Raw genomic sequence first — 53,526 nt, 5'->3', positions numbered from 1 at the left:
ACGATCGGCTTCGCGCCCGGGGCGGCGCGTCGCGCCCGCAGCGGGCGCCGGGGGCGGCTGCTGTGACGCGGATCCGGGACGCTGGGGGTGGTGGGGTCGCTCCGGGCGGTTCGACGTGCCACGATCTGTGCATGGGTCAGGTTCTGCTCCTGCTGGTCGTGGCGTTGACCGTCGCGGCGGTCGTGTTCGGGGTGACGGTGCTGGTCTCCGGCCGGGATCCCGGCCTGGCACCCGCCGAGCCGGACGGGCGGGCCGTGCCGTTGCCGGCGGCCCGACCGCTGCGCGAGTCCGACGTGGGCGAGGTCCGGTTCGACACCGCGCTGCGCGGCTACCGCATGGCCCAGGTCGACCACGCGATGCGCCGGGCGGCCTACGACATCGGCTACAAGTCCGAGCTGATCGGCGTGCTGGAGGCGGAGGTCGCCGCGCTGCGCGAGGGCCGGACGGCGGACGCCGACGACCTGCGCAAGGCGCGGGAGCAGGCAGCCGCCGAGCCGTCGTCGGCGGCCCGTGGGACGGTGCCGGTCGGGGCCGACCGGCCGGACGCGGCGGGGGGCACCGACGTGGTCGTCGAGCCGATCCCCGCGTTCGCGGGCCCGACCGCCGACGGGGGCGACGACGCCGTGGACCGGACCGACGTGGGCGACGACGCCGTGGACCGGACCGACGTGGGCGACGACGCCGTGGGCCGGACCGGGGAAGCCGACCGTGCCCCGGCCCGGACCGGGGCGGGCGACGACGGCCCGACGCGGACGGCGGGCGACGCGACCGGTCCCGGCCCGGTGGTCGGGTCGGAGTCGAAGTGACCGGGCCGGAGCCCGGCGAGGACCTGCGCGACGTGACGCAGCCCGGCGCGGGCGAGGTCACCGCCACGGTGATCGTCGACGCGCCGGCGGACCGGGTCTTCGCGGCGCTGACGGCCTGGGAACGGCAGTCGGACTGGATCCCGTTCACCACCGTCCGGGTGGTCGAGGGCGACGGCGGCGAGGGCAGCCTGATCGAGGCGGTCACGGCGTTCGGCCCTGCCGTGCTGCGCGACGAGATGCGCGTGGTGCGGGTGGACGCGCCCTACGAGGTGGGCGTCGTGCACTGCGGGAAGCTGCTGCGCGGGCCCGGTGTGCTCCGCTGCACGCCGCTGGAGCGCGACCGCACCCAGGTCGTCTGGCACGAGTGGTTCCACCTGCCGGGCGGCCCGGCGGGCCGGGTGGCCTGGCCGGTGCTCTGGCCCGGGTCGAAGTTCAGCCTGACCCAGGCGTTGAAGAAGTTCGGCCGGCTGGTGGAGCAGGGCCGGCTGCCCTGACGGTGGGCGGGCCGGTTCGCGTGCCCTCGTCGAGCGGCTTCCCCTGATCGGCTCGACGTCGCCGACATCGGGGTGTCGGCCCGCCCGGGACGCCCCGATGTCGCCGACCCCGGGCGGTACGGGCCCGCCGACCGAGGCACGACGCGGCACCGTGGGGCGCGGGCCCGTCGGTACGGTGTCCTAGCGTGGACGCGTGACTGACCTGGTGATCGGCGCCGACGGGCTGCCGCGATGCGGCTGGGGGCACAGCACCCCCGACTACGCCGCCTACCACGACACGGAGTGGGGCCGTCCCCTGCGTGGCGACGACGCGCTCTACGAGCGGCTCACGCTGGAGGCGTTCCAGTCGGGGCTGTCCTGGCTGACCATCCTCCGCAAACGTCCCGCCTTCCGGCTGGCCTTCGACGAGTTCCGCATCGAGACCGTGGCCGGCTACGGCGACGCCGACGTCGCCCGGCTGCTCGCCGACGCCGGCATCGTCCGCAACCGGGCCAAGATCGAGGCGGCGATCGCCAACGCCCGGGCGGCGCTGGAGCTTCCGGAAGGGCTCTCCGCGCTGCTCTGGTCCTTCGCCCCGCCGCCCCGGCCGGCCCGACCCGCGTCGTTCGCGGAGGTGCCGGCGCTGACGGCCGAGTCCACGGCGATGGCCAAGGCGCTCAAGAAGCGGGGCTTCCGCTTCGTCGGCCCGACCACGGCCTACGCGCTCATGCAGGCCACCGGGATGGTCGACGACCACCTTGCGGGCTGCCACGTCGTGGCGGCGCGGGCGGCGTGATGGGATGGAGGCCATGACGACCGACACCGCGCACCGGGTGGACGGGGCCCGCCCCGCCGACGGCACGGGCGCCTGGGCGGTGCTGCTGCCCACCGGGCGCTACGAGGCCGAGCGGCTCGTCCACCACGACACGCTCGAGTTGACCGGCCTGACCGACGACTCCGGGCCCCGCCCCGGCGACCGGGTGGCCGTGCTGGTCGACGCGCCGCCCCGGCTGGTGGCGCTGGGCCGGGTCGCCGCGGCGGCCGGCCAGGAGCGGGAGGACCCGGACGATCCCCAGTCCGAGCGGGTCGAGGCGCCGCTGGTGGTCGCGTACACCCGGCGGGCCTTCGACGAGCCGGTGCCGGCCGACGCGCTGGTGCTCGACGGGCCGGTGACCGCGCTGGACCCCTCGGCCTTCCAGGAGTTGGCCGACCGGTTGGGCCCGCCACCACGACGGCGCACCTGGCTGGTCAGCCTCGACCTGCCGATCGAGGCCGCGTCGCCCGCCGAGGCGGTCCGCCTGTTCTGGGCGTACGTGCAGGAGCTGGGGCCCCGCGAGTTGCCCGCGTTCGTCTCGCCCTCGGGCGACGAGCTGGCCATGCAGGCGTTCGTGCTCGGCGCGGAGGCCAACCAGGACCCGGAGGAGGACGACTGATCCGCTCCGGCGGCGTCCGCGCGCCGAGCCCTGGTGGCTGCCGCCGGTGATCGCCGTACGCGCCGGCTCACGAGCCCTGTCAGGCGCGACCGGCCGCCTGCCGGTGTGGCGGGGGCCGGTCGGCCCGGGAGGGCGTCAGCGGCCCTCGAAGACCGGCTTCTGCTTGTTGACGAAGGCCTGGGTGGCCGCGCGGTGGTCGGCGGTGCCCCCGCAGATCGACTGCGCCTGCGCCTCGGCGGCCAGGGCGTCGGCCAGCGTGCCCGCGTCGGCGATGGAGAGCTGACGCTTGATCGCCCCGTACGCGACGGTCGGGCCGGCGGCCAGCCGGGCGGCCAACTCCTGCGCGGTCGGCAGCACCTGCTCGTCGTCCTCAACCAGGCGGTTGAGCAGCCCGAGCTGGCAGGCGTCCGCCGCGCGCACGGGCTCGGCCAGCATCAGCAGCTCGATGGCCTTGGCGTGGCCGACGAGCCGGGGCAGCGTCCAGGAGGCGCCGGTGTCGGCGGCGAGCCCGACCTTGGCGAACGCCATCAGGAAGCTGGTCGACGGCCCGCCGATGCGGATGTCGGCGAGGAACGCCAGCGAGGCGCCCGCCCCGGCGGCCATCCCCCGCACGGCGGCGACCACCGGCTTGGGCAGGTTGGCCAGCCGGGCGGCGATCGGGTTGTAGTGCGCGCGCACGGTGTCCAGCGGGTTGCCGTCGGTGGACTCCAGGGTCTGCACGTGCTCGCGCAGGTCCTGCCCGGCGCTGAACGATTGGCCCGCGCCCGCGAGCACCACCGCGCGGCAGGACCGGTCGGTCTCCAGCTCGGCCAGCGTGTCGCGCAGCGCCTCCTTGAGCGCCACGTCCAGCGCGTTCATCGCCGTCGGGCGGTTCAGCGTCAGGGTGACGACGGCGTCGGTGCGGTCGACGAGCAGCGGCTCGGTCACTTCTAACGACCCTTCTGTCGGGCGATGCGGTTGCCGGAGTCGAGGCACTGCTCGACGTACCGGTCTGCGGCCGGCCGCAGCCGGGCCGCGTGCCGGTCGAAGAAACTGGCCGCGGCGGTGCCGGGCCAGCGCTCGGGGAGCAGCGCCGGGGGCAGCTGCGGGTCCCGGAACAGGAAGGTACGCCACGCGTGCACGAGCCGGAACCGGGCGGCGTACGCCTCCTCGTCGAGGCTGCGCACCGTGACCCCGGCCAGCAACGGCCGCTGCTCGGCGACGAACTGCTCGTACGCCTGGCCGATCTCCGCGAGGTCCCAGGCCCGGCGCACGACGCCCATGGCGCCGGGGGTGCCGGCGGTGTGCGCGGCGGTGAACCGCTCGTAGCGCACGCCCGCCTCGTCGAGCAGCACGTCCACGTCCTCGCCCGGCCGGGTCGCCACCCAGGTGCACTCGTCCAGGGCGCCGTAGCCGAGGAACGTCAGGTTGGCGGCGAGCCGTTGCCGGTCCCGGCGGGACAGGGGGGCCTCCAGCACCAGCAGGTCGAACCGTCCGTCCCAGGTGATCCGGCCGGTCCGGTAGATCCGCGCCGCCGCCTCGTCCAACCGGCGGGCGGCTTTCGGTGTGATCGAATATCCCGGCCCGGAGGTCAGCCGGCACGGGTCGAGCCACCCCTGGCGGACCATCCGGGAGACCGCCGTGCGCACGGCGGGCGGGGCGATCCCGAGCGGCGCCAGCAGCCTGACCAGGGCGGCGACGGGTGCCCGGCCGCCCCTCGCCCGGAGGTGGTCGCCGTACAGGTCGAAGAGTGCCGACCGTGCCTGCATGACCGCACATTGTGACAGGCCTTCTCAGGATAAGCTAGATGCTGTTACATCAATGCTGCTTCGGTTTGGGTCCGGCGGTGTTCATCAGGGAAAATCGTTGGTCGACACCCCCGCGTAGGTTGCGGGTGGTCAAGACGAAGTGGCTGTGGGGCAACCCACCGACCCTGGTGTAGGTCTGAGGGGAGACAACATGGCGGCGATGAAGCCGCGGACGGGCGACGGTCCGCTGGAAGTCACCAAGGAGGGCCGGGGCATCGTCATGCGCGTCCCGCTGGAGGGTGGTGGCCGGCTCGTCGTCGAGATGACTCCCGACGAGGCCAACGCACTCGGTGACGCACTGAAGGCAGCCGCCGGCTGACCGAGGAACGGTCCGCGCGCCCGCGCGGGCCTTTCGTCAACCCCTGAGCCACCGGCCCCGCCGGTGGCTCAGGGTCTTCATTCCCCGCGGAGCCGCGCTCCGCGAGCTTCCCTGGAGGTACGGCTCCGCGTGCTCGCCATCCGTCTGCTCGCCGAGCCCGACCGGCTCGACACGCTCGTTCTGCCCGTCCGGCCCGGCCCGGCCGACGGCGACCCGGCCCGACCGGCCCCGACCGCGTCGGCGCTGCCCGACGGCGTGACCGAGGAGGCCGCCGCCCTGGCGCCGGCGGCCCGGCTGACCGGGCGCCCCGGCGAGGTCCAGGCGCAGCTGCGACCCGGGCGGGAGCCGGGCCGGCTGCTGCTGCTCGGCGTCGGCGAGGGCGACGAGGCCGGCTGGCGGGCGGCCGGGGCGGCCCTGGCCCGTGCCGCGAAGGATGAGACACACGTCACGTTGGCGATGTCGGCCGACGCCACCCAGGCGGCCGTACGCGGACTCGTCGAGGGGCTGCTGCTGGCCTCGTACCGGTTCCGGCTGACCGACGCCGGCACCGCCCCCGCCCTGGCGGAGGTCGACGTGCTGGTGGCCGACCCGGGCGCGCACACCGCGACCGTCGAGGCGGCCCGGACGACGGCCCGGATGACCCGCTTCGCCCGCGACCTCACCAACACCCCCTCGTCGGTCAAGAACCCGCAGTGGTTCGCCGAGCAGGTCGCCGCCCACGCCGCCGACGTGCCCGACCTGCACCTGCGCGTACGCGGCCCGGACGAGCTGGCGGCCGAGGGCTTCGGCGGGATCCTCGCCGTCGGGGGCGGCTCCGCGAGCACCCCGCGCCTGCTGGAGCTGGACTGGCGGCCGGCCGACGCCCGTACCCACGTGGTGCTGGTCGGCAAGGGGATCACGTTCGACACCGGCGGCATCTCGATCAAGCCGGTGGCGGCGATGAAGCTGATGCGCAAGGACATGGCCGGGGCGGCGGCGGTGGTCGCGGCGACCCTCGGCGCGGCGGCCCTGCGCCTGCCGGTCCGGGTCACCACGCTCGCGCCGCTGGCGGAGAACATGCTCAGCGGGTCGGCGTTCCGCCCCGGCGACATCATCCGCCACTACGGCGGCACCACCAGCGAGACCACCAACTCCGACGCCGAGGGCCGGCTCGTGCTGGCCGACGCCCTCGCGTACGCGGCGGCCGAGCTGCGGCCCGACCTGCTGGTCGACCTCGCCACGCTCACCGGGGCGAACGCGGTGGCGCTGGGCAAGCGCACCGGCGCCCTCTACAGCGACAACGACGCGCTCGCGGCGGACGTGCTGGCCGCTATCGCCGCCGCCGGCGAGGCCGCCTGGCGGATGCCGCTGCCCGCCGACTACGCCGAGCACCTCGGCAGCGAGCTGGCCGACCTGCACAGCTCGCCGGACCGGGGCGCCGGGTCGGTGATGGCGGCGCTCTACCTGCGGGAGTTCACCGGTGAGCTGCGCGACCGGTGGCTGCACGTGGACATGTCCGCGCCGTCCTGGGCCGACGGCGACGACGCCGAGCTGACCCGGGGCGCGACCGGCTGGGGCGTACGCTCGCTGCTGCGCTGGCTGGGCTCGCTGGCTTGACCGCCGGGCGGCGCCCGCCCCCGGCGGGCCCCCGGTCAGCGGCGGGTCAGCACTTCACGGCGGCGAGCAGCCCGTGGCCGACCGGCAGCAGCGCCGGGATCCAGTGCTCGGACTCGCGGATCGCCTTGATGGCCTCGCGGACGGTCACCGTCTCCACGTCGCGGGCGGCCGGGTCACCGATCCGGCCGCCGGCCAGCGTGCCGTTGAGCGCGACCACGCCGCCCGGGCGCAGCAGCCGCAGCGCGGCGTCGACGCAGGCGGCGAACCCGGTCGCCTCGGCGTCCACGAAGACCAGGTCGTACGCGCCGTCGGCGAGCCGGGGGAGCACGTCCAGCGCCCGGCCGGTGATGATCCGGGTGCGGCCGGCGGCGAAGCCCGCCTCGGTGAAGATCCGCCGGGCGATCCGCTGGTGCTCGACCTCGACGTCGATGGTGGTGAGTACGCCGTCGGCGCGCATCCCGCGCAGCAGCCAGACGCCGCTGACGCCCGTGCCGGTGCCGATCTCCACCACCGCCCGGGCGCTGCCGGCGGCGGCGAGCAGCCGCAGCGCCGCGCCGGCGCCGGGGGTCACCGCCTCGAGGCCGACCTCGTGGGCCAGGCTGCGGGCGGTGCGCAGGACGAGATCCTCGGTCACGTACGACTCGGCGAAGTGCAGGGTCTGGGCCGTCGAAGTGCCGGAACCGGCGACCGTGGCGATGGGACACCTCCGGGCGGCATGCGTGGTGCGGGGGCGGGTGGGCACTGTGAGCCTAGAGGCGACGTCGAACGGGCGCAGCCGCGCGTCCGCCACCCGACGATCACGGTCGGCAACCGGTGACTCCATCCGCCGCATCCGTGTAATCCTGGAAGCGGTGTTCCGGCGAGCGCGACCGGGCGACGCTGTCGCCGGGTCCGTCGAGCGCGGGACCCGGGGACGGACTGGGAGGGCACCGACGTGACCGACGGCTGGGACTGGCGCCAGCCCGGGGGAACTCCGGCACCGGCGAGACCGCCGCTGCCCGGACACCCGCCGGTGGGCCGGCCGCCGACGCCTGAGGGCGGCGGGGGCGGCACGACTTCGCCCTGGTGGTCCGACGCGCTGGCCGACCCGTGGCGCGACCCGGCGGCGCCGGCCGCCGTGGTACTGCCGGCCGCGCCGAGCCCCGGCACCGAGCCGGAGCGGGTCCTCGACCCGGACGCCCCGGGCCGGCCGACGCTGCGGCAACTGCTGCTCATCCCCTTGATCACCGCGCTGCTCGCGGGCAGCCTGGGCGGCGCGCTCGGGTACGCCTTCGCGGTGCGCGGGGGTGCCGTGGCCAACACGGTGCTCGGCGCGGACCCGCAGGCGCCCGGCCTGGCCCAGCGCAGGCCCGAGTCGCTGGCCGGGGTCGCCGAGCGGGTGCTGCCCAGCGTGGTGACCGTCCGGGTGGCGAGCCTCGGCGGCACGAGCGAGGGCTCGGGCTTCATCGCGAGCGCCGACGGGCACGTCATCACCAACGACCACGTGGTGGCGGGGGCGACCGGCAAGGCGTCGGTGGTCTTCAACGACGGCAGTTCCGCCCCGGCGACCGTCGTCGGGCAGGACCCGGAGTCCGACATCGCGGTGATCAAGGTCTCCCGGACGGGCCTGCGGCCGGTCGAGTTCGGCGACTCCGACGCGCTGGCCGTGGGCGACCCGGTGCTGGCCATGGGCTCGCCGCTCTCGCTGGCCAACACGGTCACGGCCGGCATCGTCAGCGCCCTGGACCGCACGATGCGGGCCGGCGAGCCGGGCGGTCCCACGCGCTACTACGCGGCGATCCAGACCGACGCGGCCGTCAACCACGGCAACTCGGGCGGCCCGCTGGTCGACGGCGCGGGCCGGGTGATCGGGGTCAACTCGACCATCAAGTCGTTGGTCTCCGACGGGCAGGAGGCGGGCAACATCGGCCTCGCCTTCGCCATCCCGATCAACCAGGCCAAGCGGATCACGCAGGACATCATCGGCACCGGCAAGGCCCGGCGCACGGTGATCGGCGCCCAGGTCGGCGGGGCCGGCGCGGGCACCGGAGGAACCGGCGTACGCCTGGCGGCGGTGGAGCCGTCGGGCCCGGCGGCCGGCGCGGGGCTGAAGGCCGGTGACGTGATCCTCAAGCTCGCCGGGCGGCCGATGACCGAGCCGACCGACCTCATCGCGCTGGTCCGCAAGTTCGCGCCCGGCGCGGTGGTGACCGTGGAGTACCGCCGGGGCGCCAACCGGCAGAATGCCTCCGTGACGCTGGCCGCAGACGCCAAGTAGGGCCCCACCACCCCTCCCCGGGCGGTGCCCGACGTGCGTAGTCTTGCTGCTGACGCCGAAGGAGGCCCGCGCAGTGTTCGAGAACCTGAACTGGTGGGAGATCGGTGCGCTGCTGCTACTGGCGCTGCTGATCTTCGGTGACCGGCTGCCCGCGGTGATCAGCGACGGGCTGCGCATGGTGCGCAACCTGCGCGCCATGGCCAGCAACGCCACCACCGACCTCAGTCGCGAGCTGGGCACCGACATCCAGCTGGAGGACCTGCACCCGAAGGCGTTCATCCGCAAGCACCTGCTCAGCGAGGAGGACGAGCAGGCGATCCGGAAGCCGTTGCAGGGCGTCTACGACAACCTGCGGGCGGACGTGACCGGCGTGCACAACGAGCTGAAGGACGTCGCCTCCGCCGCCGACCTGCGCGCGGGCGGCGGCCGCCCGGCCACCGCCACCGGCGCCGCCCCGGCTCCCGCCCCCCGGGTCAGCTACGACGACGCGACCTGACCCCGCCCGCCGTGCCGCGCCGCAGACGGCGACGGGGGCGGCGCTCCCGGGGGAACGCCGCCCCCGCGCGGGTGGCGACGGTGCCGGCCCGTGGCCGGCGTACGGTCAGCGGCCGGCGGGCTTGAGGCCCAGCGGCTTGCCGAGCAGCGACTCCCGCCGTACGGCGAGCCGGTCAGCGACCTGACCCAGCGCCTTCGCGGCCGGCGACTCCGGCTCGGCCAGCACGATCGGGGTGCCCACGTCGCCGGCCTCGCGGACCCGGGTGTCGAGCGGGATCTGCCCCAGCAGCGGCACCTGGGCGCCGATGGTCTTGGTCAGCGACTCGGCGACCGCCTGCCCGCCGCCCGCGCCGAAGACCTCCATCCGGGAGCCGTCCGGCAGCTCCAGCCAGGACATGTTCTCGATGACGCCGACCACGCGCTGGTGGGTCTGCAACGCGATCGCGCCGGCCCGCTCCGCCACCTCGGCGGCGGCGGTCTGCGGGGTGGTGACGATCAGGATCTCGGAGTTGGGCAGCAGCTGGGCCAGGGAGATGGCCACGTCGCCGGTGCCCGGGGGCAGGTCGAGCAGGAGCACGTCCAGCTCGCCCCAGTAGACGTCGGCGAGGAACTGCTGCAACGCCCGGTGCAGCATCGGGCCGCGCCACACCACGGCGGCGTTGCCGGCGGTGAACATGCCGATCGAGATGACCTTCACGCCGTGCGACTGCGGCGGCATGATCATGTCCTCGACGCGGGTGGGGCGCCCGTCGGCGCCGAGCATCCGGGGCACCGAGTGGCCGTAGATGTCCGCGTCGACCACGCCGACGGAGAGCCCACGGGCGGCCAGCGCGGCGGCCAGGTTGACCGTGACGCTGGACTTGCCGACGCCGCCCTTGCCGCTGGCCACCGCGTACACGCGGGTGCGGGATCCCGGCTGGGCGAACGGGACGACCGGCTCCTGGGCGCCGCCGCCGCGCAGCTTCGCCTGGAGTTCCTGGCGCTGCTCGGGGCTCATCACGCCGAACTCGATCGTCACGCCGGTCACCCCGGGCACCGCGCCGACGGCGGCCGTGATGTCCGAGCGCAGCTTGTCCTTCAGCGGGCAGCCGGCGACGGTGAGCAGCAGCTCGACCCGTACGACGCCGTCGTCGCCGACCTCGGCGGAGCGGACCATGCCCAACTCGGTGATGGGCCGGCGGATCTCCGGGTCGTTGACGGTGGCCAGCGCGGCCTGGATCGCGTCGGAGACGGTGCTGACGGGTGCTGACATGCCCGCAATGCTACGTCGGCGGCCCTGCCCCACCGCCGCCAGCGGGGGCCGGTGTGAGCGAATCGATGACGACGGCTTGGCCGGGCGGCGTACCGGGCGAAACGGGACGATCGAGTGGGCCCCGCCCGCCGCCGGGGCACGCCCGCCCGGCGTCGTCGGCCGCGCCGCTCGGGCGGCCCCACCCGGGGCTCAGCCCTCGGGCTCCCGGCTGTGGGCCTCCGGATGGCCGTCCCGGAACCGGTCGTCGTCCAGGTCGTCGCGGGGCTCCTCCAGCCCGTCGCCGTGCGGCGGGATCTTCTCCTGCTGCCGGCGCTCCAGCCGCTGCCGGCGGCGGCCCGCCTCGTCCAGCTCCTCGGCGAGCCGGGCCAGCTCCGAACGGAGGAAGTCCCGGGTCGCCACCTCGCCCATCGCGTTGCGCAGCGCGGCGATCTCCCGGGTCAGGTACTCCGTGTCGGCCTTCTGCATGGTCGCCCGCCGGCGGTCCTCCTCCTGGGTGACCCGGTCCCGGTCGGCCTGCCGGTTCTGCGCCAGCAGGATCAGCGGGGCCGCATAGCTGGCCTGGAGGGACAGCACCAGGGTCAGGAACGTGAAGGTGTACGGGTCGAAGCGCAGGTGCGCCGGGGCCAGGGTGTTCCAGCCGAACCACAGCGTGATCACGATCGTCATGTAGACGATGAAGTTCGCGGTGCCCATCCCCCGGGCGATCCCCTCGGACCACCGGCCGAAGGCCTCCGGGTCGAATCGGGGCAGCCTGACGCCCCGGGGCTCGCGCGGCTGGTCGAGCCGCGGCGCCCGTCGCTGCTCAGCCATCCGCGCCGTCCAGCGTCGGCTCGGCGGGGAACGGGCGCCCGGCGGCGTCCCGGTCCCGCCAGTCCCGGGGCAGGAGGTGGTCCAGCACGTCGTCGACGGTGACCGCGCCGACGAGCCGGTTGTTGCGGTCGATCACGGGCATGGCGACCAGGTCGTACGTGGCCATCCGGCGGGTGATCTCCGGCAGCGGGGTGGTCGGCCGCAGCGGGTCGATGTCGTTGACCACGATGCCGCCGAGCAGGTCGGCCGGCGGCTCGCGCAGCAGCCGCTGGAAGTGCACCATGCCGAGGTAGCGGCCGGTCGGCGTGGTCATCGGCGCCCGGGACACGAAGACCTGCGCGGCGATCGCGGGGGAGAGCTGCGGTTCCCGGATCCGGGCCAGGGCCTCGGCGACGGTGGCGTCCGGCGGCAGGATGACCGGCTCGGAGGTCATCACGCTGCCCGCGGTGCCCGGCGTGTACTTGAGCAGCTGACGTACGGGGTCGGCCTCGTCGGGCTGCATCAGGTCGAGCAGCACGTCCTGCTCGGGCGGGGGCAGCTCGCTGAGCAGGTCGGCGGCGTCGTCCGGGTCCATCTCCTCCAGCACGTCGGCCGCCCGCTCCCGGTCCAGCGCGGCCAGGATCTCCACCTGGTCGTGCTCCGGCAGCTCGCTGAGCACGTCGGCGAGGCGCTCGTCGTCGAGCGCGGCGGCGATCTCGTTGCGCCGGGTGTCGGGGAGGTCCTGGAGGGCGTTGGCGAGGTCGGCGGGGCGCATGTCCTCCAGCACCGAGAGCAGGTTGGCCGTGCCCCGGCTGTCGGCGATGCCGCTGAGCCCGCGTACCCGCTCCCACTCGACCTGGTGCAGGTGGCCCCGGCGGGTCAGCCGGCCGGTGTGCTCGCGTACGGCGACCCGGGCCAGCGACCACTCGCCGCCCCGGCTGCACTCCATCGCCACGTCGACCACGGAACCCGCCTGCCCGCCGGGGTCGAGCTGCACCCGACGGTCCAGCAGCTCCTGGAGCACGAGCAGTTCGTTCGGGCGCTTCTCGAAGCGCCGCAGGTTGAGCGTGCCACTGCCGAGCACGACCGCGTCGGCGTCGATGGAGGTGATCCGGTTGATGGAGAGGAAGATGCGCCGGCGCATCGGCATCTCGGCGACCAGCCCGACCACCTCCGGCGGGCGCTGCGTCGGCCGTAGCCGGGCCACCGCGTCGCGGACCCGGCCCACCTGGTCGCCGTTGGGGTCGAAGACGGCGACCCCGGCGAGCCGGGCGATGTAGATCCGGGTCGGCGTGCTCACGGGCACCAGCCTAAGCGCCTAGTGTTTATCAACATGTCGACCTTGGCCTACGAGATCGTGGACGTCTTCACCGACCGCCCGTTCGCCGGCAACCCGCTGGCCGTGGTGTTCGGCGCCCAAGCGCTGGCCACCGAGCAGATGCAGGCGCTCGCGTGTGAGTTCAACCTCTCCGAGACGGTGTTCGTGCTCCCGCCCACCCAGGTCGGCGCCACCTACCGCGCCCGTATCTTCACACCGGCCGAGGAACTGCCCTTCGCCGGGCATCCCAGCGTCGGCGCGGCGGTGACCGCCAGCCGCCGGGGCATGTTCGGTGTGGGGCAGGTCACTCAGGAGTGCGGCGCGGGCGTGCTGCCGATCGAGGTGACCGCGACCGGGGCCACGCTCACCGGCGGCGTCCCCACCCTCGGCCCGGAGCTGGACCCGGAGCCGCTGCTGGAGATGGCCGGCCTGAGCGCCGACGACCACGTCGGTCCGGCGCCGCGGGTGGCCGGCTGCGGGCTGGAGTTCCCCTACCTTCCGGTCCGCCCGGACGCGGTGGCCCGCGCCCGGGTCAACGCGGCGGCGGCACAGCGGTACGGAGTGGAGCACGTCAGCGTCTTCTCCTGGGACGCCGCCGCGCAAACCGCCCACGCCCGGGTCTTCGTCCCGGGACTGGGCGTGCCGGAGGATCCGGCCACCGGCTCGGCCGCCCTCGGCCTCGGGGTGTGGCTGGTCGCCAGCGGCCTGCTGCCGGCCGACGGTCGCGCGGAGTACACCGTCCACCAGGGCATCGAGATCAACCGGCCGTCCGTGCTGGCCTGCACGGTGACCGCCGCCGAGGGCCAGGCGGTGGGCGCCACCGTGGCCGGCCACGTCATGCCGGTCGCCCGGGGCGAGATCATGGTCCCGCCGTTCGTCGGCTGACCGGCGGGTCCGCGCCTCCGGGCCACCGCGCCTCCGGGCCACCCGCGTCTCAGGGCACGCGGACGGACCCGGTCGACGTCGACGGACGTCGGCGCGGCCGGACCCTCGGCGGATCCCCGGCCGTCGACGGACCCCGGGTGGCGCTGACGGGACGGGGGTGGATGCGGGAGGATGCCGGGGTGACCGACGCGGAGCGGGCCAGCACGCCGCTGGTCGACGAGGCTGTGAAGAAGGCCGCCGTGGCCTGGGTGAGCGTGGCCGGCGGGCCGGCGCTGGCGCTGTGGTGCCTGCCCTTGGAGGGGGCGCTCTTCGTGGTCAGCGGTCCGGGGGAGCAGTCCGCCCCGGGGCTGGCCGACGCGACCGAGGCGCAGGTCACCCTGCGCGGTGACCACGGCGGGCGCATCGTCACCTGGCCGGCCCGGGTGAGCCGCGTGACGCCCGGCACCGAGCACTGGGAGACCGTCGCGCCCCTCGTGGCCGCGAAGCGGCTGAACGCGCCCGGCCCCGCCGCCGAGCTCGTGGAGCGCTGGGCGGCCGACGGCTGCGCGGTGAACCGGCTGGCCCCGGCCGGCGAGCCCGTCGCCGGCACCGGGTTGCCCACGGACTCGCTGGCCGAGGTGCCCCGGGAGACGCCGGCGGTGCGGGCGGTCCGCAAGCCGTTCCGCCTGCACCGGGTCCGCCGCCGCTGAGGCGCCCGTCCGACGGCCGCGCCGCCCACCCGCCCGTCCGCCGCTGGACGCGCCGGCCGGCGACGCGGGTGACCGGGAAGCCCCGGGCTCACACCGGCGAGCAGCCGGCCGGCACGCCTGCGCCCGCCGGCACGGGGACGTCCGCCGGCAGGAGCACGTCCGCCCGTTCGGGCACCCGCTCGACGAGGTGGACCACCTCATCGAGGGAGCGCAGCGCCGGCCCGCTCCAGGCGGCGTCGGCGTTGAACACCATGTGGCCGGCCAGGTCCGGGGCCGCCAGCCGTACGGCGGTCATCCCGGCCCGCTCCGCCCCGGTCAGCTCCTGACTGCCGCCGTCGCCGACGTAGAGGCAGTCCGCCGGCGCCAGGTCGAGCCGCCGGCACGCCGCCTGGTAGAGCGCCGGGTCGGGCTTGCAGCGCCCCACCTGCACGGAGAAGACCCGCACGTCGAGCAGCGGGGCGATCGGCAACTGCGGCAGGAACGCCGGCAGCTCGTGCGTGCAGTCGCTGATCACCCCCGTACGCAGGCCGAGCCCGCGCAGCGCGGTCAGCGTCGGCACCGCCTCGTCCCGCAGCCGGGTGTCGGCGCGTACGGCCCGGTGGTGGGAGGCGACCGCCGAGCGGATCGCGTCCTCGGAGGGGTGCACGCCGGCCTGCTCGCAGACCCAGCGCAGGGTCGCCGCGGCGTCGCCGAGCCGCCCGCAGGCCCGCTCGTAGTAGGTGCGGTCGAGCACGTCGACGAGCGTGTGCGGCGCGCAGCCGAGCAGCTCGGCGGTCGACCGGTGGGCCGCGCCCCGCTGGACGGAACAGGTCAGCGTGCCGAAGAAGTCGAACAGGACCGCCTGGTACGTGGGCATGGGGGAGCGCCTCCGGGCGGTAGGGGAATCGCCGGCGCGGACATGCATGATCGTAACGGAGCGCTGACGGTACGTGGTGGCCCGTGGCGTGTGAGGATTGCACCTCGTGTCCCCCGCCACGCACCGCCCGCCCTTCGACCCGGTGACCACCGGGGCGGTCGTGCTGGCCGTCGTCGCCGTCTCGTCTTCCGCGCCGCTGGTGGCCTTCGCGGCGGCGCCCGCGCTGGCCGTCGCGTTCTGGCGCAACCTGCTGTCGGTGGCCGTGCTCGGCCCGTTCTCGGCGGCCCGGCGGCGCGCCGAGTTCCGGTCGCTGACGGTCGGCGCCGGCCGGCGCGAGGGCGTCTACTGCGTACTGTCGGGGGTCGCGCTCGCCGCGCACTTCGCCACCTGGATGCCTAGCACCAAGCTCACCTCGGTCGCCGCGGCGACCGCGCTGTGCGCCACCCAGCCGGTCTGGCAGGGGCTGATCGCCCGGGCCCAGGGGCGTCGGCTGCCGGGCGCCGTCTGGCTCGGCATCGGGGTGGCGGTCGCGGGGGCGGCCGTGGCGACCGGCGCCGACTTCGCCGTCTCCGGTCGGGCCGTCGCCGGCGACCTGCTCGCGGTGGCCGGGGGTCTCTTCGCGGCGGTCTACACCGCGCTCGGCGAGCGGGCCCGTACGACGATCAGCACGACCACCTACACCACCATCTGCTACGGGGTGTGCGCGCTGGTGCTGCTCGTGGTCTGCCTGGTCGGCCGGGTGCCGCTCACCGGCTTCGACACCGGCACCTGGCTCGTCGTGCTGGCCCTGGTGGCCGGCGCCCAACTGCTCGGGCACTCGATGTTCAACTACGCGCTGAAGCGGGTCTCGGCGACCACGGTCAGCGTGCTGGCCCTGCTGGAGGCCCCGGGCGCGGCCCTGATCGGCTGGGCCTGGCTGGGGCAGCTGCCCGGGGTGACCGCCCTGGCCGGGCTGGCGCTGCTGCTGGCCGGCGTCGCGGTGGTGGTGCTCGGCGGTGCCCGGGCGGCCCGTCGCGTCCGCCCGGTCGCCACCGCCGTCCCCGCCGACGCGGGCCCGCCGCCCGGCTGATCAGCCTGACCGGCCCGCCGTCAGGGGCGGCGGGCGAGCACGGCGACCCGGGGCAGCGCCTCCGGGTCCGGTACGGGGGTGAGCAGGTCGTCGACGGCCGCGACGTGACTCGTCTCCCAGCCGGCCTCCGCCAGGGCGGAGAGCACGTCGGCGACCGGATGGGCGGTGTTGGTGATCGTCGTGGAAAACGGGGTCGCGTGGCCGTCGTCGGCACGCAGCTCACCGGTGACGTGCAGCGGACGGCGGTCGCCGTCGAGCGGGCCCCGCGCGACCTCGACCGAGACGGTCCCGTCCTGTCGGCTGACGGGCGGCACCTCGGCGAGGAGGCCCTTGACCGTGGACATGTCGAAGCCGAACCAGCCGCCCGGCGCGACCGCCCGGTGCACGCAGCGCAGGTAGGCGCGGACCCGGTCGATCCCGCCGACGTGGTTGAGGACGTCGTACGTGGAGACCGCGAACGCGCAGGGGACCGGCACCTCGAAGTCCGCGGCGTCCGCGGCGATCAGCACCGCGTCGGTGCCGGCCAGCCGTACGCGGGCGCGGGCGACCATCGCCTCGGAGACGTCGACCCCGACGACCCGGTAGCCCACGGAGGCGAACCGGGCGGCCACGATGCCGGTGCCGCAGCCGACGTCGAGCAGGCTCCGCTCGGCTCCGGGTGCCACGTGCCCGTGCAGCCGCAGCCACGCGTCGCCCATCCGCTGCGGGTACGGCGCCCAGAAGCGGTCATACGCCGTGACGAAGGCGTCAACGTACTCGGCCATCGGGTTGCCTTTCGTAGTGCCGGACGGAGGAGCTGGCCAACGGGACGAGCGCGGCGACGGCGATCACCGCGGCCAGGCCGAGCAGGGTGGTCCGCACGCCGATCCCGGGTACGACGAAGCCGGCGGCGATCATGACGGGCGGTCCCAGCCCCACCGCCCCCAGCCACTCGTACGCGCTCACGCGGGACATCGCCTCCGTCGGCACCTCGGACTGGACGGTCGTCTCCCACAGCACCCCGAAGACGTCGAAGGCCACCCCGGCCAGCACGGCGGCGAGGATCACGAACGGCAGGGCGGCGCCGGAGCCGAGCAGCAGCGCCGGCAGCCCCAGCATCGACACGGCGAGTACGGCCGTGCGCAGGGGGCGGGTCGTCCTGATCCGCATCGCCACGAGCACGCCGGCGAACATGCCCACCGCGTACCCGGCGAGGACGCCGGACGAGGCGCCCGCGCCGCCCAGGTGCGCCCTGGCGAGCAGCGGCCCCGCGAGCCCGAAGGTGACCCCGACGGCGGCGTTGATCACGGCTGCGGCGAGCACGATCTGCCACAGCCAGCGCCGCCGGACGAACTCCCGCCAGCCGTCGCGCAGCTCGGCCGGCAGGTTCCGCCGGGCCGTCCGGGCCGTCCCGGCGAGGCGCAGCCGCGCGAGAAGCCCGGCGGCGACGGCGAACGTGGCGGCGTCGAGGGCCAGCGCCCAGCCCGGCCCGAGCCAGGTGATCAGCGCGCCGCCCGCGGCGAAGCCCGCCACCGTGGCGGTGTTCGTACCCAGCCGCAGCAGGGCGTTGCCACGCTGCCGCGCCTGCGGCGCGACCAGCTCGGCGGTCAGCCCGTTCAGCGACGGCAGCAGCAGCGCGGAGGCGGTGCCGGCGACGGCCGCGCAGACGGCGAGGGCGGCGACGCCCGCCCGTCCGGTCAGCACGAGGAGCGTCATTGCGCCGTACGCGCTGCCGCACATCAGCTCCGCCGCCACGAGTACGCGGTGCCGGGGCAGCCGGTCGCCGATGACGCCGCCGAGCAGCATCAGCGCGATCCGGGGGACCGAGATCGCGGCGAGCACGAGCGACAGCGCCGGGGGCGAGGAGCCGGGAAGGTCCAGCACGGCGAAGGTCAGCGCGAGCGGGCCGACCGCGTTGCCGAAGACGGAGATCGTCCTGGCCGTGGCGAACAGGACGAACCGGCGCTCGCGCAGCGGGTCGGCCGGACGGTCCAGGGGCGCGACCGCCCGGGTCATGCCCGGTCCGGGAGCACCAGTGCCTGCCATCGGGCCACCGGCTCGCCGGCGTCGAGCACGTGCAGCAGCGGTCGGCGGGCCACCACCGGGCACACGTGCCCGGGCAGCACCCGCAGCTCGTCGCCCACCGACACCGACTCCGGGCGGACCGGCGCGCCGTCGGGGGCGGTCAGCACGACACCGCTCATCCAGGTCTGGTCGGCGCCCGCGAGCAGCTCGTCGGCGTCGGTGCGCAGCCCCTGCCCGTCGGTGCCGGTGACGGTCGTGGTGACGGCGATCGCGACCGCCCCCGGGTCGCACTCGCCCAGCCGGGCCAGCCCGCCGTCGAGCAGCGCGTACGCGCCGGCGCACACCTCGGTCACGCCGGCGACGTCCAGCGCCCCGGCGAGGGTCGGGGTGCCCCCGACGCTCACCTGCGGGCAGGGCGTCCCGGTCGCGCGGATCCGCTCCGCGACGGACACCAGCAGGCGTGCCCGGCTACGGCCCAGCCCGACCCGGTCGCGGGCGTCGTCGGGGCCGGTGATCCCCACGTAGCCGGTCACGCCCGACAGGCGCAGCCCGCCGGTCCTGGCGATCGTGGCGGCCAGCTCCCCGGCCGCGTCGGGGTCGACGCCGACGCGGTGCAGGCCCGTGTCGACCTCGATCCGTACGCCGAGTTCGACGCCGTGGGCCTCGGCCGCCGCGCCGAGCCCGGCCACCGCGTCGGGGTGGTCCACGTGCACCGTCACCGCGCAGTGCCGCGCGAGCCGGGCGAACCTGCTCCACCGCCACGCGTCGCGCCACGGCCACGCCACCGTCACGTCCGTCACGCCCACCGCGACGTAGGCCTCGGCCTCGGCGGCCGAGTGGACGGCGACGCCCACCGCGCCGGCGGCCACCTGCCGGGCGGCGATCTCGGGGCTCCGGTGCCCCTTGACGTGTGCCCGTAGGGCCACCCCGGCCTCGGCCGCGCGCCCGGTGCAGCGCGCGATGTTCGCGTCCAGCCGGGCCAGGTCGACGGTCACCGTCGGGGTCATTCGCCGCGTCCGTGCCAGGCGTCCGGGGGGAAGGAGAACGCCGCGTCGCCGCCCGCGAGCATCGCCGCCTGGCGGTCCCGCTCGGCGGGGTGCGGCACGCCGACGCCGGAGACGCCGAGGAAGACCTCGTCCGGCCAGGACAGGCCGAGGGCGTCCTCGACGGGGGCGTCGCGGGTGGCGGCGGTGAAGAACGTCCCGAGACCGAGCGCGGTCGCGGTGAGGTAGACGGTCTGGCTCAGGTGACCGACGTCGAGCAGGAGCGCGCGGTAGGCGCGGGCCGCCGGGTACTTCCACACGGTGCGGTCGAGCACCGCCGCGTACATCAGCAGGAAGCCGGCCTGGGCGGCGTGCGGCTGCCCGCCGCACCACTCGCGCAGCCGGTCCTCGCCGGGCGCGGGCGCGAGCCGCACCAGCTCGTGGCGGCGCACCGCGTAGTGGTAGATCCCGGGCTCCAGCCCTTCCACGTCGCGGACCACCGGGTAGACCTCGACCGGGTGGCGGGCCCCGCCGGAGGGGGCGGTCTTGAGCAGTGCCGTGCCGACTCCGGAGACGTCCACCTCGCGGCGGATCCCGGCCGTCCAGCGCAGCAGGGCGGCGAACGCCGGCAGCGGCACCGGGTTGTCCGGGTCGAACCATCGGGTCGACCGCCGGGCCGCGAGGACCGTGGTGAAGTCGACCGGGGGCGGGTCGGTGGGGGGCAGGGCGATCCGGGGACCGTCGTGCTCCTTGACCGGCTCCGGCTGGTTGCTCTTGGCGCGCAGCACCGCCGCGTCCTGCGCCGCCGAGCGGAAGACGTCGCTGCCGAGCGTACGGCTGGCCAGGTGGTAGTAGGTGGCCGCCGGCCCCAGGTCGCGCCAGGCGCCGAGGCGTTCCTCCCGGGCGTGTTCCGGCGAACCCTCGGCGACGAGGACGTGGGCGTCGAGGAGCTGCTGCGCGAGCCGGCCGTCGAGCTCGGCCCAGTCGGCGTAGTCGCGCAGCAGCCTCTCCGCCTCGACAGTCAACGCGAACTGCCGGTGCCGCAGCGGGTCGTCGCAGACCAGTTGGCCGTCACGCCACAGGAAGACGACCAGCCGCGACACACGGACACGCATGGCTGCTCAGGCTTCGGCCGGTCAGGCCTCGACCGGAGGCTCCAGGCACGTCAGTTCCTGGTCGTAGTCGTCGGACGCCACCGGCTCGAAGGCCTCGATCTGCTCGGTCATGCGGGAGCTCCCCTCACTAATCGGCGTTGATCACTGCGATGCACCGTATCAGACCGTCCACAGTGAACATGCCCGTCGAGCGGAGCGGGCCGGGCCGCCCCCGCGCCGGTTCAGACCTCGTGGACCTCCAGCACCCGGGCGGTCGGGGCGGCCCCGCCCAGCTCACCGCGGAGCGCCACCCGCTGCGGGTCGGCGAGGAAGCCGGCGTACCCGTCGCGGGTGTCGAACCGGATCAGGTGCACCTCCGTACGCCCGTCGCCGGTGCGCAGCCGGCGCTCCAGCCGGCCGCCGTGCCGCCCGAGCAGGCCCAGCACCGTGTCCTCGTACCGCCGGCCGGCCTCCACCGCGTCGGCGGCCAGCTCCACCAGCGCCACCAGGCGCACGGCGGCGGCCGGGTCGGTGACCAGCGACTTGAAGAAGTGGTGGTCGACGTGGCCCCCGGGGATGCCCTCCCGGCGACCCGTGTCCAGGTAGCCGTGCCGGCGGTAGAACTCCGGCGCCTGGAACGAGAACGAGGCCACCGAGACCTCCGTGCAGCCGCGCCGGCGGGCCTCCTCCTCGGCGGCGCGCAGCAGCCGGCCACCCCAGCCCTCGCCACGGCGGTCCTCGCGCACCCACACCATGTCGATCCCGGCGCAGCCGCCCCAGGTCCACCCGGTCAGGCCGGCGACCAGCCCGCCGTCGGCGTCGTCGACCCGGACGCAGAGGCCGGCCTCGTCGTCCGCGCCGGTCGCCCGGTTGTTGAAGGCGGTCAGCTCGGCGTCGAGCCGTGCCCGGAGTTCCCCGTCCTCGCCGAGCACCCGCAGGATGTCGCCACCGCCCCCGGGCCCGCCGATGTCGTTCCCCGTCGTCATGCGGCGGAGTATGGCAGCGTCCAGGCGGCCGGCGACACCGTCATCCGGCGAGGCCGACCGCCTCGGCGCTGGCCGCCCAGAGCCGGGCGGCCAGCTGCGGGTCGGCCGCCCTGGGCAGCGGCCGGCGCAGCCGCCGGTCGAGGTAGTAGCCGCCCGTGATGAGCCGCTCCGGGGCCTGGTTGGCCAGCCAGACCAGCGTCTCCGCGCCCTTCTCCGGGCTGCGGAACGGCAGGAACCGCATGCCGAGGGCGACCAGCCGGCTGTCGTTGCCGAACCGGCTGCGCACCACCCCCGGGTGGAAGGAGTACGCGGGGATCTCCGGCCAGCGTCGGGCCGCCTCGGCCGTGAAGAGGATGTTCGCCTGCTTGCTGGTGCCGTACGCCTGCATCGGCCGGTAGCGGCGCAGCGGGGCGTTCAGGTCGGCCGGGTCGAGCACGCCGCTGCGGTGCGCGCCGGAGGCGGTGACCACCATCCGGCCGATCCGGTCCCGCAGCAGGTTGCTGAGCAGGAAGGGGGCCAGGTGGTTGGCCTGGATCGACAGCTCGAAGCCGTCGACGGTGGTGAGGGGCTGGAGGGCGATGGCCCCGGCGTTGTTGGCGAGCACGTCGATCCGGTCGTACGCCCCGCGCAGCCTGGCAGCCAGCCCGCGGACGTCGTCGAGGACCGCGAAATCGGCGCGGAACAGCTCCGGTCGTTCGCCGGACGCCTCCCGCACCTGTTCCGCCGCGGCCTGGAGCCGGGCCGGGTCCCGGCCGACGAGTACCACCTGGTCACCGCGGCGCGCCAGGTCGACGGCGGCCGCCAGGCCGATACCGGAACTGGCCCCGGTCACCACCACGAGTCGACGCCCAGTGAGATCTTCCACAGGTCCATTCACCCCGGTCACGGCACGAGGTTACCGTGGCGTCACAAAGGCCCTCGGCATCGTCCGGCCCTCGCATTTCCGCCACGTGACGTCGGCGTGCCCTCCGCACGCTGGAAGGAGCGCATCCATGGCCGCAGTCGGTCGCCCCCGCCGGTCCTGCCTCGCGGTACCCGGCTCCAGCGTCAAGATGCTCGGCAAGGCCCAGGGGCTCCCCGCCGACCAGGTCTTCCTCGACCTGGAGGACGCGGTCGCCCCGCTCGCCAAGCCCGACGCCCGCAAGAACATCGTCGCGGCCCTGAACGAGGGCGACTGGTCGGGCAAGACCCGCGTCGTACGGGTCAACGACCTCACCACCCCGTGGACCTACCGCGACGTCATCGACGTGGTGGAGGGCGCCGGCGCCAACCTCGACTGCATCATGCTGCCGAAGGTGCAGAACGCGGCCCAGGTGCAGTGGCTCGACATGACGCTGACCCAGTTGGAGCGGACGCTCGGCCTGGAGGTCGGCCGGATCGGCATCGAGGCGCAGATCGAGAACGCGGCCGGCCTGGTCAACATCGACGCCATCGCGGCCGCCTCGCCGCGGGTCGAGACCATCATCTTCGGCCCGGCCGACTTCATGGCCTCGATCAACATGAAGTCGCTGGTGGTCGGCGCGCTCATTCCGGACTACCCGGGCGACCCCTACCACTACATCCTCATGCGCATCCTGATGGCGGCCCGGATGCACGACAAGCAGGCCATCGACGGCCCGTTCCTCCAGATCCGCGACGTGGACGGGTTCCGCGAGGTGGCCAAGCGCTCGGCGGCGCTCGGCTTCGACGGCAAGTGGGTGCTGCACCCGGGTCAGATCGACGCCGCGAACGAGGTCTACTCGCCGGCCCAGGCCGACTACGACCACGCCGAGCTGATCCTCGACGCGTACGAGCACTACACCTCGGAGGCGGGCGGCCGGCTCGGCGCGGTGATGCTCGGCGACGAGATGATCGACGAGGCGTCCCGCAAGATGGCCCTCGTGGTGGCGGCGAAGGGCCGGGCCGCGGGCATGACCCGCACCTCGTCCTTCACCCCGCCGGCGGAGTAGGTCCGCCCTTCCGACGATCCGTGCCGCCCCGGTCCACGCCGGGGCGGCACCGTCGGTTCAGTAGCCGGTGCTGCTGGTGTCGGCCTGGCTGATCGCGAAGACGATGATCGCCACGTAGAAGAGGACCACCAGCAGGTACAGGCCGGTGACGATCCAGCCGACGATGATGCCGGCCTTCGCCATGCCCTCGCCGCCCTCGCCGGTCTCCCGGATCTGCTTCTGCGCGACATGGCCGAGGATCGCGCCGATCGGCGCGGTGACGCAGGAGCCGATGCCGACCAGGGCGAGCACCAGGGCGGCGATGGCGAGGCCGTTGGTCCTCATCGCGGGGGCGTAGCCGTAGTTCGGGTACGCCGGCGGGTAGGCGGCGGGTCCGGGCTGCCCGGAGGCGTGCATCATCCCGGCGTACGGGTCGCCGCCCGCGTACGGGTCCGCGGCGTACGGGTCACTGCCGGTGGGTTGGGTGGGGACGGGATTGCCGCTCACCGGGCGGGCGGGGTCGGCGGGCGGGCTCGACTGCTGGCCCGACCACGCCGGGTCGTTCCAGCCGCCGGAGGGCGGGGGATATGTCATTCGTCTGCTCCGTTGGGTGCGGGGTGCGTCCGTCAGGGTAGTCAGCCCTGCCCAGACGCCGGGGCGTCGCCGCCGGGTGTGCCGCGTTGCCCGCGCTCCCTCCAGCGGGCAGGATCTCGGCATGGTGATTGACGCGCGAGCCGCGGACCGCTCCGGCAGCCGACCGAGACGGGACGCGAGCCGACCCGGCCTGGCCCGGCGCACCCGCGCCGCCGCCCCGCCGGGCGCTGCCGGCACCGACGAACCCGCGGCCCTGCCGGACCCGGTGACCATGCGGCTCGACGGGAAGGTCGCCCTGGTCACCGGGGCGGGCAGCCCGGACGGCATCGGGTACGCGACGGCGCGGCGGCTGGCCGACCTCGGCGCCCGGGTGGCCATCGTCTCCACCACCCGACGCATCCACGAGCGGGCCGGCGAGCTGGGCGTCACCGGCTTCGTCGCCGACCTCACCGACGAGTCGGAGGTGGGCGCGCTCGCCGACGCGGTCACCGAGCAGCTCGGCGACGTCGAGGTGCTCGTCAACAACGCCGGCCTGGCCAGCCGGGCCAGCCCCGAGGTGCTGCGCCCGGTCGCCCAGCTCAGCTACGACGAGTGGCACGGCGAGATCGACCGCAACCTCACCACCGCGTTCCTGTGCAGCCGGGCCTTCATCGGCGGCATGGCGGAGCGGGGCTGGGGCCGGATCGTCAACCTGGCCGCGACCGCCGGGCCGGTCAATGCCCTGCCCACCGAGGCGGCCTACGCGGCGGCCAAGGCGGGCGTGGTCGGGCTGACCCGGGCGCTGGCAATGGAGATGATCGCCGACGGGGTGACCGTCAACGCGGTCGCGCCGGGCACCATCCACACCGCCGCCTCCACCGTGGCGGAGATCAGGCAGGGCCTCGGCACCCCGGTCGGCCGCCCCGGCACCCCGGACGAGGTGGCCGCGGCGATCGCCTTCCTCTGCTCGCCGGCCGCCTCGTACATCACCGGACAGATGCTGGTGGTGGACGGCGGCAACAGCGTCCGGGAGGCCCAGTTCCGCTGATTGCGCGGCCTCAGTAGTTGGGGCCGCTGTTGCCGGCGACGGCGATCAGCACGATCCAGCCGCAGCAGGCCAGCAGCCCGAGCCCCGTGATGACGTAGCTGAGGATGAGTCCCCACGTGGCGAGCTGGTCGCCCTCCTCGCCCGACGTGCGGATCTGCCGCTTGGCCAGGTGGCCGAGGACGATGCCCGCCGGGGAGAAGACGAACGCGAAGACCAGCGAGAGGATGGCCAGCACGTTCGTCCCGCCGGGCCGGGGACCGGACGGCGGGCCGTACTGCCCGTAGGGCACCTGCGGGGTGTACGGGGGCTGGTGCCCCCACTGCTGCCCCTGCGGCGGCTCGCCGGGCCGCTCGTAGCTGGGCTGCCCGTACGCGGGCTGCTCGTAACCGCGTTCCTCGTAGCCGGGCTGCTCGTGAGCGGGTGGGCCGTACGACGGCGGTTCGGGGGCGGGCGGCGGCTCGTACCGTGACGGGTCGTGCCCCGGCGGGGGCTCCCAGGGCGACGACGACCGGTCCGGATCGGGCGGGCCCGACGACGGTGGCTGGCTCACGGTCTCCTCCTGCCGGTGGCGGATCGCGTCCCCTCTTGCCGGACGCTACCGGCAGCGGTGAACCTTTTCACAGCGGTTGTGTGGACTGGTCACCTTGGCCTCGACGGCCGTGCGGCCAATACTGACGGAGCGTTCAGTTACCCATGAGTAAGGCGCCGACCCCCGGAGGCTGAGATGGCCAGACTCGCCCAGACGCCCGGCCTGACCGATGTGCAGCGGTCGATCCTGGAAACCGTCCGGGAGTTCGCCGACAAGGAGATCATTCCGCACGCGCAGCGGCTCGAGCACGCCGACGAGTACCCGAGCGACATCCTCGACGGGATGCGCGAGATGGGCCTCTTCGGCCTCACCATCGACGAGGAGTACGGCGGGCTCGGCGAGTCCCTGCTGACCTACGCGCTGGTGGTCGAGGAGCTGTCGCGGGGCTGGATGTCGATCTCCGGCATCGTCAACACCCACTTCATCGTCGCCTACCTGATCTCCCAGCACGGCTCCGCCGAGCAGAAGGCCCGGCTGCTGCCGAGGATGGCCACCGGCGAGGTGCGCGGCGCCTTCTCCATGTCCGAGCCGGAGTGCGGCTCCGACGTCTCCGCGATCAAGTCGAAGGCCGTCCGCGACGGCGACCGATACGTGATCAACGGCCAGAAGATGTGGCTGACCAACGGGGCGTACTCGTCGGTGGTGGCGACCCTGGTCAAGACCGACACCGGTGCCGACTCCGTCTACGGCAACATGAGCACCTTCCTGCTGGAGAAGGAGCCCGGCTTCGGCGAGACCGCCCCCGGCCTGACCATCCCCGGCAAGATCGACAAGATGGGCTACAAGGGCGTCGAGACCACCGAGATGGTGCTCGACGGCGTGACCGTCGACGAGTCCGCCGTCCTCGGCGGCGCGGAGATGGTCGGCCGCGGCTTCTACCAGATGATGGACGGCATCGAGGTCGGCCGCGTCAACGTGGCCGCCCGCGCCTGCGGCATCTCCATCCGCGCCTTCGAGCTGGCCGTCGCGTACGCCCAGCAGCGCCACACCTTCGGCCAGCCCCTCGCGAAGCACCAGGCCGTCGCCTTCAAGCTCGCCGAGATGGGCACGAAGATCGAGGCCGCGCACGCGCTGATGGTCAACGCCGCCCGGCTCAAGGACGCCGGCCAGCGCAACGACGTCGAGGCCGGCATGGCCAAGCTGCTCGCCTCGGAGTACTGCGCCGAGGTCGTCCAGGAGGCGTTCCGCATCCACGGCGGCTACGGCTACTCGAAGGAATACGAGATCGAGCGCCTGATGCGCGAGGCGCCGTTCCTGCTCATCGGCGAGGGCACCTCGGAGATCCAGAAGACGATCATCTCCCGGGGCCTGCTCAAGCAGTACAAGCTCTGACGTCCCCGGCGGCACGGCCGCCCCGTCCCCGCCGCCCGGGTGGCACCGGCACGTTGCCGGTGCCGCCCGCTGGCCCCTGTCGAGTTGAGTCGGATACGACATCAGCGGCCGCGCGGACGCGGGTGTCGCGCATCAGCGGAGGTGGGCGCCCACGACGACGTCACCCGGCCGTGCGGCTGTGAGTCGTTTACGACATCAGCTCGACAGGGCCGGTCCGACGGCACCGACGCCGCTCGCCGTACGCCCGCTCAGCCCGGTCGGGTCAGGCCGGCGGCGGCGCGCTCGACGATCAGGCAGCGGTCCTCGACGTAGTCGACGCCCGCCTCCGTGGCGATCCGCCGCGCCTCGGCCGAGACGATGCCGAGCTGCAACCAGACCGCCGGGGCACCGATCGCCACCGCCTCGCGTACCACGTCGACCGCGTCCTCGGCGGGCCGGAACACGTCGACCAGGTCGACCGGGTGCGGGATGTCGGCCAGAGACCGGTAGACCCGCTCACCGAAGAGTTCGTCGGCCGTCGGGTTGACCGGGATGATCCGCCAGCCGTACCGCTGCATCTGCAACGGCACGCTGTGCGCGGCCTTGCGCGGGTCGCGGGACGCGCCCACGACGGCGATCACGGCGGAGTCGGCGAGGATCTGCTGAGCGGAGCGCACCCGCCGACTCTAACCCCGCCGCTCAGCCCCCGCCCGCGAGCGCGCTGCGCAGTCGGGCGTACTCCTGCGGCGTGCCGATCGCCGCGCGGTGCTCGGGATGCGCGGCGTAGTGCTGGATGGCCGAGGCCAGCACGTCCGGTGCGACGTCCAGCTCACCGGTCTCGACGACGGTGTGGCGGCGCGAGCCGATCCCCCGGAGCCGGACCTGGTCCCGGCTCCGTACCGGCAGCCGCAGGACGGTGGAGCGCCGGTACGAAAGGCTCGGAACCGCTGGGTCCAGGGCCTCCCACGGCACCCGGACCTGCTGCAGCGGATGGCTGGCCTCGATCCCGGCCGGGGTCAGCGCGACGCTCGGCACCCGGCGCCAGAGGAGGACGGCCAGGAGCACGGCGAGCGGGCCGGCGAGGGCGGGGTAGAACCACCACAGGTCCTCCCGGTCCGAGGCGAGCTGGTTCGTCGTCGTGTAGGTGAGGAAGGCGAGCAGGACCCAGCGGTAGCTCATCCGTCCCGTCGGCGGGACGAAGAAGGCGCGCTCCCGCTCGTCCGCCCGCAGGTCGGCGGCGCCAGGCTTGCCGAAGGCGCGCATCAGGCTCCACAGCAGCGCGACCAACGGAACCAGCATGAGCAGGGCGGTCTGGCCGCTGGTGCGCGCCAACCCCGCCGCCAGCCCCCAGAGCAGGCCGACGGCCACCGCGACCGCCACCGCGACGCGCTGCCGACGCAGTGCCCGACCGATCGTCTCCCGCACGCCGGCAGCGTATCGGTGGCCGTCTACAGGAGAGTGAGCTGCTCGGCGGGCGGCGGTGCGGGTGCCGGGTCGGGTGGGCGGCGGTCGTCGCCGCGCTCGCCCCGGTGCAGCCCGTGCCGGCGGGCCGCGATGCGCACCCGGGCCGTCAGCTCCCGCTGGTAGGACTGCGGAGCGTACGCGCCGGAGCGGTAGAGCTCGCGGTAGCGGGGGACCAGGTGCGGGAACTCGCGGCCGAGCCAGCGCGCGTACCACTCCCGGGCGCCCGGGCGCAAGTGCAGCGCCAACGGCGTCACGCTGCTCGCCCCGGCTGCGGCGATCGCCGCCACGGTCGCGTCGATCGACGCGTCGTCGTCGCTGAGCCCGGGCAGGATCGGCGCCATCAGTACGCCGACGTCGAAGCCGGCGTCGGCCAGCGCCCGTACGGCGTCCAGCCGCCGCCTCGGGCTGGGGGTGCCCGGCTCCACCGCGCGCCAGAGGTGCTCGTCGACGAAGCCCACCGAGTACGACACGCGGACCCGGGTGACCTCGGCGGCCTGGCGCAGCAGCGGCAGGTCCCGCAGGATCAGCGTGCCCTTGGTGAGGATCGAGAACGGGTTCGCGAAGTCGCGCAGCGCCGCGATGATCTGCGGCATGAGCTGGTAGCGCCCCTCGGCCCGCTGGTAGCAGTCGACGTTGGTGCCCATCGCGACGGGCGCGCCCCGCCAGCGCGGCGCGGCCAGCTCCCGCCGGACCAGCTCACCGGCGTTGACCTTGACGATGACCTTCCGGTCGAAGTCCGCCCCGGCGTCGAGGTCGAGGTAGGTGTGCGTGTTCCGCGCAAAGCAGTATCTGCATGCATGACTGCATCCCCGGTAGGGGTTGATCGTCCACTCGAACGGGACGCGGGAGGCGCCGGGCACCTTGTTGATGATCGACTTGGCCTGCACCTCGTAGAACGTCATGCCGGCGAAGCCCGGCGTGTCGAAGGTGCGGGCGACGGCGCCGGGCAGCGCCAGCGGCAGGGGTGGTGTCGCCGGCGCTGCCCGGCCCGGGACCCCCTCGTCCGGGGGAGCGGCGAGGTTGTCCCAGCGCATGGCCATCATTCGAACACGCGTACGAGCGCAGCGCAAGCGACCCGCCGTGTCCCCGCCCACCTTGCCGCACCGTGCGCGGTCGGCGGGTGGAGGATGGAGGCATGGAGAGGTCGACGTTCGTCTACGACGGGGACTGCGCGTTCTGCACCCGGTGCGCCGAGTTCATCGACCGGCGCATCCCGACCGGCGCCCGCGTGGTGCCGTGGCAGTTCGCCGACCTCGACGCGCTGGGCCTGAGCGAGGCCGAGTGCGAGGAGGCGGTGCAGTGGGTGGGCGCGGACGGCTCCCGCGCGGCCGGGCCGGACGCGATCGCGCGGCTGCTCGGCGACAGTGGTCCGCTCTGGCGGGTCGCGGGCGCCGGCCTCCGGTTCGCCCCGGTACGCGCCGCCGCCTGGCCCGCGTACCGCTGGGTGGCCCGCAACCGGCACCGGTTGCCCGGCGGCACGGCCGCGTGTGCGCTGCCCCAGGAGGCGCGGGAACGCCTCTACGGGCCGTCCGGTCGCCCGGCCGCCGACGCCTGACCCGCGAGTGCCGGCGCGGCACCGGCGGGCCTCGCGGCGTCGCGCCCCCGGCGGCTGAACAGTCGGCGGGCCCAGACCACCGGCCGGACCCGCTCCAGCGGGAGGAAGGCGGTCATCGCGGCGAGGTGCGGGGCGAACGAGATCGTGATGGTCGCCATGGTGACCAGGTGGAACGAGTAGAAGAAGCCCACCGTGGCCAGGCGCCAGCGCTCCCTGAGCAGGAAGACCACCGGGCTGAGCAGCTCGAACGCGACGATGCCGAACTGGGCGACGATCAGCAGGTACGGCACCGAGGCGATCAGGTCGGCCAGCTCGGTGCCGCGCCGGATGATGGCCCGGGCCAGCACGGAGCCGGTGAGCCAGTCCAGCCCGCCGAAGCGCAGCTTGGCCCAGGCGGCCAGGAAGTACGTGCAGATGACGGCGATCTGGGTGACCCGCAGGGCCCAGCCGCCCGCCTCGGTGCGGGTGGCGTCGCCGTGCCGGGCGCGGCCCGCCGTGGGCAGCACGGCCAGCGCGACGAGCAGGCCGAACCGGTCGTGGTCGACCTTGCCGTAGCTCATCGCGACGATCATCCACTCGAAGTAGAGCGCGAAGACCGTCCAGCCGAGCAGCCGGGGCGCCCGGCCGGTCGCGGCGAGCAGGGCGAGCAGCAGCAGGGCCCAGAAGAGCGCGGCGACCACCGCCGGGGTCGGCGTGGGCAGCGGCAGCAGGCGGCCGACCAGCAGCGGCTGGTAGAGCTCGCCGGGCACCGCCACCCGGGTGCGTACCCAGGGGGTGAAGACGACCAGGTCGGCGGCGACGAAGAGGTAGATCAGCGTGCGGAAGGCGGCCACCCGCCCGCGCGGCACGGCCTCGGTCAACCAGCGGCTCATCGGTCCGCCCGCCAGGCGACCACGGTCTCGTCGGTCCAGCGGCCGGTGGGCCGCCCGTCGCGGATGCCGTGCCAGCGGACGACGATGCGGACCTCGACCAACTCCGCCGCGTCCGGGTGGCGTTCGGCGTACGCGTCGGCGACCTCGGCGAGCCGCGCGGGGTCGGCGGCGTAGCGGCTCTGCTGGCCCTCGATCTCAGCCCGGCGGATGCCCGTGGCGCTCTCGCCTAGGTCGACGACCGCTCCGCTGCTGTCGACGCCCTCGACGCGGGTGTCCGGAGCGGGGGAGTTCGGCGGGTTGGACGTGGAGTACATCCGGAACGGGCCGAACGGGAAGTGGTCGTCGGTGCCCCAGACGGTGCCGGCCAGCAGGACGGCCAGGCCGAGGGCGGTGGCGGCGAGCCGGGCGGCGCGACCGCGGGTGGTCAAGGTTTCCATCGGGTCGTGACGATACGGGATGTACCGCCCGCCCCGGCTCCCTCCGCCGGCCACGAACCGCTGGCCGGAGGGCCAGTGCGACCCCGTCCCCGTCGGCCGGCGGGAAGACGACGACGGCCGGGTCCCTCGGGACCCGGCCGTCGTGCGGCGCTGCGGCTCAGTGGCTGTGCCCGGCCAGCTTCTTGCGTACGTCGTCCATGTCGAGGGCCTGGACCTGCTCGATCAGGTTCTCCAGGGCGGACTCGGGCAGGGCGCCCGGCTGGGCGAAGACGATGACGCCGTCGCGGATCGCCATGATGGTCGGGATCGACCGGATGTCGAACTTGGCGGCCAGCTCCTGCTGCGCCTCGGTGTCGACCTTGCCGAACACGATCTCGGAGTGCTTCTCGGAGGAGCGCTCGTAGACCGGGGCGAACCGCTTGCACGGGCCGCACCACTCGGCCCAGAAGTCGACGAGCACGATGCCGTCGCTGCCGGTCACCTCGTCGAAGTTTGCCGTGGTCAGCTCTACGGTTGCCATGAATGTCTCCGATCGGCGCGGAATAGCTACGTCAGGTGGAACCAGGGCGTACCGCGTGGAATTCCCGGCCCATCTCCGCCGAAACGTGCTCGTCGCGGCGCTGCCCGGGCCGCGCTCCCATCGACGGTGGTTGTTCCCGTCAGTCGTTGCGTTACGCAAGTGCACGACGCATTTGCGTGACCGGACGTGATGGGAGCGTTTCCATGGAGATCGACACGATTGGCCGGCGCGAATGAGCAATCAGGCGGTTGACAAGCGGCTATCCGGCGTGCGGAGATCGCCGAGGCTCGGCCGGTCGGGCACGCACAGTAGTGTTACGAAAAGGTAAATGTGACCTCCGTCTCTGTTCGGTGTGCCTTGTCGTACGGCAGAATCCTCTGCATCAGAGCGTGGGCGGCGGGTGCCGGGGAGGGCCCCGCCGCTCATTGCGTCTCCCCCCGGTTGCGGCGGTGTGACATTTCCGCACGCCACGCGCCCCGCGCATCGCCTTAACACTCCATAAGGCATGCTGTGCCGAACTCCATCGCCGCCCGTCGAAGGGGACAAGGATGCAGTTCGGCCGCTACTACGAGGAGTTCGAGGTCGGCGCGGTCTACCGCCACTGGCCCGGCAAGACGGTCACCGAGTACGACGACCACCTCTTCTGCCTGCTCACCATGAACCACCACCCGCTGCACATGGACGCGCACTACGCCGAGACGGCGAGCCAGTTCAAGCGCAACGTGGTGGTCGGCAACTACATCTACTCGCTGCTGCTGGGCATGTCGGTGCCCGACGTCAGCGGCAAGGCCATCGCCAACCTCGAGGTCGAGTCCCTGCGGCACGTGGCGCCCACCTTCCACGGCGACACGATCTACGGCGAGACCACCGTGCTGGACAAGCGCGAGTCGTCCTCCAAGCCCGACCGGGGCGTGGTCTCCGTGGAGACCCGGGGCTACAACCAGGACGGCACCCTGGTCTGCGTCTTCCGCCGCCGGGTGATGGTCCCCAAGAAGGAGTACGCCGCGACGGCGGTGCCTGAGGGCGTCGACCCGGAACGGCCCAGCTTCCCCGAGCCGCGCTGACCGACGGGCCCCTTCTCATCCGGGTTCCGGGTGGTAGGGGCCCTTTTTCCGATCCGGGGCATATGCTGGCGCCGGAGGTCCCCATGAGCCACTCCGTCGCCGGAGAGCCGTCCTCTGCCGGCCGCCGCGCCGCACCGCTGACCACCGCCGTCTACTCCGCCGCCGAGTGGGATCTGCTGACCAGCCTGCCCGGCCGCGTGATCGTGGCCGCCGCCGCGCCCGGCACCGGGCGGCCCCGCCGTACCGTCGCCGCCGGGCTCGCCGGCCTGGACGCGGTCGCCGCCGGCCGGGCCTTCGACAGCGATCTCGTACGCGCGGTGGTCGTCGCCATCTACGCCCGGCACGACGGGGCGGGCGAACCCGTCGACCGCCTCACCGACGTGGTGGACCTGCTCGCCGCCTGCCGGGCCGCGACCCGGGTGCTGCGGCGGCGGGCGGATCCCGCCGACTCGGCGGCGTACCGGCAGTGGGTGCAGTCGGTGGCGGCCCGGGTGTGCGGGGTCGCGACGACCGGTGCCCCGGCGCTGCCGCCGGCCCCCGCCGACCGCCGCTTCCTCGACCGGCTCGGCGTCGCGTTGGGGCTGCGCTGAACCGCTCCGCCCCACCCGTTGTGGCTGCCGGTGCGCGGACCGGTGCCCCTGCCGCTGCCGTCGCGGCTGCCACCGCCAGTGCGGTCGCCGTTTCGGCTGTCGCTGCCGCTGGAGGTGCGGGGCCGGTGCCCGAGCGGGAGCCGGGGGCGCGGCCCGGGGCGGGGTCCGCGGGCCGTACCCTGCGGGATCGTGACCGGAGACCAGCTCGACGTCGGCGTGGGACCGTGGCCCGGTGACCCGCCGGACGACCCGCGCTACGACCCCGAGCTGCTCGCCGAGGGCGACCGGCGCAACGTCGTCGACCGCTACCGCTACTGGCGGCGGGAGGCCGTGGTGGCCGACCTGGACCGGCGGCGGCACGACTTCCACGTGGCGATCGAGAACTGGCAGCACGACTTCAACATCGGCACGGTCGTCCGCAACGCCAACGCCTTCCTCGCCGCCGAGGTGCACGTCGTGGGCCGCCGGCGGTGGAACCGGCGGGGTGCCATGGTGACCGACCGCTACCAGCACGTCCGGCACCACGAGACCATCGAGGAGTTCGTCGCCTGGGCGGCCGGGCGCGGGCTGCCCGTCGTCGGCATCGACAACCTTCCCGGCTCCCGGCCGTTGGAGACCACCACCCTGCCCCGCCGTTGCGTCCTGCTGTTCGGGCAGGAGGGGCCGGGCCTCTCCGAGCCGGCGCGGGCCGCCTGCGACCAGCTCTTCTCCATCGCCCAGTACGGCTCCACCCGGTCGATCAACGCCGGCGTGGCCAGCGGCATCGCCATGCACGCCTGGATCCGTACGCACGCCGGGCCGCCGCCGGGCTGAGCCGCCCGCCCCGATGGCCTCCGGCGGCACCGAAACCGGCGCTCCGCTTGACGGGGCGGCGCGACGGGGTGACGGTGGGATGGTGAGTGTCGCGGTGAGTTGCCCTAAATGTGGTGGGCCGGTGCGGGCGCCGGACCTGATGCACACCGAGTCGCGCTGCCTGGACTGCGGGCCGGTTCCCCCACTGCACGTCCCCGAGCACATCGGGGCCCAGATCGTGGCCAGCGTGGTGGAGCGGATCGTCGCCGCCGCCGAGCCGCCGGCCCGGCCGAGGGCGCCGCTGTGGTGCCCGTGGCCGCTGCCGACCGGCTGGACCATGACCGGCGTGGCGTACGCCGGCGACGACCGCACCGGGGTGCGCGCCACGGCGGTCGCCTGCGCCGGGCCGGCTCCGCTCGGCGAGGGCCCCGCGGATCTGGTCTTCGTGGCCGAGGAGCCGGGCGTCGGCCTGGGCACCCGCTTCGCGGGGCTGGCCGGCCCGGATCCGGGCCCGGAACTCGCGCAGGCGCTGACCGATCCCGGACCGGGGCATCCGGAGCATGTGGGGCAGGCCAGGATCAAGGTGGCCGGTCATCCCACTCCACTGTGGCTCGTGAACTCGCCGACGGATCGAAGCGCGTACGCCGGCGAGGCTCGGGGATTGTGGCTCCATGCGATAGCCTGGCCGGCGAGTGCGGGTCACCTCCTCGCGGAAGACGTCGTCTTGCACGACCTGACCGAGTGGACACCGCCCGAGCTCGTGTACGGCGCACCCTCTCCGTATCTGCACGGGAAGGCTTGACGGGCCTCAGGGCTTGACAGGCAACCCGGAATGTCGGAGAACGGACGCAGATATTCACTGTACGACACCACACTGATACTCTGGGTGCCGCTGCGGTAATGGGACCCGGCGCCGCGCGAGAGGATGGCCCGCCATGGTCAAGAAGGTCCTCACCTGGGCCGGAATCGCATTCTTGATCTTCTTCGTCGCCTATCGGCCAAATTCTGCGGCGGACGTGTTCAAGTCGCTGGGCGGCGGGATCATGGACATCGCCCAGGGGTTCGGCGACTTCTTCACCAGCCTCGTCGCCTAGCCACCGATGGGAAACCCCTCCGGTCCACCCTTCGATCCCGACGATCCCGATCGGGAGCGTCGGGAGCGAGACACGGAGCCGATCCCCCGGCTCGGCCCCGACGACGGGCCGGGCTACGGCACCGGTCCGGGCCGCTCCGGCGGCCCCTCCTTTTCGGACGATGCCGGCTACGGCGACCCGTCGCCGTACGGCGGCTCGGAGCGCTCCGGCCGGGCCTGGATCCGGGACCCGGAGGCCGGCTACCAGCCGCCCCAGATCTCCGAGGACGAGCTGGCCGGCCTGCGGGCCGACGCCGCCGGCGCGGCGCCGCGCCGGGTGCTGCCGCTGGAGGACGAGCCCAGCTCGCTGGTGGCGCGCTACCTCTTCCCGACCGAGCGCTACCGGGGCGAATGGAAGCGGCACTGGGTGCACCTCACCACCCCGCTGCTCGTCGGCGTGGCCGCCACCTTCGTGCTCGGCTACCTCTCCGGCTTCCTCGCCGGGCAGGACGTGGGCGCGCTCACCACCATCGCCGTGCTGCTCTGGTTCGCCGTGATGGGCTGGGTGGCGTGGAAGGTCGCCGACTGGTGGTACGACCGCTTCATCCTGACCAACAAGCGGGTGATGGTGGTCAACGGCATCATCACCCGGAAGGTCGCGATGATGCCGCTGACCCGGGTCACCGACATGAAGTACGAGCAGAGCCCGACCGGGCGCGCACTCAACTACGGCACGTTCGTGCTGGAGTCCGCCGGTCAGGAGCAGGCGCTGCGCGAGATCAAGAATCTGCCCAACCCGAACGAGCTCTACCTGCGCGTCGTCGAGGAGATGTACGAGCCGCAGGCGGTCGAGGCGCGGCTGGGCAAGGAGGCCGACGAGGCCAAGGCCGACGACGGGGCGTGAAACTTTTCGTCCGAACATCGGAGGAACTGCGCACCGTTCGCCGTCGACCCGACCGCCCCCGGCGTGGCAACCTGCCAGGGGAACGGGGCGCGGAGGTGGCCGGTGGTGAGCAGGGATCCCCTGGAGGAGGAGTTCCGCGACTTCGTCGCGGCCCGCTCCAGCGCCCTGCTGCGCACGGCCTACCTGCTCAGCGGTGACTGGGCCACCGCCGAGGACCTGTTGCAGACCTCGTTGACCAAGACGTACCTGGCCTGGAAGCGGCTCGGCGGGATCGAGGCGATCGAGCCGTACGCCCGCCGGGTCATGATCAACACATCGACGAGCTGGTGGCGCCGGCGCTGGCACGGTGAACGCCCCACCGAGGTGCTGCCCGAGCGGGCCGGGGTCGACGAGATCGAGCAGCAGCTCGACCGGGACCTGCTCTGGCGCCACCTGAGCGCGCTGCCCAGCCGGCAGCGGGCGGTGCTCGTGCTGCGCTTCTACGAGGACATGTCCGAGGCGCAGACCGCCGCCCTGCTCGGCATCTCGCCGGGCACGGTCAAGAGCCAGACCTCGCGCGCCCTGGGCACCCTGCGCCGCCGGATGGGCGCCGAGGCCGTCCTCGACCTGCCCGCCGGGACCGACCCGGCCCGCACCGACGGCACGCACGCGTCCGCCCCCGGCGGCGCCGGTCGCCCCGTCCCCGGCGGCGCCGGTCGTCCTGTCCCGGCGCACGGCGGCCCGGAACCTGCCGCCCCCGCCACCGGCGGGACCGGTCGCGCCCCGACGCACGGCGGTGCCGGCCGTCCCGCACCGATCCGTCCGTCGACGGCCTACGGGGCCCCGACGATGGTGGTGGGGGAGGACGCCGCGGCCGTGGTCGCGGCGACGAACGCCCCACCGACCACCGTGGGCGGCCCGGACGCCACCCCGGGCAGGAGCGGAAACACCCTCTCCGTTCCCGACGGCCCCGCGACCGGCCTTCCGATCCGGGCCGCAGGGCCCGCCGCCCCGGACGCCGCGGGCGGCCCGCCGCCCGCCGGAACGGCCGAAGAGTCAGCGGGCGATCCGGTGCCCGTGGCCTCGGGGGCGCGGGCCGGGGCCGGGCCGGCGCCGCGTACCGCCGGCGAGGGGCGACACGGGCGACAGGCCGCCCGCACCGGCACCGGAGAGCACCGGTGAGCCGTCCGGCCGGCCATGGTGACAACCGGACCGACGGCCCGACGCGTCCATTCGCCGTGACCCAGGACGAGCTGGAGCAGGCGGTACGGGAGGCGTTCGCCCGCCGGGTGGCCGTCGCGCGCCCGCTCGTCGCCGATCCGGCGGGGCTGGCGATCCGGCGGGCCGACCGGTCCCGGCGCCGGCGGACGCTGACCGGGATCGCCCTCGCCGCCGTGGCCACCGTGACGGTCAGCGCCGGGATGGCGCAGTTGGGGCAGCAGCCCGGGCGGCCGACCCACCCCACCGTGGTGCTCGGCGACCCGTACGCCTCGCCGCTGGCGGAGCCGACCCCGCAGCTCTCGGCCGCCCCGCAGCCCGACCTGGGGCGCGGCGAGGTGGATCTCATCCTCGCCGACGTCCTGGTCACCGCCGACGGACCGCGGCTCGCCCTGCCCGACGTGGGCCGGGCAGCCGAGCGCGCCCAGCGGCTCCCCGACCGGGCCGGCTGGGCGGTGGTGGGCGCGCCCACGACGGCCGGCCGCTCGCTGTGGGTGGTGCAGCCGCAGGGCGCGGCACACCTGCTCCTGGCCGGGGCGCGGGACATCGTCCTCAGCCCCGACGGGCGGCAGGTCGCCTGGCGGGAGGGGACGGATCTGGTCGCCGCGGGCATCGTCGGCACCCAGGTCGTCGCCGCCGCCCGGACCCCGGTGTCCACCACCGCGGTGCCGGTCGGCTTCGCCGGCGACACCGTCCTGGTCCGCCTCGACCCGGCGCGCGCCGGCCACGCCCTGTGGCGCCCGGCGGCGGGCCCGCCGCGCGGGGCGGGTGACGCCGCCCTGCACGTCTACGCGACGCGCCCCGACGGCCTGGTGGTCGCGCTGGTGTCCGCCGGAACCCCCCGCCGGCCCTGCCTCGCCCTGCTCGACCCGGCCCGCGACCTCGCGCCGGTGCGGACGGGCTGCGGGCCGACGCTGACCGTCGCCGGCGCCGGCGCGGTCTCCGCCGACGGGCGGTGGCTCCTGGCCAACGGCAGGGTGAGCGGGCGGGACCGGGCGTTGCTGGTCGACCTGGACCGGCTCGCCGCCCCGGCGGCCCGCCCCGCCGGTCCGCCCGCTGCCGGGCCGGTGGTCTGGACGCCGCAGGGCACGGCCCACTACTCCGACACCTCCGGCGCCCTGGTGCGGGTCGAGGTGGGCCGGGTGCTCGACGGCGAGGCGGCCCTGCCCACACCCGTGACCGGCCTGCCTTCCGGGGGACGCCCGGTGCCGGTGGGCGGCGAGGGCCCCTCCTGAGCGCGTCCGCGCCCCCCGGGCGGTAGCGTCGGGCCGATGAGCGCGGCACCGCGGATCGACCTGCACACCCACTCCACCGCCAGCGACGGCACGCTCGGCCCGGCCGAGCTGGTACGGGCGGCGGCGGAGTCGGGGCTGGACGTGGTGGCGATCACCGACCACGACACCACGGCCGGCTGGGCGCCCGCGCTGGCGGCGCTGCCGGCCGGGCTCAGCCTGGTCCGGGGCGCGGAACTCTCCTGCCGCTGGTACGGCGAGGAACCCCCGGTGCCGCTGCACCTGCTGGCGTACCTGTTCGATCCGGACGCGCCGGAACTCGTGGCGGAGCTGGCCCGGGTGCGGGCCGCCCGGGAGGAGCGGGGCGAGCGGATCGTGGCGCTGCTGCGGGCCGACGGGATCGACGTGAGCTGGTCCGAGATCCTGGCCGGCGCGGCCGGCGGGACCGTGGGCCGGCCGCACATCGCGCAGGCGCTGATCCGGGCCGGCCTGGTGACCACGACGACGGAGGCGTTCGGGCCGGACTGGCTGGGCGAGCGCTACCGGCTGCCCAAGGAGGACATCGACGTCTTCCGCGCGGTCCGGCTCGTGCGCGCGGCGGGCGGCGTGCCCGTTTTCGCCCACCCCAGGGCCAGCCGGCGGGGGCGGATCGTGCCCGACGAGCTGATCGCCGACCTGGCCGCGATCGGGCTGGCGGGGCTGGAGGCCGACCACGAGGACCACTCGCCGGCCGAACGGGCGCACGTCCGGGCCCTGGCCGACGAGCTGGGCCTGCTGGTGACCGGCTCGTCGGACTTCCACGGCACGCACAAGACCGTCCGGCTCGGCGCGTTCACCACCGACCCGGAGGCGTACGAGCGGATCGTCGCCGAGGCGCGCGGGGTGACCGAGGTCGCTTCCGGCTGATCCGCGTTTCCGTCTCCGGCGGCGCGGCTACGTTGATCACGTGGATGCCAAGCTGTTCGGCGAGGTCTTCGTGACCCTGCTGGTGATCGTCGACCCACCGGGCATGATGCCCATCTTCCTGGCGCTGACCGGCCCCCTGACGGCGCGGGATCGCAACCGGGCGGCCTGGCAGGCCGTCGCCCTGGCGCTGGGCGTGATCGTGATCTTCGCGGTGGCGGGGCAGACGCTGCTCGACTACCTGCACGTGGACCTGCCGGCCCTCCAGGCCGCCGGCGGGCTGCTGCTCATCCTGGTGGCGCTGGAGCTGCTGACCGGCAAGGCCGACGACCCGAGCCAGCAGGTCACCTCGAACATCGCCCTGGTGCCGCTGGGTACGCCGCTGCTGGCCGGTCCCGGCGCCATCGTGGCCACCATGCTCTTCGTCCAGCAGGCCGACGGCGGGGCGGACGTCACGGCCATCGCCGCCGCGATCGTGGCCGTGATGCTCACCGTGTGGGTCGTGCTCCGGTTCTCCGGCGGGATCGTCAAGATCCTGCGTCCCGGCGGGATCGAGGTGCTGACGCGGATCGCCGGCCTGCTGCTGGCCGCCATCGCGGTGCAGCTCATCGCGGACGCGGTGGCCGCGTTCGTGACCCAGTACGCCAACATGACCTGACCGGCGGCCGGTCCCGTCGGGGGTGGATGGCAGGATCGCGGTGTGCGACGAGCCTCTTCAGCGGGACGGTCCTCCACCGGCGGCGGCCGGGCGCCCCGGCAGCGCGGCGAGCAGCCCGAGCAGCTCGGCTTCGAGGGCATGCCGGAACGGCTCTTCGTCTGCACCCCCAGCAAGCTGGGCGCCTACGCCGACTGTCCCCGGCGCTACCGCTACTCCTACGTCGACCGTCCAGCCCCGCAGAAGGGCCCGCCGTGGGCGCACAACTCCCTCGGCGCGAGCGTGCACACCGCCCTGAAGAACTGGTATGCGTTGAGCCCCGAGCGGCGCCGGCCGGAGGCCCTCGCCGCGTTGCTCAAGGGCACCTGGGTGCGCGAGGGCTACCGCGACGACGAGCAGGAGCGGGCGGCCTACCGCCGGGCCCTGGGCTGGCTGGAGTCCTACGTCGAGACCCTGGAGCCCGGCGTCGACCCGCTCGGCGTGGAGCGCGTCGTGGCGGTCAAGACCGCCGTGCTGGCCTTCAACGGCCGGGCCGACCGGATCGACTCCCGCCCCGGGCCCGACGGCCCGGAGCTGGTGATCGTCGACTACAAGACGGGCCGCACCGGGCTGGACGCCGACGACGCGCGCGGCTCGCAGGCGCTGGCGCTCTACGCGTACGCCGCCGAGCGGGTGTTCCGCCGGCCGTGCCGCCGGGTGGAGCTGCACCACCTGCCTACCGGCACCGTGGCCGCGCACGAGCACACGGTGGAGTCCCTGGCCCGGCAGCTCACCCGGGCGGAGGAGACCGCCCGCGACATCATGGCCGCCGAGCGGGCGGTGGTCGACGGGGAGGATCCCGACGAGGCGTTCCCGACCACACCCGGCCCACGCTGCGGCTGGTGCGACTACCGGCGCACCTGCCCGGTGGGGGCGCAGGCCCCGGGCAAGGAGCCGTGGGCGGCCGTCGAGCGCGCCACCGAGCCGGTGCCCGGCCAGGACTGAGCGGCCCGGCACGGCCGAGTCGGCAGCCGCCCAGCCGTCGCCCTCAGGCCGGCGTGCCGGTGAGCCGGGCGGCGCGTTCCCTGGCGGCCTGCTGCAACGGGCCCTCCCGCCACCGGCGGGGCAACGTGGCGAGGGTCAGCCGCAGCGCCCGGACGCTCAGGTCGGCGGAGAGCGCGGTCGTGGGCAGGCCCAGCCCGCCGTACATCCGCCGGGCCCAGGCCGGCAGCAGCGCGAGGGCGGTGCCGGCGATGCCGAAGTACGCCCAGCGGGGCGGCCCGAGGTTGAGCCCGATCCGGGCGGGCAGGCCGAGCTTCCACGGGATCGGCGGCGCGGTGAGGAAGAGCGCCGTCTCGGCCGCCTCGCGGGTCATCCGCAGCTCGGGGCGGACCCGCCGGTAGTAGTCGGCCACCTCGGCGGCGGTGCCGGGGACGGTCTCCGGGTCGAGGCCGACCAGGGCGGCCGAGCGCCGCTGCTCGGTGTAGTAGCCGTCGACCTCGTCGGCGGTCAGCGGCAGCCCGGCCCGGCGGGCCGTGTCGAGGAACGACTCGACCTCGGTGACGTGCACCCAGCGCAGCAGGTCGGGGTCGTCGACGCGGAACTCCTCCCCGGTGAACAGGTCGGTGGCCCGCAGGCGGGCGTGCCGGCGGCGTACGCGCAGCCCGGCGGCCTCCGCCTCGGCGGTGGTGCCGTAGATGGTGGTGCCCACGTAGGTGGCGGTGCGCACCAGGCGGCCCCAGGCGTCGGAGCGGTAGTTGCTGTTCTGGGCGACCCCGGCCATGGCCCGGGGGTGCAGCGACTGGAGATAGAGCGAACGCAGGCCGGCGACGATCAGGATCGGCTCCTCGTGCACCTTCCACGTGACCGAACCCGGACCGAAGAGGCCGAGGTCATCGGAGTCCACCGGCCAAGCGTGCCACGCCCCGCCGCCGCGCGCCGCGCGGAGGGCCGCCGGGCGTCAGTCGTCGGCGGAGCGGCGGGCCTGGCAGGTGGGGCAGAGGCCCCAGAACGTCACTTCCGCCTCGTCGACCTCGAAGCCGTGGGCGATGTCCGGGTCCAGGCAGGGCGCGCTGCCGACCGCGCAGTCGATGTCGGCGATCTCGCCGCAGCCCCGGCAGACGACGTGGTGGTGGTTGTCCCCGGCCCGGGCCTCGTAGCGGGCGGGGCTGCCGGCCGGCTCGATGCGGCGGGACAGCCCGGCCCGCGACAGGGCGCCCAGCACGTCGTAGACCGCCTGGGTGGAGACCGAGTCGAGGCGTTCGCGGACCCGGCGGGTGATCTCGTCGACCTCGAGGTGACCGCCGGCGGCCAGCACGTCGAGCACGGCGAGGCGCGGCCGGGTGACCCGCAGGCCCCTCGACCGGAGCAGTTCCTCACCACCGGGCATCTGCCAATGACAGCACGCGGCCCGGAGAGCGACAACCGGTCTCCGCGGCAGCGTGGCGCCGGCCACAGCCCGGTCGCCCGGCAGGCCGCCCCGGGCGGGGCGTCGCCGTCCGGGCTGGGGCAGTGCGGTGGTGAACCGGACCGGCCCCGGGCGCGTGTTCACGGTCGAGACGATCTGGGCGGGCCCGCCGGCGCACCGTACGCTGGCAGCCCGCGACCGCGTACCGCCGGAGGTGTGGATGTTCAAGGAGATCCTGGGTCTGCCGGCCCACGTGCTGGTGGTGCACGCGGTCGTCGTGCTCGTGCCGCTGCTGGCCCTGCTCTCCGCCGCGTACGTGGCGCTGCCCCGGTTCCGGGCGCGGCTGGACTGGGCGGTGGCGATCCTCGCCGTGGTGGCGCCGGTGTCGGCCTTCGTCGCCGTCGAGTCGGGGGAGGAGTTGACCGACGCGTTCCTCGCCCGGGGCATGCAGGGCCCGATCGTGGAGCAGATCTTCACGCACTCGCGCTACGGCGACATCCTGTTCCGCTGGGTGCTGCCGCTGGCCGTGGCGTCGTTGCTGCTGCTGTTCGTGACGAGCGGGCACCGGCGGGTGCCGAAGCTGCCGTCCTGGGCGACCCCGGCGCTGTCGGTCGTGGTGGTGGCGCTCGGCGTCGTCAGCCTCGTCTACGTCTATCTGACCGGGCACTCCGGGGCCGAGGCGGTCTGGGGCAACACCCTCTGACGTCCCGCCGACGGCGCCGGGCCGTACCCGGTCAGAACACGAGCCGGGAGCAGAGCACGCAGACGAGGATCACCAGCACCACGGCGGCCACCGTGCCCACGCCGTACGTGAGCCGCTGGGCCCGCTGCTCGGCCGCGTCGAGTTCCGCCATGTCCTGCGGCGGCAGTCGTCGGGGCGGTGGCGGTCGCAGGTGCACCGGCGGGCGCCACCCGGCCGGGGGCGGGGTGGTCGCGGGCGGGCCCGCGTAGCCGCTCTCCCGCACCGGGGGCGACACGGCCGACCCCGCCGGCGCGCCCGTGGGCCGCTCGGGCGAGGCGTCGGGGCGCCGCCAGTACTCGTCCGGGGCGCCGCCGGAGGTGGGGGTCGTCACGCCGTCCGACGCTACCAACGCCGTGGCCCGCCGACCGGCCGGACGCGTCGGCCCGGCGGTTCGTCGCCGGTCCCGCCGGTGGCGGCTGCGCTAGTCTTGCCGCTCGTGAGCATCACCGAGGATCCGGGCACCCCGGCGGTACGCGGCGACGACGACCGCACGGTCGACCTCAGCGACGACTTCGTGGTGCTGCCCGAGCAGACCGCCGACGACACCGACCGGGGGTGGGGCGAGCGCTCCGGCGGCAACGACGACTGGCTGCTCGCGGAGCGCCCCCCGCACTGGGACTGACCCGGCCCGCCCGTGGGGTGGGTCAGGAGGCGCTGGCGGTGCTGGCGGCCGGGGTCTTGCCCCCACCGCCGCCGGAGGAGCCGCCCGCGCCCGCCGACGAGGACGAGCCCGACGACGAGGACGAACCCGCCGACGACGAGCTGGTCGAGCCGGAGTCGCCGCCGGAGGACGATTCCGACTTCGCCGGCTTGGCGGCGGCGCCGCTGCTCGCGGTGTCCGAGCCGGACGAGCGCGAGTCCGTACGGTAGAAGCCCGACCCCTTGAACACGATGCCGACGGAGTTGAAGACCTTCCGCAGCCGTCCCTCACACGCCGGGCACTCGGTCAGCGGCGAGTCGGAGAAGGACTGCACCGCCTCGAGCTGGTGACCGCACGCGGTGCAGGCGTACTGGTACGTGGGCACGTTCTCCTCCGGATCTGGACACGGCCGGTTGGCACTCGACGTATTCGAGTGCCAATGGTGCGTCATCGCCCCCGGATCCGTCCAGCGGAAGTGTGGTCCGTGACACCCGGGGCGGCGTCCAGCGTACGCAGCCCCTCGGCGGGCGTGACGACCGCGCGCACCGGCCGGTCGTGCGGCTCGGCGGGCAGCGCCGCCACCAGCTCGCCGTCGTGCAGCGGCACCACGGTCAGGGTGGCCGCCGGCACCCGGGCCAGCGCCCGGTCGTACGAGCCGCCGCCCCGGCCCAGCCGCAGCCCCCGGCGGTCCACGGCCAGCGCCGGCACCACCACCAGCGCCGCCCCGGCGACCGCCGCCCGGCCCAGCCGCGGCCCCGCCGGCTCGCGCATCCCCCGCCCGGCGGCCACCAGGTCGTCCGGCCCGATCCAGGCCGCCCAGTCGAGGTCGAGGTCGTCGCGGAGCACCGGCAGCAGCAGCTCCCCGCCCGGCGGCAGCGCCGCGTGCAGCACCGCCGGCAGGTCGGGCCCGCCCGGCTCGGAGCCGACCGGCACGTACGCCGTCATCCTCGGTGGGCGCAGCCGGCGTACGAGAGCCACCAGCTCGGCCTGGACGCGCCCGGCGGCGTCGGCCCGCCGCGGCGCGCCCAGCGCCCGGCGGCGGGCGAGCACGGCGGCGCGCGCTTCCCGCTTCGCCTCTTCCGCTCCATGAGAAAAATCGGGCACGCAACACTCCTGACGCAACGCTTGCCCCCTGGTGGCTCTGTGTCAGCATCGCAAGCAACGGCGGCGGAACTTCCGGGGGGACCGAGTGACGCTACGCGGGCGGTTGACCACAGCCTTCCTGGCGGTGGCGCTCGGCCCGGTGGTGCTCGGGGTGATGTTCGTCGGGGCGACCGTGGCGGCGGTCGACTCCAGCCGCTCGACCGAGCGGCTGGCGGTGGCCGCCGCGACCGTGCGCACCTCGGTCGCCGCCCTCTGCCAGCAGCTGCGGGCCGCCGCCGACGCGGTCGCCCTGACCAGTGACCGACCGGCCGCCGCGACCCAGGCCGTCCGCCGCAACCTGGCCGCCGCCGTGCGGGTCACCGACGTCGCCGGCCGGGTCACCTACGCCACGCCCGGCGGCCCCGCCGAGCCGTGGCGCGACTGCGCCGGCCCGCCGGTCGCCGGGCCGGTGCGGGCGCTCGCGGCCCGGGCCGACCTGCACGACCGGGCCGGCGGACCGCTGGGCGCGGTCACCGCCGCGCAGCCGGTCGACCCGGCGTTCGTGGCGCGCCTCGCGGCCGTGACGGGGGTGGCGGTCACCCTGCTCGACGATGCCTCGGCGCCCGTCCGGCTCGCCCACAGCACCGAGTCGACCGCCGTACGCGACGCCGTGCTCGCCGCCGCCGGCACGCTGCACGGCGAGCGGGTCACCGAGACGCCCGACGGGCGGTACGTCCGCCGGGTCGGCCCGTCCTCCGGGCAACCCCTGCCGCTGGTGCTCTCGGTGCCCAGCGAACGCCCCCGGGGTCTGTACGTCGCACTGGGCTCGGCGGTGCTGGTGGCCACCCTGCTGGCCCTGGTGGTCGCCTGGCGGCTGGCCCGGGTGACGACCCGCCCGCTGGTCGAGCTGGCGGGCGCGGTGGACCGGGTGGCGCGCGGCGACCTGACCGCCCGGGTGCCGGTGCGCAGCCGGGACGAGATCGGCCGGCTGGCCGGTGCCTTCAACCGGATGACCCGCGAGACGGGCACCTACGTGGCGGCGCTGACCAGCAGCCGGGACCAGCTGCGCGGGCACCTCGCCGTGCTGGGGGACACCCTCGCCAGCACGCACGACCTGCAACGCATCCTGCGGGTGATCCTGCACAGCGCGATCGCCGCGACCGGCGCCCGGGCCGGCGCGGTGCTGCTCGTCGACGACGGCGGGGTGCTCGTCGCGCAGTGCACCGAGGGGCTGGAGGAGGCCGGGGCGGCGGACGAGGGGTCGGGGCCGTTGCGGGTGCCGCTGGGCAGCGGCGTGGTGGGCGCGGTCGCGGCCACCGGGGAGCCGCGCCGGGGCCGGGTGGAGCCGTCCGCCGCGCCGCCCGGGGAGCCGGTCTGCCGCACGTACATCGCGGTGCCGTTCGCCGCCCCCGGCCCGACCGACGCGACCGCCCGCGACTCCTCGGCCCTCCGCCCCGGGCCGGAGCCCGCCGTCCCCACCGGGGCGCTCGGCGTGCTGGCCCTCTACGACCGGCTCGGCGCGGACGAGTTCGACGACGACGACCTCGTCACGCTGCGCACCTTCGCCGGTCACGCCGCCGTGGCGGTCGACAACGTCCGGGTGCACGAGGAGGCGCAGCGGCTCTCGCTGACCGATCCGCTCACCGGGCTGTGGAACTACCGCTACCTGCGGGAGTCGATCCGCCGGGAGGTCGAGCGGGCGACCCGGTTCGGCCGGATGCTGAGCGTCCTCGCCCTCGACCTGGACCGCTTCAAGGCCGTCAACGACACCTACGGGCACGCGGCCGGCGACGCCGTGCTGGCCGAGTTCGCCCGGCGGGTGCGCGGCGAGATCCGCGAGGTCGACCTCGCCTTCCGGCAGGGCGGCGAGGAGTTCGTGCTGCTGCTGCCGGAGACCGACGCCCGGGGCGCGGCGATCGTCGCGGAGCGGCTCGGCGCGGCGGTCCGCGACGCCCCGATCGCCGCCGGCGGGCACGGCGGCGCGGCCGTGGCCATCGCAGTCACCGTCTCCATCGGCATCGCCGTGCACCCCGACCACGGCGGCACCGGCCAGCAGGTGCTGGACGCCGCCGACGACGCGCTCTACGCCGCGAAGGCGGCCGGCCGGGACACCTGGCGCATCGCCGAGGAGCGGGCGGGTCCACCGGCGCGGGAGATCCCCGTCCCGGCCGCGGCGGTGACCCCCGAGGACGGGATGCCGCGCGCCGGCGCCCCCCGCCAGCCGGTGCGGGCCCACCCCGAACCGGCCGATCCCGCCGACACCACCGCGGGGGGCGAGCCGGCCGCGCCCGACCCGGTGCGGCCCGGTCCCTGCGGCGGCGCGTCTTCCGGTCCTCACCCTCCACGACAGAGCCGTGGCCGATAGTCTCGCGACATGTCGGAGCACTCAGCGAACCCCTCAACGGCGACCGCCGCAACCGGTCGCTCCCGCGCGGTCAAGGCCGTCATCCCGGCGGCCGGTCTGGCCACCCGGTTCCTGCCGGCCACGAAGGCGGTGCCCAAGGAGCTGCTCCCGGTGGTCGACCGCCCGGTGTTGCAGTACATCGTCGAGGAGGCCACCCAGGCCGGCATCGGTGACGTGCTGCTGATCACGGGCCGGGGCAAGACCTCGATGGTCGACCACTTCGACCGCCGCCCCGACCTGGAGGCGCGGCTGGAGGCGAAGGGCGACGCCGAGCGGCTGGCCGCCGTACGCGGCCCCAGCGAACTGGCCGAGATCTACACCTGCCGCCAGCCCGAGCAGCTCGGCCTGGGCCACGCGGTCGGCTACGCCGAGTCGCACGTCGGCGGCCAGCCCTTCGCGGTGCTGCTGGGCGACGAGTTCGTCAAGCCCGCCGAGCCGCTGCTGCCGGCCATGCTGGAGCTCCAGGCGCGCACCGGCGGCGTGGTACTGGCCTTCTTCGAGGTCGACCCGGCCGAGACGAAGCGCTACGGCATCGCCTCGGTGGAGCCGGCGGAGGCGGAGCTGACCGACATCGGCGAGGTCGTGCGGGTCACCGGCATGGTGGAGAAGCCCAAGCCGGAGGACGCGCCGAGCAACCTCGCGGTGCTGGGCCGCTACGTGCTGCCGGCCAGCATCTTCGACGCGATCCGGCGGACGGAGCCGGGCAGCGGCGGGGAGATCCAGCTCACCGACGCGATGGAGTTGCTGCGCAACGAGGGCACGCCGGTGCACGCGATCGTCTACCGGGGCACCCGCTACGACACCGGCATGCCGCTGGGCTACCTCCAGACCGTGGTGCAGATCGCCGCCGAGCGCGACGACCTCGGCGCCGAGTTCCGCAAGTGGCTGGCCGAGTTCGTCAACACCGACGCGTCGGGCGTGACTGGTACATGACAGCGTCGGCCGACGCCGAGGCGGCCGCGAACGAGTTGACGCCGCTCGCCGACTACCTGGGCAGCGTGCTGCGCAGGTTACGCGCGCTGCCTCCGCTCGACCTCGACCTCACCCAGGCGCACGGCAACGTCCTCGCCGAGGACGTCGTCGCGCCGCACTCCTTCCCGGCCTTCGACCAGTCGGCCGTGGACGGGTACGCGGCCCGCTGGGAGGACATCTCCGGAGGGGGCCGGGGCGTGGGCTACGTCCCGTCCCAGTCCGGCGGGCCGGGCGGGCGCACCGTCCGGCTCAACGTCGTCGGCGACCTCGGCGCGGCGAGTTGGCGGCCGGTCCGGCTCACCCCGGGCGCCTGCTTCTCCGTCGCCGCCGGGGCGCCGCTGCCGCTCGCCGCGGACGTGGTCGTCCCGGTCGAGTGGACCGACCAGGGCATGGCCGCGGTGGAGATCTTCCGCGTCCCCAAACGGGGGTACGGGGTGCGCCGGGCCGGCGAGGAGCTGCCCGCCGGCACCCTGCTGGCCCGGGCCGGCACCTACGTCTCGCCGGCGCTGGTGGCGGTCTTCGCCGCCACCGGCATCGGGCACGTCGTGGTCCGGCCCAGCCCCCGGGTGGTCATCGTGGCCACCGGCGACGAGCTGGTCGACGTGGGCCGGGGCAGCCAGCCCGGCCAGACCGTCGACGCCAACTCGCACGCGCTGACGGCCGCCGCGGCCGAGGTGGGGGCCCTCGCGTACCGGGTGGGCATCTGCGACGACGATCCGGAAGGGCTGCGCGGGCTGCTGGAGGACCAGACGCTGCGCGCCGACCTGATCATCACCACGGGGGGCACCGGCACCGGGCCGGGCGACATGGTGCGGCGGATCCTCTCCCGCCGGGAGGGCAGCCGGGCCGGCCCCGTCACCTTCACCGAGGTCGCGCTCTATCCCGGCACCTCGCTCGGCTTCGGCACGGTCGGCGCCGAGGAGGTGCCGGTGGTGTGCCTGCCCGGCGACACGGGCTCGGCCCTGATCGGCTTCGAGGTGCTGGCCCGCCCGGCGATCAACCTGCTGGCCGGGGCGGAACCGGTGTTCCGGCCCAGCGTCCGCGCGCACCTGCTGGAGACGATCTCGTCCCCGGTGGGGCTGCGCGAGTTCCGTCCCGCGCACGTCGCCGAGCGGCGCGGCGGCGGCTACACGGTGCAGCCGCTCAACGGTGGCCCGTACACCCTCTCGGGGCTGGCGGAGGCGAACGGGCTGATGGTGCTCGGCGAGCGGGTGACCACCGCGGCGGCCGGCTCCACGGTGGACGTCCTTCTGCTGGACCGGCGCCGGTGAGCGCGCGGAGCGTGCCCTCGGCCGCGAGCGGAGGGGGTGGCCCGGCGGGCGCCGCCCGGGCATCGGTGTGTTCGATCGCGAGCGGAAGGTCTGGTCCGTGAGTCTGTTCGGGGTCGGGCGGGCGCCGGGGTGGCCGGCGGTGCTGACCGACGGGCCGGTGCTGCTGCGGCCCTACCGGCGTTCGGACGCCGCCGCCTGGTCGGAGGTGCGTCGCGCCAACCGGGAGTGGCTGGCGCCGTGGGAGTCGTCCATCCCCGGCAACTGGCACGAGCTGAACTCGCCGGCCGCGTTCCGCTGGGTGTACCGCGACCAGCGCCGCTCGGCGCGCGTCGGCGAGGGGATGCCGTTCGCCGTCTGCCTGCGCGAGGGCGGCCGGGAGCGGCTGGTCGGCCATCTCAACGTGGGCAGCATCGTGCGGCGGGCGTTCTGCTCGGCGTACGTGGGCTACTGGGTCGACTCCCGGGTGGCCGGTCGCGGCGTCATCCCCACCGCGCTGGCGCTCGCGGTCGACCACGCGTTCGGCGAGGGCGGGCTGCACCGGGTCGAGGTGAACATCCGCCCCGAGAACCGGCCGTCCCGGCGGGTGGTGGAGAAGCTGGGGTTCCGCGAGGAGTCGTACCACGTGCGCTACATGCACATCGACGGTGCGTGGCGGGACCACATCGGATATGCGATGACCAGCGAGGAGGTCGCCGCCGAGGGAGGGCTGCTGGCCCGCTGGCACCGGGTCCGCGCCACCACGGGGTGAGCCGTCCCACGCACGGGATCGGCGCGGCGTGTCAGCATCCGCGTCCACGGCCCGTAACCTCAAGTAACTGCAAGCTGTGGCAAGCGCTGCTCCATCCGTACGATCCGCGCATCCGACCACCATCGGTGGAAGATCCTGCGGCCGGGCGGTGGTTGCTCCGAATTCGGTGACGGGAGGGGTGAGGGTGCCGACCTCGGTGCTCCTCGCCGTCCTCGCCGCCGCCGGCCTGCTCGCACTCGCCCCGGCGCTGGTTCGCCGGTACGACGCCACCGAGCGGCTGGTGGCGGAGCGGGCGCAGTCGACGGCGCGGGTGCTCCAGCGCCGCCGGCGGCGCCGTACTGTGCCGGGGCGCCGCCCGGTGCACCCGCCCCGTAGCCTCGTCATCACCCTCAGTGAGGATGCGAGCACCGGTGGGCTCTCCGCGCCCGTTTCCGCGCCCCCCGCCGCTCGCCGGTCGAAGCGGCTGCGCGCCGTGCCGCCGGCCCCCCGCAAGGGCCGCCGTCGGCCGCCGCCCCGCCGACAGCACGCCCCCGCCGTCTACCGGCGCCGCCGGGTGCTCGCCGCTCTGCTGCTGCTCAACTTCGTCGAGCTGATCGGCGTGGTCGTGGTCAGCCCCGGCTTCTGGATCAGCTTCGGGGTCAGCGCCACCCTGCTCGTCGCGTACGTCGTACACCTGCGGCGGCTCGCCGTGGCGGATCGCCGCCGGCGGCGGGCCCGGGCCCGGGAGGCGGCGTGGCTGGCCGCCCGGCAGGCCGAGGTGCGGCGCGAGCAGGCCCGGCGCGCGGCGGCCCGCCGGGAGGCGCAGCGCCGCCTGGCGGCCCAGCGCGAGGTGGTACGACGCGCCGCGATGGGCCTGGACCGTCCGGCGGACCTGCCGGCGGCGGCCAACGGCGGCTCCGTCTCCTACCGCCGCTCGGGCGGCCTGCGCGGCCGCCCCTACCAGTCCGGTCGCGGCTCCCACTCGGCGTGACCGGCGCTGCTGCGCCGGCGCCGGGGCGCCTTGCGAGATCTTGGTGGCTGGCGGCCCCCGGAGGGGCCGTTTCGCGCCAAGATCTCGCTCGCGGGAGGGGTGGGTTCGCGGCAGGGGCGGTGAACCTGTTAACCTTGGCGCCGGCCCGCCCGGTGAAAGCCGGGTGGGACCGATGCCGGTCCGCCGGCGGAGGGGTTGTGGCGCAGTCCGGTAGCGCACCTCGTTCGCATCGAGGGGGTCAGGGGTTCGAATCCCCTCAACTCCACCCAGTTCAGGCCGTTTCCGCCAGTCGGAGACGGCCTTTTCAGCCTTCGCAGCGGTCGCCGAACAGGTCGACCGGACTGACCCGTCAGCTTGTGAAGGACCACGTCATCGTGATCTGGAAAGTCAGCGCCGATCCGACGTCGGAGTCGAGGCGAGATGTCTGGCACGCTGGCCCGGCTCAGTCGGCCGACGCGGCTGCTGCCAGGAGCCGGTACGTGGCCTCGTCGAAGGCGACCAGGCGGACGTGTTCGACGGCGGTGGGTGTCGCCCTGATGGTCGTGACCGCGATCGTCGCCGCTTGGTCGGACGGGTATCCGTAGACGCCGGTGCCGATGGCGGGGAAGGCGACGCTGCGAGCGCCGATCTCGTCGGCGACCTGGAGACTGCGCCGGTAACACGACGCCAGGACGTCCGCCTCGCCGTGGCCGCCGCCCTCCCACACCGGACCGACCGTGTGGATGACGTGGCGTACGGGCGGGTCGAGGTCGAACGCGGGGGTGGCGACGGCCTCGCCCGGGTCGCACGGCGCGAGGGCGGCGCCCGCCTGCGCCAGCCGCGGTCCCGCCGCCCGGTGGATGGCCCCGTCGACGCCACCGCCGCCGAGCAGCGACTCGTTCGCCGCGTTGACGATGGCGTCGACGGCCTCGCGGGTGATGTCACCACGTACCACTTCGATCAGAGGCATGGCTCGATGATGTCATCGCCGGTGCGGGCGGGCGCCCCGCGCGGCCGGCGTCAGGGACCGCAGGGTCAGCACGTCACCGAGCCCGTCGACGTGGGACAGGTCGGTGGCGAACGCGTCGCCCAGGGCGCGGCGCAGGTAGCCCAGCACCGCCGGCCCGGGGGTGGGCGGCGCGGATCCGGTGTCGCCGGTGGAGACCAGGTGCACCTCGCGGGCGAGTCGTCCGGAGGTGTTGACGAACCGGCAGAGGTCGTCCCAGCGCAGGTACCGCCAGAAGTCGACGCTGACCACCGCGTCGAGGCTGCCCGCCGGGATGGGCGGGTCCATGCCGACCAGGTGGTGGTTCGTGGGACCGGGCGGGGCGGCGTAGTCGAAGGTCAGCGCGCCGGGCGGCAGGTCGACCTGCGCGCTGCCGGTGCCCACCCACAGCACGCGGGGGCCGGGCAGCCGGTCGGCGAGCCGGTCGAACGCCGGGCCGATGCGGCACGTCGAGCGCCGTGCGCAGTCGGTGGCCGCCCAGCGGTAGTAGACGATGCGCTCCAGCGAGTCGTACACGTCCAGCAGGCCGTAGAACTCCCACTCGATGACGTGGTACTGCCCCGTCAGGAGGCTCCGGTTGGCCGCGAAGTCGGCAAAGTTGCGGTCGGTGTTGCGGTGGTGCGGGAGGTGGAACGCGCGGGCCTCGTCGTCGTACGCGAAGTTCGACCCGGTGACGCCGAGGTGCCGGTGCACCCGGTAGAACAGCTCGATGTCCTCCAGGCCCCAGCGCAGCCCGGCGCGTTCGTCGAACCCGCCGGCGCGGTCGAACAGGTCGCGGGCGAGCGAGATGTTGTGGGTGTAGGCCAGCGCCCAGCCCGCCCGGAGCCAGTCCTGCCCCGGCGGCTCGCCGTGCGGGAAGCGCAGGTCCCCGGAGCGGTCCGCGCGGCGGCGGGGGACGCCGGTCAGCTCCCGCCCGTCGACGACGGCCTCGACGTGTTCCAGGCTCAGCTCGTCGCGCCGGCCCATCAGCACGGCGGGCCGGCCGGCGACCGCGTGGTGGGCCAGGTGGCGCTCCAGCAACTGCGGGGAGGCGTACGAGTCGGCGTCGAGGAACAGCAGCAGCGGCGCCCGGGTGTGCCTGACGGCCTCGTTGCGGGCCGCGGAGCGGCCCCTCCGCCGGGGGAACTCGATCAACCGGAGGTCGAGGCCGGTGGCCGCCCCGACGGCGTCGGCGTATCCGGCGGGGGAGCCGCCGTCGCGGGCCACGACCACCTCGAAGCGTTCAGGACGGACGGTCTGCCGGGTCAGCGACCGCAGCGTCAGCGCCAGGCACTGCGCGTCCTGGTAGGTGGGTATGACCACGCTCAACTCGACCGCGTCGTCCGTCCGTGCCGCCATCCGATTTCCCTCCGTAGCTGCCTGTGGACCGGGGTGCCGGCAGGCGCCGGCACCCCGTCCGCGACGCGTCCCGGGCGCCGACCGGCCGATGCCGGGGGCGGCGCCCGGGAGCGCTTCCATCAGTGGCTGGGATTATCGGTCACGGGCCTCAGGCGTAGTAGTTCACGCTGACCGGCCAGGTGCCGGTGTA

General features: G+C 74.8%; 62 protein-coding genes and 1 tRNA gene (1 of these 63 running past the window's edge). 34 read left to right on the top strand and 29 right to left on the bottom strand.

All coding sequences use genetic code 11. The features are described 5' to 3' along the window. Positions 1-131: 131 nt before the first annotated feature. The 4 genes from ACTMS2_RS06400 to ACTMS2_RS06385 all read left to right on the top strand — a co-directional run bounded on the left by ACTMS2_RS06400 (position 132) and on the right by ACTMS2_RS06385 (position 2,712). The gene (locus ACTMS2_RS06400; RefSeq protein WP_441174537.1) at positions 132-806 is read left to right on the top strand and encodes a DivIVA domain-containing protein; all 675 of its coding nucleotides are present in this window, start codon (positions 132-134) and stop codon (positions 804-806) included. After that, on the top strand, positions 803-1,300 hold the full coding sequence (locus tag ACTMS2_RS06395) for an SRPBCC family protein (RefSeq protein ID WP_441174536.1): 498 nt from the start codon (positions 803-805) through the stop codon (positions 1,298-1,300). Before ACTMS2_RS06400 ends, ACTMS2_RS06395 begins: the two co-directional genes overlap by 4 nt. A 193-nt stretch (positions 1,301-1,493) precedes the next feature. Then, complete coding sequence (locus tag ACTMS2_RS06390) at positions 1,494-2,075, top strand: DNA-3-methyladenine glycosylase I (protein WP_101414022.1); 582 nt, start codon at positions 1,494-1,496, stop codon at positions 2,073-2,075. Between the two features lie 13 nt (positions 2,076-2,088). Beyond that, positions 2,089-2,712: a hypothetical protein gene (locus ACTMS2_RS06385; protein WP_441174535.1), complete on the top strand. Its 624-nt coding sequence runs from the start codon at positions 2,089-2,091 to the stop codon at positions 2,710-2,712. Positions 2,713-2,847: 135 nt separating this feature from the next. On the opposite strand, the gene ACTMS2_RS06380 is transcribed toward ACTMS2_RS06385, so the two are convergent. Together ACTMS2_RS06380 and ACTMS2_RS06375 are read right to left on the bottom strand one after the other, a co-directional pair. Next, positions 2,848-3,639 carry an enoyl-CoA hydratase/isomerase family protein gene (locus tag ACTMS2_RS06380; protein WP_441174534.1) on the bottom strand — a complete coding sequence of 264 codons (792 nt, stop codon included), beginning with the start codon at positions 3,637-3,639 and terminating at the stop codon, positions 2,848-2,850. Between the two features lie 2 nt (positions 3,640-3,641). Continuing rightward, positions 3,642-4,460 (bottom strand): PaaX family transcriptional regulator, encoded by an 819-nt coding sequence (locus ACTMS2_RS06375; protein WP_089002167.1) that lies wholly within the window; start codon positions 4,458-4,460, stop codon positions 3,642-3,644. Between the two features lie 190 nt (positions 4,461-4,650). Here ACTMS2_RS06375 and ACTMS2_RS06370 point away from each other — a divergent pair, with 190 nt between their 5' ends. After that, positions 4,651-4,818, top strand: a complete 168-nt coding sequence (locus tag ACTMS2_RS06370) for a DUF3117 domain-containing protein (protein WP_007455245.1) — start codon at positions 4,651-4,653, stop codon at positions 4,816-4,818. Positions 4,819-4,947: 129 nt separating this feature from the next. Further along, positions 4,948-6,414 carry a leucyl aminopeptidase family protein gene (locus tag ACTMS2_RS06365; protein WP_441174533.1) on the top strand — a complete coding sequence of 489 codons (1,467 nt, stop codon included), beginning with the start codon at positions 4,948-4,950 and terminating at the stop codon, positions 6,412-6,414. Positions 6,415-6,460: 46 nt separating this feature from the next. Here ACTMS2_RS06365 and ACTMS2_RS06360 read toward each other — a convergent pair whose 3' ends face one another. Continuing rightward, the gene (locus ACTMS2_RS06360) at positions 6,461-7,048 is read right to left on the bottom strand and encodes an O-methyltransferase (RefSeq protein ID WP_089003702.1); all 588 of its coding nucleotides are present in this window, start codon (positions 7,046-7,048) and stop codon (positions 6,461-6,463) included. Positions 7,049-7,348: 300 nt separating this feature from the next. On the opposite strand from ACTMS2_RS06360, the gene ACTMS2_RS06355 reads away from it, so the two are divergent. Together ACTMS2_RS06355 and ACTMS2_RS06350 are read left to right on the top strand one after the other, a co-directional pair. Next, positions 7,349-8,671, top strand: coding sequence for a S1C family serine protease (locus ACTMS2_RS06355; RefSeq protein WP_441174532.1), 1,323 nt, complete (start codon positions 7,349-7,351; stop codon positions 8,669-8,671). Positions 8,672-8,744: 73 nt separating this feature from the next. Continuing rightward, positions 8,745-9,167 (top strand): preprotein translocase subunit TatB, encoded by a 423-nt coding sequence (locus tag ACTMS2_RS06350; protein WP_101414027.1) that lies wholly within the window; start codon positions 8,745-8,747, stop codon positions 9,165-9,167. A gap of 105 nt (positions 9,168-9,272) precedes the next feature. Here the strand turns inward: ACTMS2_RS06350 and ACTMS2_RS06345 are convergent, their stop codons facing one another. The 3 genes from ACTMS2_RS06345 to ACTMS2_RS06335 form a co-directional block, all read right to left on the bottom strand. Beyond that, entirely contained in the window at positions 9,273-10,418 is a 1,146-nt protein-coding gene (locus ACTMS2_RS06345; protein WP_441174531.1) for an Mrp/NBP35 family ATP-binding protein, read from the bottom strand. A 189-nt stretch (positions 10,419-10,607) separates the two neighbouring features. Then, positions 10,608-11,228 (bottom strand): DUF1003 domain-containing protein, encoded by a 621-nt coding sequence (locus ACTMS2_RS06340; protein ID WP_441174530.1) that lies wholly within the window; start codon positions 11,226-11,228, stop codon positions 10,608-10,610. Continuing rightward, a complete protein-coding gene (locus tag ACTMS2_RS06335) occupies positions 11,221-12,507 on the bottom strand; it encodes a magnesium transporter MgtE N-terminal domain-containing protein (RefSeq protein WP_441174529.1) in 1,287 nt (428 codons plus the stop codon). The genes ACTMS2_RS06340 and ACTMS2_RS06335 overlap by 8 nt, the downstream gene beginning before the upstream one ends. Positions 12,508-12,540: 33 nt before the next feature. On the opposite strand from ACTMS2_RS06335, the gene ACTMS2_RS06330 reads away from it, so the two are divergent. Together ACTMS2_RS06330 and ACTMS2_RS06325 are read left to right on the top strand one after the other, a co-directional pair. After that, positions 12,541-13,410: a PhzF family phenazine biosynthesis protein gene (locus ACTMS2_RS06330; RefSeq protein WP_441174528.1), complete on the top strand. Its 870-nt coding sequence runs from the start codon at positions 12,541-12,543 to the stop codon at positions 13,408-13,410. A 161-nt stretch (positions 13,411-13,571) separates the two neighbouring features. After that, on the top strand, positions 13,572-14,099 hold the full coding sequence (locus ACTMS2_RS06325) for a hypothetical protein (protein WP_441174527.1): 528 nt from the start codon (positions 13,572-13,574) through the stop codon (positions 14,097-14,099). An 88-nt stretch (positions 14,100-14,187) separates the two neighbouring features. Here ACTMS2_RS06325 and ACTMS2_RS06320 read toward each other — a convergent pair whose 3' ends face one another. Further along, positions 14,188-14,955: an HAD family hydrolase gene (locus tag ACTMS2_RS06320; protein ID WP_441174526.1), complete on the bottom strand. Its 768-nt coding sequence runs from the start codon at positions 14,953-14,955 to the stop codon at positions 14,188-14,190. Between the two features lie 106 nt (positions 14,956-15,061). On the opposite strand from ACTMS2_RS06320, the gene ACTMS2_RS06315 reads away from it, so the two are divergent. Then, a complete protein-coding gene (locus ACTMS2_RS06315; RefSeq protein WP_441174525.1) occupies positions 15,062-16,024 on the top strand; it encodes a DMT family transporter in 963 nt (320 codons plus the stop codon). Positions 16,025-16,044: 20 nt separating this feature from the next. Here the strand turns inward: ACTMS2_RS06315 and ACTMS2_RS06310 are convergent, their stop codons facing one another. The 6 genes from ACTMS2_RS06310 to ACTMS2_RS06285 all read right to left on the bottom strand — a co-directional run bounded on the left by ACTMS2_RS06310 (position 16,045) and on the right by ACTMS2_RS06285 (position 21,956). Beyond that, positions 16,045-16,788, bottom strand: a complete 744-nt coding sequence (locus tag ACTMS2_RS06310) for a class I SAM-dependent DNA methyltransferase (RefSeq protein WP_441174524.1) — start codon at positions 16,786-16,788, stop codon at positions 16,045-16,047. After that, positions 16,772-18,019 carry an MFS transporter gene (locus ACTMS2_RS06305; RefSeq protein WP_441174523.1) on the bottom strand — a complete coding sequence of 416 codons (1,248 nt, stop codon included), beginning with the start codon at positions 18,017-18,019 and terminating at the stop codon, positions 16,772-16,774. The genes ACTMS2_RS06310 and ACTMS2_RS06305 overlap by 17 nt, the downstream gene beginning before the upstream one ends. Next, complete coding sequence (locus ACTMS2_RS06300; protein ID WP_441174522.1) at positions 18,016-19,035, bottom strand: alanine racemase; 1,020 nt, start codon at positions 19,033-19,035, stop codon at positions 18,016-18,018. Before ACTMS2_RS06300 ends, ACTMS2_RS06305 begins: the two co-directional genes overlap by 4 nt. Next, on the bottom strand, positions 19,032-20,126 hold the full coding sequence (locus tag ACTMS2_RS06295) for a SagB/ThcOx family dehydrogenase (protein WP_441174521.1): 1,095 nt from the start codon (positions 20,124-20,126) through the stop codon (positions 19,032-19,034). The genes ACTMS2_RS06300 and ACTMS2_RS06295 overlap by 4 nt, the downstream gene beginning before the upstream one ends. A gap of 221 nt (positions 20,127-20,347) precedes the next feature. Beyond that, a complete protein-coding gene (locus ACTMS2_RS06290; RefSeq protein ID WP_441174520.1) occupies positions 20,348-21,091 on the bottom strand; it encodes a GNAT family N-acetyltransferase in 744 nt (247 codons plus the stop codon). Between the two features lie 40 nt (positions 21,092-21,131). Next, positions 21,132-21,956, bottom strand: a complete 825-nt coding sequence (locus tag ACTMS2_RS06285; RefSeq protein ID WP_441174519.1) for an SDR family NAD(P)-dependent oxidoreductase — start codon at positions 21,954-21,956, stop codon at positions 21,132-21,134. Positions 21,957-22,083: 127 nt separating this feature from the next. On the opposite strand from ACTMS2_RS06285, the gene ACTMS2_RS06280 reads away from it, so the two are divergent. After that, positions 22,084-23,040: an HpcH/HpaI aldolase/citrate lyase family protein gene (locus tag ACTMS2_RS06280; protein WP_089002151.1), complete on the top strand. Its 957-nt coding sequence runs from the start codon at positions 22,084-22,086 to the stop codon at positions 23,038-23,040. A gap of 57 nt (positions 23,041-23,097) precedes the next feature. Here the strand turns inward: ACTMS2_RS06280 and ACTMS2_RS06275 are convergent, their stop codons facing one another. Beyond that, positions 23,098-23,613, bottom strand: a complete 516-nt coding sequence (locus ACTMS2_RS06275) for a DUF4190 domain-containing protein (protein ID WP_441174518.1) — start codon at positions 23,611-23,613, stop codon at positions 23,098-23,100. Positions 23,614-23,734: 121 nt separating this feature from the next. Here ACTMS2_RS06275 and ACTMS2_RS06270 point away from each other — a divergent pair, with 121 nt between their 5' ends. After that, the gene (locus tag ACTMS2_RS06270; protein WP_363620515.1) at positions 23,735-24,640 is read left to right on the top strand and encodes an SDR family NAD(P)-dependent oxidoreductase; all 906 of its coding nucleotides are present in this window, start codon (positions 23,735-23,737) and stop codon (positions 24,638-24,640) included. Positions 24,641-24,650: 10 nt separating this feature from the next. Here ACTMS2_RS06270 and ACTMS2_RS06265 read toward each other — a convergent pair whose 3' ends face one another. Then, on the bottom strand, positions 24,651-25,190 hold the full coding sequence (locus tag ACTMS2_RS06265) for a DUF4190 domain-containing protein (protein ID WP_441174517.1): 540 nt from the start codon (positions 25,188-25,190) through the stop codon (positions 24,651-24,653). Between the two features lie 174 nt (positions 25,191-25,364). Between ACTMS2_RS06265 and ACTMS2_RS06260 the strand changes: the two genes are divergently transcribed. Beyond that, positions 25,365-26,561, top strand: coding sequence for an acyl-CoA dehydrogenase family protein (locus ACTMS2_RS06260; protein ID WP_363893248.1), 1,197 nt, complete (start codon positions 25,365-25,367; stop codon positions 26,559-26,561). 248 nt (positions 26,562-26,809) lie between these two features. On the opposite strand, the gene ACTMS2_RS06255 is transcribed toward ACTMS2_RS06260, so the two are convergent. Genes ACTMS2_RS06255 through ACTMS2_RS06245 form a run of 3 tightly spaced genes read right to left on the bottom strand, consistent with a single transcriptional unit; the run spans position 26,810 to position 29,038 of the window. Continuing rightward, entirely contained in the window at positions 26,810-27,217 is a 408-nt protein-coding gene (locus ACTMS2_RS06255) for a CoA-binding protein (protein WP_441174516.1), read from the bottom strand. Positions 27,218-27,239: 22 nt separating this feature from the next. Beyond that, a complete protein-coding gene (locus ACTMS2_RS06250) occupies positions 27,240-27,965 on the bottom strand; it encodes a hypothetical protein (protein ID WP_441174515.1) in 726 nt (241 codons plus the stop codon). A 23-nt stretch (positions 27,966-27,988) separates the two neighbouring features. Continuing rightward, positions 27,989-29,038, bottom strand: coding sequence for an Rv2578c family radical SAM protein (locus ACTMS2_RS06245; protein WP_441174513.1), 1,050 nt, complete (start codon positions 29,036-29,038; stop codon positions 27,989-27,991). A 101-nt stretch (positions 29,039-29,139) separates the two neighbouring features. Between ACTMS2_RS06245 and ACTMS2_RS06240 the strand changes: the two genes are divergently transcribed. Beyond that, a complete protein-coding gene (locus tag ACTMS2_RS06240) occupies positions 29,140-29,559 on the top strand; it encodes a thiol-disulfide oxidoreductase DCC family protein (protein ID WP_441174512.1) in 420 nt (139 codons plus the stop codon). Here ACTMS2_RS06240 and ACTMS2_RS06235 read toward each other — a convergent pair. From ACTMS2_RS06235 to trxA, 3 genes are all read right to left on the bottom strand, one after another. Next, complete coding sequence (locus ACTMS2_RS06235; protein WP_441174511.1) at positions 29,523-30,431, bottom strand: HTTM domain-containing protein; 909 nt, start codon at positions 30,429-30,431, stop codon at positions 29,523-29,525. The genes ACTMS2_RS06240 and ACTMS2_RS06235 overlap by 37 nt on opposite strands. Next, positions 30,428-30,868, bottom strand: a complete 441-nt coding sequence (locus tag ACTMS2_RS06230; protein ID WP_089002142.1) for a hypothetical protein — start codon at positions 30,866-30,868, stop codon at positions 30,428-30,430. Before ACTMS2_RS06230 ends, ACTMS2_RS06235 begins: the two co-directional genes overlap by 4 nt. Positions 30,869-31,025: 157 nt before the next feature. Beyond that, positions 31,026-31,388 (bottom strand): thioredoxin, encoded by a 363-nt coding sequence (gene trxA / locus ACTMS2_RS06225; protein WP_350822089.1) that lies wholly within the window; start codon positions 31,386-31,388, stop codon positions 31,026-31,028. A 548-nt stretch (positions 31,389-31,936) separates the two neighbouring features. On the opposite strand from trxA, the gene ACTMS2_RS06220 reads away from it, so the two are divergent. The 11 genes from ACTMS2_RS06220 (at position 31,937) to ACTMS2_RS06170 (ending at position 40,781) form a co-directional block, all read left to right on the top strand. Then, positions 31,937-32,452: a MaoC family dehydratase gene (locus tag ACTMS2_RS06220; RefSeq protein ID WP_089002140.1), complete on the top strand. Its 516-nt coding sequence runs from the start codon at positions 31,937-31,939 to the stop codon at positions 32,450-32,452. A 62-nt stretch (positions 32,453-32,514) separates the two neighbouring features. Then, positions 32,515-33,042, top strand: coding sequence for a hypothetical protein (locus tag ACTMS2_RS06215; RefSeq protein WP_441174510.1), 528 nt, complete (start codon positions 32,515-32,517; stop codon positions 33,040-33,042). A gap of 189 nt (positions 33,043-33,231) precedes the next feature. Beyond that, positions 33,232-33,855, top strand: a complete 624-nt coding sequence (locus ACTMS2_RS06210) for a TrmH family RNA methyltransferase (protein ID WP_441174509.1) — start codon at positions 33,232-33,234, stop codon at positions 33,853-33,855. 13 nt (positions 33,856-33,868) lie between these two features. Further along, entirely contained in the window at positions 33,869-34,636 is a 768-nt protein-coding gene (locus ACTMS2_RS06205; RefSeq protein ID WP_441174508.1) for a DUF6758 family protein, read from the top strand. A gap of 133 nt (positions 34,637-34,769) precedes the next feature. After that, positions 34,770-34,928, top strand: a complete 159-nt coding sequence (locus tag ACTMS2_RS06200; protein WP_007455302.1) for a hypothetical protein — start codon at positions 34,770-34,772, stop codon at positions 34,926-34,928. A 6-nt stretch (positions 34,929-34,934) separates the two neighbouring features. Beyond that, positions 34,935-35,810, top strand: coding sequence for a PH domain-containing protein (locus ACTMS2_RS06195; protein WP_441174507.1), 876 nt, complete (start codon positions 34,935-34,937; stop codon positions 35,808-35,810). A gap of 105 nt (positions 35,811-35,915) precedes the next feature. Further along, positions 35,916-36,971 carry a SigE family RNA polymerase sigma factor gene (locus ACTMS2_RS06190; RefSeq protein WP_441174505.1) on the top strand — a complete coding sequence of 352 codons (1,056 nt, stop codon included), beginning with the start codon at positions 35,916-35,918 and terminating at the stop codon, positions 36,969-36,971. Positions 36,972-37,027: 56 nt separating this feature from the next. Beyond that, complete coding sequence (locus ACTMS2_RS06185) at positions 37,028-38,242, top strand: hypothetical protein (protein WP_441174504.1); 1,215 nt, start codon at positions 37,028-37,030, stop codon at positions 38,240-38,242. Between the two features lie 36 nt (positions 38,243-38,278). Next, positions 38,279-39,145 carry a PHP domain-containing protein gene (locus ACTMS2_RS06180; RefSeq protein WP_441174503.1) on the top strand — a complete coding sequence of 289 codons (867 nt, stop codon included), beginning with the start codon at positions 38,279-38,281 and terminating at the stop codon, positions 39,143-39,145. A 40-nt stretch (positions 39,146-39,185) separates the two neighbouring features. Next, the gene (locus ACTMS2_RS06175) at positions 39,186-39,800 is read left to right on the top strand and encodes a MarC family protein (RefSeq protein ID WP_441174501.1); all 615 of its coding nucleotides are present in this window, start codon (positions 39,186-39,188) and stop codon (positions 39,798-39,800) included. A 138-nt stretch (positions 39,801-39,938) separates the two neighbouring features. Then, complete coding sequence (locus ACTMS2_RS06170) at positions 39,939-40,781, top strand: RecB family exonuclease (RefSeq protein ID WP_441174677.1); 843 nt, start codon at positions 39,939-39,941, stop codon at positions 40,779-40,781. 43 nt (positions 40,782-40,824) lie between these two features. Here ACTMS2_RS06170 and ACTMS2_RS06165 read toward each other — a convergent pair whose 3' ends face one another. Both ACTMS2_RS06165 and ACTMS2_RS06160 read right to left on the bottom strand, forming a co-directional pair. Continuing rightward, positions 40,825-41,682 carry an oxygenase MpaB family protein gene (locus ACTMS2_RS06165; RefSeq protein ID WP_441174499.1) on the bottom strand — a complete coding sequence of 286 codons (858 nt, stop codon included), beginning with the start codon at positions 41,680-41,682 and terminating at the stop codon, positions 40,825-40,827. A 54-nt stretch (positions 41,683-41,736) separates the two neighbouring features. Then, positions 41,737-42,165: a Fur family transcriptional regulator gene (locus ACTMS2_RS06160; protein ID WP_358090950.1), complete on the bottom strand. Its 429-nt coding sequence runs from the start codon at positions 42,163-42,165 to the stop codon at positions 41,737-41,739. A gap of 238 nt (positions 42,166-42,403) precedes the next feature. Between ACTMS2_RS06160 and ACTMS2_RS06155 the strand changes: the two genes are divergently transcribed. Then, positions 42,404-42,886: a DUF2231 domain-containing protein gene (locus ACTMS2_RS06155; RefSeq protein ID WP_441174675.1), complete on the top strand. Its 483-nt coding sequence runs from the start codon at positions 42,404-42,406 to the stop codon at positions 42,884-42,886. A 31-nt stretch (positions 42,887-42,917) separates the two neighbouring features. Here the strand turns inward: ACTMS2_RS06155 and ACTMS2_RS06150 are convergent, their stop codons facing one another. After that, complete coding sequence (locus ACTMS2_RS06150; protein WP_441174497.1) at positions 42,918-43,256, bottom strand: hypothetical protein; 339 nt, start codon at positions 43,254-43,256, stop codon at positions 42,918-42,920. Between the two features lie 96 nt (positions 43,257-43,352). Here ACTMS2_RS06150 and ACTMS2_RS06145 point away from each other — a divergent pair, with 96 nt between their 5' ends. Beyond that, on the top strand, positions 43,353-43,547 hold the full coding sequence (locus ACTMS2_RS06145; protein WP_089002131.1) for a hypothetical protein: 195 nt from the start codon (positions 43,353-43,355) through the stop codon (positions 43,545-43,547). A 22-nt stretch (positions 43,548-43,569) separates the two neighbouring features. Here ACTMS2_RS06145 and ACTMS2_RS06140 read toward each other — a convergent pair whose 3' ends face one another. Both ACTMS2_RS06140 and ACTMS2_RS06135 read right to left on the bottom strand, forming a co-directional pair. Further along, the gene (locus tag ACTMS2_RS06140) at positions 43,570-43,950 is read right to left on the bottom strand and encodes an FmdB family zinc ribbon protein (RefSeq protein WP_441174495.1); all 381 of its coding nucleotides are present in this window, start codon (positions 43,948-43,950) and stop codon (positions 43,570-43,572) included. A 62-nt stretch (positions 43,951-44,012) separates the two neighbouring features. Then, the gene (locus ACTMS2_RS06135; RefSeq protein ID WP_441174493.1) at positions 44,013-44,669 is read right to left on the bottom strand and encodes a 5-formyltetrahydrofolate cyclo-ligase; all 657 of its coding nucleotides are present in this window, start codon (positions 44,667-44,669) and stop codon (positions 44,013-44,015) included. A gap of 85 nt (positions 44,670-44,754) precedes the next feature. Between ACTMS2_RS06135 and ACTMS2_RS06130 the strand changes: the two genes are divergently transcribed. From ACTMS2_RS06130 to ACTMS2_RS06105, 6 genes are all read left to right on the top strand, one after another. After that, on the top strand, positions 44,755-47,013 hold the full coding sequence (locus ACTMS2_RS06130) for a diguanylate cyclase (protein WP_441174492.1): 2,259 nt from the start codon (positions 44,755-44,757) through the stop codon (positions 47,011-47,013). 9 nt (positions 47,014-47,022) lie between these two features. Beyond that, the gene (locus tag ACTMS2_RS06125; protein ID WP_101414057.1) at positions 47,023-47,985 is read left to right on the top strand and encodes a UTP--glucose-1-phosphate uridylyltransferase; all 963 of its coding nucleotides are present in this window, start codon (positions 47,023-47,025) and stop codon (positions 47,983-47,985) included. After that, positions 47,982-49,295 (top strand): molybdopterin molybdotransferase MoeA, encoded by a 1,314-nt coding sequence (locus ACTMS2_RS06120; RefSeq protein ID WP_101414058.1) that lies wholly within the window; start codon positions 47,982-47,984, stop codon positions 49,293-49,295. Before ACTMS2_RS06125 ends, ACTMS2_RS06120 begins: the two co-directional genes overlap by 4 nt. A gap of 139 nt (positions 49,296-49,434) precedes the next feature. Next, positions 49,435-50,043, top strand: coding sequence for a GNAT family N-acetyltransferase (locus ACTMS2_RS06115; RefSeq protein ID WP_441174673.1), 609 nt, complete (start codon positions 49,435-49,437; stop codon positions 50,041-50,043). A gap of 178 nt (positions 50,044-50,221) precedes the next feature. Further along, positions 50,222-51,013 carry a divisome protein SepX/GlpR gene (gene sepX / locus ACTMS2_RS06110; protein ID WP_441174491.1) on the top strand — a complete coding sequence of 264 codons (792 nt, stop codon included), beginning with the start codon at positions 50,222-50,224 and terminating at the stop codon, positions 51,011-51,013. A 191-nt stretch (positions 51,014-51,204) separates the two neighbouring features. Beyond that, positions 51,205-51,278 (top strand) — tRNA-Ala (locus tag ACTMS2_RS06105). Positions 51,279-51,455: 177 nt separating this feature from the next. Here ACTMS2_RS06105 and ACTMS2_RS06100 read toward each other — a convergent pair. The 3 genes from ACTMS2_RS06100 to ACTMS2_RS06090 all read right to left on the bottom strand — a co-directional run. Continuing rightward, complete coding sequence (locus tag ACTMS2_RS06100) at positions 51,456-51,962, bottom strand: O-acetyl-ADP-ribose deacetylase (protein WP_441174489.1); 507 nt, start codon at positions 51,960-51,962, stop codon at positions 51,456-51,458. A 12-nt stretch (positions 51,963-51,974) separates the two neighbouring features. After that, the gene (locus ACTMS2_RS06095) at positions 51,975-53,336 is read right to left on the bottom strand and encodes a glycosyltransferase family 2 protein (RefSeq protein WP_441174488.1); all 1,362 of its coding nucleotides are present in this window, start codon (positions 53,334-53,336) and stop codon (positions 51,975-51,977) included. 148 nt (positions 53,337-53,484) lie between these two features. Beyond that, positions 53,485-53,526, bottom strand: the 3' portion of a protein-coding gene (locus ACTMS2_RS06090) for a M23 family metallopeptidase (RefSeq protein WP_441174487.1). The gene runs 513 nt beyond the window's last position; the window shows 42 of its 555 coding nt (coding positions 514-555); its start codon lies beyond the right edge, outside the window; the stop codon is at positions 53,485-53,487.

Source organism: Micromonospora sp. SD12, assembly GCF_052068495.1.
In the GTDB taxonomy this organism is placed as follows: Bacteria; Actinomycetota; Actinomycetes; order Mycobacteriales; family Micromonosporaceae; genus Micromonospora; species Micromonospora echinofusca.
This window is presented reverse-complemented; position numbering and strand designations above follow the sequence as displayed.

Coding starts and splice junctions, on each gene's coding strand:
- ACTMS2_RS06400 (WP_441174537.1), top strand. CDS start 132: ATGGGTCAGGTTCTGCTCCTGCTGGTCGTGGCGTTGACCGTCGCGGCG.
- ACTMS2_RS06385 (WP_441174535.1), top strand. CDS start 2,089: ATGACGACCGACACCGCGCACCGGGTGGACGGGGCCCGCCCCGCCGAC.
- ACTMS2_RS06375 (WP_089002167.1), bottom strand. CDS start 4,460: ATGCAGGCACGGTCGGCACTCTTCGACCTGTACGGCGACCACCTCCGG.
- ACTMS2_RS06370 (WP_007455245.1), top strand. CDS start 4,651: ATGGCGGCGATGAAGCCGCGGACGGGCGACGGTCCGCTGGAAGTCACC.
- ACTMS2_RS06345 (WP_441174531.1), bottom strand. CDS start 10,418: ATGTCAGCACCCGTCAGCACCGTCTCCGACGCGATCCAGGCCGCGCTG.
- ACTMS2_RS06340 (WP_441174530.1), bottom strand. CDS start 11,228: ATGGCTGAGCAGCGACGGGCGCCGCGGCTCGACCAGCCGCGCGAGCCC.
- ACTMS2_RS06330 (WP_441174528.1), top strand. CDS start 12,541: ATGTCGACCTTGGCCTACGAGATCGTGGACGTCTTCACCGACCGCCCG.
- ACTMS2_RS06325 (WP_441174527.1), top strand. CDS start 13,572: ATGCGGGAGGATGCCGGGGTGACCGACGCGGAGCGGGCCAGCACGCCG.
- ACTMS2_RS06320 (WP_441174526.1), bottom strand. CDS start 14,955: ATGCCCACGTACCAGGCGGTCCTGTTCGACTTCTTCGGCACGCTGACC.
- ACTMS2_RS06310 (WP_441174524.1), bottom strand. CDS start 16,788: ATGGCCGAGTACGTTGACGCCTTCGTCACGGCGTATGACCGCTTCTGG.
- ACTMS2_RS06305 (WP_441174523.1), bottom strand. CDS start 18,019: ATGACCCGGGCGGTCGCGCCCCTGGACCGTCCGGCCGACCCGCTGCGC.
- ACTMS2_RS06300 (WP_441174522.1), bottom strand. CDS start 19,035: ATGACCCCGACGGTGACCGTCGACCTGGCCCGGCTGGACGCGAACATC.
- ACTMS2_RS06295 (WP_441174521.1), bottom strand. CDS start 20,126: ATGCGTGTCCGTGTGTCGCGGCTGGTCGTCTTCCTGTGGCGTGACGGC.
- ACTMS2_RS06290 (WP_441174520.1), bottom strand. CDS start 21,091: ATGACGACGGGGAACGACATCGGCGGGCCCGGGGGCGGTGGCGACATC.
- ACTMS2_RS06280 (WP_089002151.1), top strand. CDS start 22,084: ATGGCCGCAGTCGGTCGCCCCCGCCGGTCCTGCCTCGCGGTACCCGGC.
- ACTMS2_RS06275 (WP_441174518.1), bottom strand. CDS start 23,613: ATGACATATCCCCCGCCCTCCGGCGGCTGGAACGACCCGGCGTGGTCG.
- ACTMS2_RS06270 (WP_363620515.1), top strand. CDS start 23,735: ATGGTGATTGACGCGCGAGCCGCGGACCGCTCCGGCAGCCGACCGAGA.
- ACTMS2_RS06260 (WP_363893248.1), top strand. CDS start 25,365: ATGGCCAGACTCGCCCAGACGCCCGGCCTGACCGATGTGCAGCGGTCG.
- ACTMS2_RS06245 (WP_441174513.1), bottom strand. CDS start 29,038: ATGCGCTGGGACAACCTCGCCGCTCCCCCGGACGAGGGGGTCCCGGGC.
- ACTMS2_RS06240 (WP_441174512.1), top strand. CDS start 29,140: ATGGAGAGGTCGACGTTCGTCTACGACGGGGACTGCGCGTTCTGCACC.
- ACTMS2_RS06235 (WP_441174511.1), bottom strand. CDS start 30,431: ATGAGCCGCTGGTTGACCGAGGCCGTGCCGCGCGGGCGGGTGGCCGCC.
- ACTMS2_RS06230 (WP_089002142.1), bottom strand. CDS start 30,868: ATGGAAACCTTGACCACCCGCGGTCGCGCCGCCCGGCTCGCCGCCACC.
- trxA (WP_350822089.1), bottom strand. CDS start 31,388: ATGGCAACCGTAGAGCTGACCACGGCAAACTTCGACGAGGTGACCGGC.
- ACTMS2_RS06220 (WP_089002140.1), top strand. CDS start 31,937: ATGCAGTTCGGCCGCTACTACGAGGAGTTCGAGGTCGGCGCGGTCTAC.
- ACTMS2_RS06215 (WP_441174510.1), top strand. CDS start 32,515: ATGCTGGCGCCGGAGGTCCCCATGAGCCACTCCGTCGCCGGAGAGCCG.
- ACTMS2_RS06205 (WP_441174508.1), top strand. CDS start 33,869: ATGGCCTCCGGCGGCACCGAAACCGGCGCTCCGCTTGACGGGGCGGCG.
- ACTMS2_RS06200 (WP_007455302.1), top strand. CDS start 34,770: ATGGTCAAGAAGGTCCTCACCTGGGCCGGAATCGCATTCTTGATCTTC.
- ACTMS2_RS06195 (WP_441174507.1), top strand. CDS start 34,935: ATGGGAAACCCCTCCGGTCCACCCTTCGATCCCGACGATCCCGATCGG.
- ACTMS2_RS06180 (WP_441174503.1), top strand. CDS start 38,279: ATGAGCGCGGCACCGCGGATCGACCTGCACACCCACTCCACCGCCAGC.
- ACTMS2_RS06170 (WP_441174677.1), top strand. CDS start 39,939: ATGCCGGAACGGCTCTTCGTCTGCACCCCCAGCAAGCTGGGCGCCTAC.
- ACTMS2_RS06160 (WP_358090950.1), bottom strand. CDS start 42,165: ATGCCCGGTGGTGAGGAACTGCTCCGGTCGAGGGGCCTGCGGGTCACC.
- ACTMS2_RS06155 (WP_441174675.1), top strand. CDS start 42,404: ATGTTCAAGGAGATCCTGGGTCTGCCGGCCCACGTGCTGGTGGTGCAC.
- ACTMS2_RS06125 (WP_101414057.1), top strand. CDS start 47,023: ATGTCGGAGCACTCAGCGAACCCCTCAACGGCGACCGCCGCAACCGGT.
- ACTMS2_RS06120 (WP_101414058.1), top strand. CDS start 47,982: ATGACAGCGTCGGCCGACGCCGAGGCGGCCGCGAACGAGTTGACGCCG.
- ACTMS2_RS06100 (WP_441174489.1), bottom strand. CDS start 51,962: ATGCCTCTGATCGAAGTGGTACGTGGTGACATCACCCGCGAGGCCGTC.
- ACTMS2_RS06095 (WP_441174488.1), bottom strand. CDS start 53,336: ATGGCGGCACGGACGGACGACGCGGTCGAGTTGAGCGTGGTCATACCC.